This is a genomic window from Amycolatopsis sp. WAC 04169 (assembly GCF_003947535.1).
Lineage (GTDB): Bacteria > Actinomycetota > Actinomycetes > Mycobacteriales > Pseudonocardiaceae > Amycolatopsis > Amycolatopsis keratiniphila.
In genome coordinates, this window is the sequence record NZ_QHJI01000017.1 from 1 (window position 1) to 57671 (window position 57671).

52 protein-coding genes and 2 tRNA genes (1 of these 54 running past the window's edge) are annotated in these 57671 nt (G+C 69.5%); 29 read left to right on the forward strand and 25 right to left on the reverse strand.

Annotated elements, in window-relative coordinates; all coding sequences use genetic code 11:
* Window positions 1-163: 163 nt before the first annotated feature.
* Window positions 164-1606, reverse strand: a complete 1443-nt coding sequence (locus tag DMC61_RS38095) for a carotenoid oxygenase family protein (protein ID WP_125695345.1) — start codon at window positions 1604-1606, stop codon at window positions 164-166.
* 70 nt (window positions 1607-1676) lie between these two features.
* Here DMC61_RS38095 and DMC61_RS38100 point away from each other — a divergent pair, with 70 nt between their 5' ends.
* Both DMC61_RS38100 and DMC61_RS38105 read left to right on the forward strand, forming a co-directional pair.
* Window positions 1677-2375 carry a TetR/AcrR family transcriptional regulator gene (locus DMC61_RS38100; protein WP_016332359.1) on the forward strand — a complete coding sequence of 233 codons (699 nt, stop codon included), beginning with the start codon at window positions 1677-1679 and terminating at the stop codon, window positions 2373-2375.
* A gap of 98 nt (window positions 2376-2473) precedes the next feature.
* Entirely contained in the window at window positions 2474-3415 is a 942-nt protein-coding gene (locus DMC61_RS38105; protein WP_125695346.1) for an alpha/beta hydrolase family protein, read from the forward strand.
* A gap of 6 nt (window positions 3416-3421) precedes the next feature.
* On the opposite strand, the gene DMC61_RS38110 is transcribed toward DMC61_RS38105, so the two are convergent.
* The 6 genes from DMC61_RS38110 to tig all read right to left on the reverse strand — a co-directional run bounded on the left by DMC61_RS38110 (window position 3422) and on the right by tig (window position 9260).
* Window positions 3422-4342 carry an anti-sigma factor RsbA family regulatory protein gene (locus tag DMC61_RS38110; RefSeq protein WP_370456446.1) on the reverse strand — a complete coding sequence of 307 codons (921 nt, stop codon included), beginning with the start codon at window positions 4340-4342 and terminating at the stop codon, window positions 3422-3424.
* Between the two features lie 76 nt (window positions 4343-4418).
* A complete protein-coding gene (locus tag DMC61_RS38115; protein ID WP_125695348.1) occupies window positions 4419-4799 on the reverse strand; it encodes a hypothetical protein in 381 nt (126 codons plus the stop codon).
* A 103-nt stretch (window positions 4800-4902) separates the two neighbouring features.
* The gene (gene clpX / locus DMC61_RS38120) at window positions 4903-6198 is read right to left on the reverse strand and encodes an ATP-dependent Clp protease ATP-binding subunit ClpX (RefSeq protein ID WP_016332355.1); all 1296 of its coding nucleotides are present in this window, start codon (window positions 6196-6198) and stop codon (window positions 4903-4905) included.
* A gap of 218 nt (window positions 6199-6416) precedes the next feature.
* Window positions 6417-7088 carry an ATP-dependent Clp protease proteolytic subunit gene (locus tag DMC61_RS38125; RefSeq protein ID WP_125695349.1) on the reverse strand — a complete coding sequence of 224 codons (672 nt, stop codon included), beginning with the start codon at window positions 7086-7088 and terminating at the stop codon, window positions 6417-6419.
* A gap of 27 nt (window positions 7089-7115) precedes the next feature.
* Complete coding sequence (locus DMC61_RS38130; protein WP_016332353.1) at window positions 7116-7718, reverse strand: ClpP family protease; 603 nt, start codon at window positions 7716-7718, stop codon at window positions 7116-7118.
* A gap of 171 nt (window positions 7719-7889) precedes the next feature.
* Window positions 7890-9260, reverse strand: coding sequence for a trigger factor (tig, locus tag DMC61_RS38135; RefSeq protein ID WP_125695350.1), 1371 nt, complete (start codon window positions 9258-9260; stop codon window positions 7890-7892).
* 454 nt (window positions 9261-9714) lie between these two features.
* Here tig and DMC61_RS38140 point away from each other — a divergent pair, with 454 nt between their 5' ends.
* The 7 genes from DMC61_RS38140 to DMC61_RS38170 all read left to right on the forward strand — a co-directional run bounded on the left by DMC61_RS38140 (window position 9715) and on the right by DMC61_RS38170 (window position 20130).
* On the forward strand, window positions 9715-11727 hold the full coding sequence (locus tag DMC61_RS38140) for a fatty acid desaturase (RefSeq protein WP_125695451.1): 2013 nt from the start codon (window positions 9715-9717) through the stop codon (window positions 11725-11727).
* A 184-nt stretch (window positions 11728-11911) separates the two neighbouring features.
* Window positions 11912-13438 (forward strand): cell wall metabolism sensor histidine kinase WalK, encoded by a 1527-nt coding sequence (locus tag DMC61_RS38145; protein ID WP_125695351.1) that lies wholly within the window; start codon window positions 11912-11914, stop codon window positions 13436-13438.
* A 4-nt stretch (window positions 13439-13442) separates the two neighbouring features.
* The gene (locus DMC61_RS38150; protein ID WP_199750204.1) at window positions 13443-15290 is read left to right on the forward strand and encodes a glycosyltransferase family 39 protein; all 1848 of its coding nucleotides are present in this window, start codon (window positions 13443-13445) and stop codon (window positions 15288-15290) included.
* Window positions 15291-15364: 74 nt separating this feature from the next.
* Window positions 15365-16618: a bifunctional glycosyltransferase family 2/GtrA family protein gene (locus tag DMC61_RS38155; protein ID WP_233595086.1), complete on the forward strand. Its 1254-nt coding sequence runs from the start codon at window positions 15365-15367 to the stop codon at window positions 16616-16618.
* Between the two features lie 3 nt (window positions 16619-16621).
* Window positions 16622-18475: a glycosyltransferase family 39 protein gene (locus DMC61_RS38160; RefSeq protein ID WP_125695353.1), complete on the forward strand. Its 1854-nt coding sequence runs from the start codon at window positions 16622-16624 to the stop codon at window positions 18473-18475.
* Between the two features lie 42 nt (window positions 18476-18517).
* Complete coding sequence (locus DMC61_RS38165; protein ID WP_233595087.1) at window positions 18518-19339, forward strand: hypothetical protein; 822 nt, start codon at window positions 18518-18520, stop codon at window positions 19337-19339.
* 92 nt (window positions 19340-19431) lie between these two features.
* On the forward strand, window positions 19432-20130 hold the full coding sequence (locus tag DMC61_RS38170) for a PP2C family serine/threonine-protein phosphatase (protein ID WP_125695355.1): 699 nt from the start codon (window positions 19432-19434) through the stop codon (window positions 20128-20130).
* A gap of 9 nt (window positions 20131-20139) precedes the next feature.
* Here DMC61_RS38170 and DMC61_RS38175 read toward each other — a convergent pair whose 3' ends face one another.
* From DMC61_RS38175 to DMC61_RS38190, 4 genes are all read right to left on the reverse strand, one after another.
* Window positions 20140-20604: a DUF2127 domain-containing protein gene (locus DMC61_RS38175; RefSeq protein ID WP_125695356.1), complete on the reverse strand. Its 465-nt coding sequence runs from the start codon at window positions 20602-20604 to the stop codon at window positions 20140-20142.
* 43 nt (window positions 20605-20647) lie between these two features.
* Window positions 20648-21052, reverse strand: coding sequence for a hypothetical protein (locus tag DMC61_RS38180; RefSeq protein WP_125695357.1), 405 nt, complete (start codon window positions 21050-21052; stop codon window positions 20648-20650).
* Window positions 21053-21091: 39 nt separating this feature from the next.
* Entirely contained in the window at window positions 21092-22549 is a 1458-nt protein-coding gene (locus tag DMC61_RS38185) for an amidohydrolase (protein WP_125695358.1), read from the reverse strand.
* A gap of 92 nt (window positions 22550-22641) precedes the next feature.
* Entirely contained in the window at window positions 22642-23094 is a 453-nt protein-coding gene (locus tag DMC61_RS38190) for a MarR family winged helix-turn-helix transcriptional regulator (protein ID WP_016332340.1), read from the reverse strand.
* Window positions 23095-23237: 143 nt separating this feature from the next.
* Here DMC61_RS38190 and DMC61_RS38195 point away from each other — a divergent pair, with 143 nt between their 5' ends.
* The 3 genes from DMC61_RS38195 to DMC61_RS38205 all read left to right on the forward strand — a co-directional run bounded on the left by DMC61_RS38195 (window position 23238) and on the right by DMC61_RS38205 (window position 27334).
* On the forward strand, window positions 23238-24419 hold the full coding sequence (locus DMC61_RS38195; RefSeq protein ID WP_125695359.1) for an MFS transporter: 1182 nt from the start codon (window positions 23238-23240) through the stop codon (window positions 24417-24419).
* Window positions 24420-24448: 29 nt separating this feature from the next.
* Window positions 24449-25282, forward strand: coding sequence for an aldo/keto reductase (locus tag DMC61_RS38200; RefSeq protein WP_125695360.1), 834 nt, complete (start codon window positions 24449-24451; stop codon window positions 25280-25282).
* A 210-nt stretch (window positions 25283-25492) separates the two neighbouring features.
* Window positions 25493-27334 (forward strand): M48 family metallopeptidase, encoded by a 1842-nt coding sequence (locus DMC61_RS38205; RefSeq protein ID WP_233595088.1) that lies wholly within the window; start codon window positions 25493-25495, stop codon window positions 27332-27334.
* A 4-nt stretch (window positions 27335-27338) separates the two neighbouring features.
* Here the strand turns inward: DMC61_RS38205 and DMC61_RS38210 are convergent, their stop codons facing one another.
* Entirely contained in the window at window positions 27339-28169 is an 831-nt protein-coding gene (locus DMC61_RS38210; RefSeq protein ID WP_125695362.1) for an SAM-dependent methyltransferase, read from the reverse strand.
* A 139-nt stretch (window positions 28170-28308) separates the two neighbouring features.
* A complete protein-coding gene (locus DMC61_RS38215) occupies window positions 28309-29406 on the reverse strand; it encodes a hypothetical protein (protein ID WP_125695363.1) in 1098 nt (365 codons plus the stop codon).
* Between the two features lie 145 nt (window positions 29407-29551).
* On the opposite strand from DMC61_RS38215, the gene DMC61_RS38220 reads away from it, so the two are divergent.
* Window positions 29552-30868: a serine/threonine-protein kinase gene (locus DMC61_RS38220; RefSeq protein WP_125695364.1), complete on the forward strand. Its 1317-nt coding sequence runs from the start codon at window positions 29552-29554 to the stop codon at window positions 30866-30868.
* Window positions 30869-30916: 48 nt separating this feature from the next.
* Window positions 30917-31303: a hypothetical protein gene (locus DMC61_RS38225; protein ID WP_063275477.1), complete on the forward strand. Its 387-nt coding sequence runs from the start codon at window positions 30917-30919 to the stop codon at window positions 31301-31303.
* Here DMC61_RS38225 and DMC61_RS41530 read toward each other — a convergent pair.
* Window positions 31296-31469, reverse strand: coding sequence for a hypothetical protein (locus DMC61_RS41530; protein WP_199750206.1), 174 nt, complete (start codon window positions 31467-31469; stop codon window positions 31296-31298). The two genes, DMC61_RS38225 and DMC61_RS41530, sit on opposite strands and share 8 nt — an antisense overlap.
* A 59-nt stretch (window positions 31470-31528) precedes the next feature.
* Window positions 31529-32071, reverse strand: a complete 543-nt coding sequence (locus tag DMC61_RS38230; protein WP_125695365.1) for a type 1 glutamine amidotransferase domain-containing protein — start codon at window positions 32069-32071, stop codon at window positions 31529-31531.
* 96 nt (window positions 32072-32167) lie between these two features.
* On the opposite strand from DMC61_RS38230, the gene DMC61_RS38235 reads away from it, so the two are divergent.
* The gene (locus DMC61_RS38235) at window positions 32168-33175 is read left to right on the forward strand and encodes a DNA topoisomerase IB (protein ID WP_125695366.1); all 1008 of its coding nucleotides are present in this window, start codon (window positions 32168-32170) and stop codon (window positions 33173-33175) included.
* Here the strand turns inward: DMC61_RS38235 and DMC61_RS38240 are convergent.
* Entirely contained in the window at window positions 33158-34735 is a 1578-nt protein-coding gene (locus tag DMC61_RS38240) for a SpoIIE family protein phosphatase (RefSeq protein WP_125695367.1), read from the reverse strand. The two genes, DMC61_RS38235 and DMC61_RS38240, sit on opposite strands and share 18 nt — an antisense overlap.
* Before the next feature lie 130 nt (window positions 34736-34865).
* Here DMC61_RS38240 and DMC61_RS38245 point away from each other — a divergent pair, with 130 nt between their 5' ends.
* The gene (locus tag DMC61_RS38245) at window positions 34866-39545 is read left to right on the forward strand and encodes a HAMP domain-containing protein (RefSeq protein ID WP_370456447.1); all 4680 of its coding nucleotides are present in this window, start codon (window positions 34866-34868) and stop codon (window positions 39543-39545) included.
* Window positions 39546-39673: 128 nt separating this feature from the next.
* On the opposite strand, the gene DMC61_RS38250 is transcribed toward DMC61_RS38245, so the two are convergent.
* A tRNA-Gly gene (locus DMC61_RS38250) sits at window positions 39674-39747 on the reverse strand.
* An 84-nt stretch (window positions 39748-39831) separates the two neighbouring features.
* Between DMC61_RS38250 and DMC61_RS38255 the strand changes: the two genes are divergently transcribed.
* Window positions 39832-39908, forward strand: a tRNA-Pro gene (locus tag DMC61_RS38255).
* A 61-nt stretch (window positions 39909-39969) separates the two neighbouring features.
* On the opposite strand, the gene DMC61_RS38260 is transcribed toward DMC61_RS38255, so the two are convergent.
* Together DMC61_RS38260 and DMC61_RS38265 are read right to left on the reverse strand one after the other, a co-directional pair.
* Window positions 39970-40485 (reverse strand): hypothetical protein, encoded by a 516-nt coding sequence (locus tag DMC61_RS38260; RefSeq protein ID WP_125695369.1) that lies wholly within the window; start codon window positions 40483-40485, stop codon window positions 39970-39972.
* A gap of 13 nt (window positions 40486-40498) precedes the next feature.
* A complete protein-coding gene (locus DMC61_RS38265; RefSeq protein WP_125695370.1) occupies window positions 40499-40894 on the reverse strand; it encodes a hypothetical protein in 396 nt (131 codons plus the stop codon).
* On the opposite strand from DMC61_RS38265, the gene DMC61_RS38270 reads away from it, so the two are divergent.
* From DMC61_RS38270 to DMC61_RS38305, 8 genes are all read left to right on the forward strand, one after another.
* A complete protein-coding gene (locus tag DMC61_RS38270) occupies window positions 40883-41398 on the forward strand; it encodes a GNAT family N-acetyltransferase (RefSeq protein WP_233595089.1) in 516 nt (171 codons plus the stop codon). The two genes, DMC61_RS38265 and DMC61_RS38270, sit on opposite strands and share 12 nt — an antisense overlap.
* Window positions 41399-41458: 60 nt before the next feature.
* Window positions 41459-42625: an ROK family protein gene (locus DMC61_RS38275; protein ID WP_125695371.1), complete on the forward strand. Its 1167-nt coding sequence runs from the start codon at window positions 41459-41461 to the stop codon at window positions 42623-42625.
* A gap of 90 nt (window positions 42626-42715) precedes the next feature.
* A complete protein-coding gene (locus tag DMC61_RS38280; protein ID WP_125695372.1) occupies window positions 42716-43735 on the forward strand; it encodes an ABC transporter substrate-binding protein in 1020 nt (339 codons plus the stop codon).
* The gene (locus tag DMC61_RS38285) at window positions 43732-44493 is read left to right on the forward strand and encodes an ABC transporter ATP-binding protein (RefSeq protein ID WP_125695373.1); all 762 of its coding nucleotides are present in this window, start codon (window positions 43732-43734) and stop codon (window positions 44491-44493) included. Before DMC61_RS38280 ends, DMC61_RS38285 begins: the two co-directional genes overlap by 4 nt.
* Complete coding sequence (locus DMC61_RS38290; RefSeq protein ID WP_125695374.1) at window positions 44490-45326, forward strand: ABC transporter permease; 837 nt, start codon at window positions 44490-44492, stop codon at window positions 45324-45326. The genes DMC61_RS38285 and DMC61_RS38290 overlap by 4 nt, the downstream gene beginning before the upstream one ends.
* A complete protein-coding gene (locus DMC61_RS38295) occupies window positions 45323-46645 on the forward strand; it encodes an LLM class flavin-dependent oxidoreductase (protein WP_125695375.1) in 1323 nt (440 codons plus the stop codon). The genes DMC61_RS38290 and DMC61_RS38295 overlap by 4 nt, the downstream gene beginning before the upstream one ends.
* Window positions 46642-47544, forward strand: a complete 903-nt coding sequence (locus tag DMC61_RS38300; RefSeq protein ID WP_125695376.1) for a TauD/TfdA family dioxygenase — start codon at window positions 46642-46644, stop codon at window positions 47542-47544. Before DMC61_RS38295 ends, DMC61_RS38300 begins: the two co-directional genes overlap by 4 nt.
* Window positions 47545-47614: 70 nt before the next feature.
* Window positions 47615-48829: an RNA polymerase sigma factor gene (locus DMC61_RS38305; RefSeq protein WP_125695377.1), complete on the forward strand. Its 1215-nt coding sequence runs from the start codon at window positions 47615-47617 to the stop codon at window positions 48827-48829.
* Between the two features lie 3 nt (window positions 48830-48832).
* On the opposite strand, the gene DMC61_RS38310 is transcribed toward DMC61_RS38305, so the two are convergent.
* The 3 genes from DMC61_RS38310 to DMC61_RS38320 are packed head-to-tail and all read right to left on the reverse strand — an operon-like array spanning window position 48833 to window position 50787.
* Entirely contained in the window at window positions 48833-49447 is a 615-nt protein-coding gene (locus DMC61_RS38310; protein WP_125695378.1) for a hypothetical protein, read from the reverse strand.
* A gap of 17 nt (window positions 49448-49464) precedes the next feature.
* The gene (locus DMC61_RS38315; RefSeq protein WP_125695379.1) at window positions 49465-49908 is read right to left on the reverse strand and encodes a nuclear transport factor 2 family protein; all 444 of its coding nucleotides are present in this window, start codon (window positions 49906-49908) and stop codon (window positions 49465-49467) included.
* A gap of 3 nt (window positions 49909-49911) precedes the next feature.
* Window positions 49912-50787 carry a TIGR03619 family F420-dependent LLM class oxidoreductase gene (locus DMC61_RS38320; RefSeq protein ID WP_125695380.1) on the reverse strand — a complete coding sequence of 292 codons (876 nt, stop codon included), beginning with the start codon at window positions 50785-50787 and terminating at the stop codon, window positions 49912-49914.
* Between the two features lie 111 nt (window positions 50788-50898).
* On the opposite strand from DMC61_RS38320, the gene DMC61_RS38325 reads away from it, so the two are divergent.
* Window positions 50899-51672 carry a hypothetical protein gene (locus DMC61_RS38325; protein WP_016332318.1) on the forward strand — a complete coding sequence of 258 codons (774 nt, stop codon included), beginning with the start codon at window positions 50899-50901 and terminating at the stop codon, window positions 51670-51672.
* Window positions 51673-51972: 300 nt separating this feature from the next.
* Here the strand turns inward: DMC61_RS38325 and DMC61_RS38330 are convergent, their stop codons facing one another.
* Entirely contained in the window at window positions 51973-52782 is an 810-nt protein-coding gene (locus DMC61_RS38330; RefSeq protein WP_125695381.1) for an Fpg/Nei family DNA glycosylase, read from the reverse strand.
* 1 nt (window position 52783) lies between these two features.
* Window positions 52784-53257: a ribose-5-phosphate isomerase gene (locus tag DMC61_RS38335; protein WP_007034718.1), complete on the reverse strand. Its 474-nt coding sequence runs from the start codon at window positions 53255-53257 to the stop codon at window positions 52784-52786.
* Here DMC61_RS38335 and DMC61_RS38340 point away from each other — a divergent pair.
* Both DMC61_RS38340 and DMC61_RS38345 read left to right on the forward strand, forming a co-directional pair.
* Window positions 53177-54022, forward strand: coding sequence for a 2-phosphosulfolactate phosphatase (locus tag DMC61_RS38340; protein ID WP_233595090.1), 846 nt, complete (start codon window positions 53177-53179; stop codon window positions 54020-54022). The two genes, DMC61_RS38335 and DMC61_RS38340, sit on opposite strands and share 81 nt — an antisense overlap.
* Window positions 54019-54822 (forward strand): MBL fold metallo-hydrolase, encoded by an 804-nt coding sequence (locus DMC61_RS38345; RefSeq protein ID WP_125695383.1) that lies wholly within the window; start codon window positions 54019-54021, stop codon window positions 54820-54822. Before DMC61_RS38340 ends, DMC61_RS38345 begins: the two co-directional genes overlap by 4 nt.
* Here DMC61_RS38345 and DMC61_RS38350 read toward each other — a convergent pair.
* Complete coding sequence (locus tag DMC61_RS38350; protein ID WP_125695384.1) at window positions 54819-55439, reverse strand: DsbA family protein; 621 nt, start codon at window positions 55437-55439, stop codon at window positions 54819-54821. The genes DMC61_RS38345 and DMC61_RS38350 overlap by 4 nt on opposite strands.
* Before the next feature lie 167 nt (window positions 55440-55606).
* Here DMC61_RS38350 and pepN point away from each other — a divergent pair, with 167 nt between their 5' ends.
* Window positions 55607-57671, forward strand: the 5' portion of a protein-coding gene (gene pepN / locus DMC61_RS38355) for an aminopeptidase N (RefSeq protein ID WP_125695385.1). The gene runs 509 nt beyond the window's last position; only the first 2065 of its 2574 coding nucleotides appear in the window; it begins with the start codon at window positions 55607-55609; its stop codon lies beyond the right edge, outside the window.

Here is a 57671-nt window from a genome sequence, read left to right on the forward strand (position 1 = left end):
ACTCCACCAGCTCCACCGCATCCCGACGGAACTGCTCCGGATACTTCGACGAACGCGACACCAAGACATCCTCCCTCCAGACCCCTGTCTGGAATCAAGATGTCCGGCCCCAAGGGGCAACCCCACGAAAGTACCGGTTCGGCACCGCTGATCACGGGACCACTTACTCCGTGCCCACCCAGTTGCCGTGGAAGCCGTTCGGCACCCGGTCCGGCAGGTGCACGGCCCCGACGGTCTCCAGCGTCCCCGCGTCCAGAATGGTCAGATCGCTCTTCTGTGTCGCGGGATCGTAGACGAAACCCATCAGCACGCCCTCGTCCTCGCCGGCGTCCACTGAGGACGGCACGAACACGAACTCCCCCACCTGCGCGCCGTCGCCGAATTCCCGCGACTGGACCGACCGGTTCCACAAATCGTGCTTGAGCAAGGAACCCGAGGACGCCGAGCCGTCCTTTGTGGACACCGAGTAGCCGAAGCGGTGCCGACGCCCCACCAAACGCTCGTCGACGCGCGGGAACTCCTGTCCCTGGTCGTCGAGACGTTCCTCGATGACCTTGCCGACGCTCAGGTCGATCGTCCAGCGATCCAGGGTCGGCGGCCCCTCGGCGGGACCGAGGAGTTCGGTGTCGAACATCTTCGGATGCCGCACGACGTCCAGCACGATGTCGTCGCCGTCGTCGTAGGCGTTCATCGGGTGGAACACGTAGCACGGCTCGATCTCGAACCAGCGGACGTCACCGTTGCCGCCTTCGCGCGGCATCACGCCGACCCGCGCCGGATACTTCGGGTTCCAGCGGTACGGCAGGCCCGCGTTGCCCGTGATCCGCTGGCGCAGCCGCGCGCTGAGCGGATCCGGCACCTTCACCTTGCCCACCAGCGCGGACACCACCAGCTGGGCGGGCGTGCGCAGGAACGGCGGGACGGAAGCGGCGACGGCCTGCTCGGTCGCGAACGTGACCGGGAGGTCGTAGAAGACGACGTGCTTCTCGGTCAGGGAGAAGTCGTGCATCATCGGCGAACCGGCGACCTCGATGTCCACCTTGCGCCGCGCGCGGCCCTGCGCGTCGATCACCGAGTACTGCACCTTGTTGCCCCAGCCGAAGAAGTACGACACGGCGTGCAGTTCGCCGGTCTCCGGATCACGCTTCGGATGGGCGGTGTAGCCGCCGGGAAGGGTGCCGTCGAAATCGCAGGCACCGACGGTGTCGAGTTCGTCGGTCAGTTCGAAGTTCGTGGGTCCGCCCTCGATCAGCGCGAGGGTCTTGCCCGCGTGGCCGATGACGTTCGTGTTGGCCCCCATCGACGCGACCCCGGAGACCGGCCCGCCCTCCCACCGCTCGCCGATCTCCGCGGACAGCCGGGGATTGCGCACCCAGCGGTTGCGGTACCACTCGGCGCGGCCGTCCCGCAGCCGGACGCCGTGCACCATGCCGTCGCCCATGAACCAGTGATACGTCGCGGGGTCCACTTCGGACAGCGGGTTCGGCCCGTTCCGCAGGTAGCGCCCGTCCAGATACTCCGGGATGTGCCCGGTGACGCTCAGTTCGGTGATCGTGTGCTCTCGGCTGACCGGGGCGAAATTGCCCTCGAGGAACTTGTTTCCCATCACAGCCCCCTAGCCTGGGATAACGATGTTATGCCCTCATTTATAACAGGGTTATGAGATACTGGCAAGCATGGCACCGAAACCTTCCGCCACCGAGGTCAAGGGAAAGCTGATCGAAGCGGCGATCCGGCTGCTCGCGCACGGCGGCCCGGAGGCGCTCCAGGCCCGCAAGCTGGCGGCCGAGATCGGCGCGTCCACCATGGCCGTGTACACCCACTTCGGCGGGATGGGCGCCCTCGTGGACGAGGTCGCGCGCGAGGGATTCCGTCGGCTGTCGGCGAACCTGGGCCGGGTCGAGGAGACCGACGACCCGGCGGCCGACATCCTCACCCTCGCGCTGGCGTACCGGCGGACCGTCGTGGACGATCCGCAGCTCTACGCGGTGACCTTCGGCCAGAGCCAGCCCAGCGGGCAGAAGGTGACCCTCGGCGACATGACCAACGAGGAGACCCGCCAGAACGCCAGTGAAGAGGGCATCGAGGCGTTCGGCTACCTCGTCCGCGCCGCGAAACGGGTGATCGACGCAGGCCGGTTCCGCCCCGCCCCGGAGTTCGAGGTCGCCGCCCAGCTCTGGAGCGCCGTGCACGGGTACATCACGCTGGAGGTCGCCGGCCACTTCGGCGACGGCGAGAATGGTGTGGACCACATCCTGATTCCCCTGGCCACCGCCCTCGGCGTGGGGCTGGGCGACACTTACGAGGCCGCGACGCGGTCCGCCCGGCGCTCGATCGAGGCCTGGCGCGCGAAAGAGGGAAACATCGGCACCTGATCCGGCGATACCCCGGTCACAGGTCGGTGAATCGTGCAACCTTCGAGCGGAAACGCGCGTCTGACCTGGTGGAAGCTCAACAGGGGGATCGGGGATCGGTGAACGAGGACGACCAGGGGCACACGACGCTGCCGGGGGTGGACGGCGCCCGCCGGTGGCTGAGCCGTCGTTCCGTGCTGATCGCGGGCGCCTCCGGCCTCGGGGTCGCCGGGCTCGCCGCCGGAACGGCCACCGGAGCCCTGCCGTTCAGCGAAGCGCTCCAGCGGGCGCTCGGCGTCGCGTCGCCGACCCCGGCCACCCAGCTGGGCAGCCCGCGCGTCGAACGCGTCTACTCCGAAGCCCGCGGCCGCGAGGTCGATCTCGTGCTCATGCTGCCGACCAAGGCGCCGCCCAAGGGCCTGCCGATGTCGCTGATGCTGCACGGCCTCCACGGCACCGCGCGGCACGCCGCCCCGACAGGACTGCTGAAGCAGCTCGGCAGTGAGGTCGCCCGCAAGGCGGTGCCCCCGTTCGGGTTCGTCGCCGTCGACGGCGGAGACCACTACTGGCACGAGAACAAGCCGGGTGACAACCCGATGGCGATGCTCCTCGAAGAGGTCCCCCGCTGGCTCGCCGCGCGCGGCCTCGGCGGCCGGGACGGGCAGCCGTTCGCCGCCACCGGGCTCTCGATGGGCGGCTTCGGCGCGCTGCTGTACACCCGGCGCCGCCTGGAACGACGTCGCCCTCCCGCCGCGGTCGCGGCCCTCGCACCCGCGCTGATCACGTCGTGGGCCGAGATGAGCAAACGGCGCGCGTTCCGCGACGCCGCCGACTGGGGCTCGCTGGACCCGCTGCGCCACATCGACGTCACCAAGAGCGTGCCGACCGGGATCTGGTGCGGGACCGAAGACCCGTTCATCGGCGGGGTGCGGAAGTTCATCGCCGAGGCGCGGCCCATGGTCGCGCACACCTCGCGCGGCAAGCACGGCGACGCCTTCAACCGCACGGTCGTGCCGAGCCTGGTCGCGTTCCTCGGCAAGCACGTCCCGAAGAACGCCTGAGGCCGCTCAGACGCGGAAGTAGATCCTGGTCACGGTCGACCCCGGTCTCAGGTACTGCCGGACCAGGTCGGCGACCTGGTTCACCAGCACCAGGCCACGTCCGCCGATCTGTCCCGGCGAGGCGGGACGGCGGCCCGCCAGCGGATCGCTCAGCGTGCCTTCGTCGATGACCTCGCAGAGCACGTAGTCCTCTTCACGCCAGACGCGGACGACACCGTGCCCCGAACCGTGCAGCACGCTGTTGGCGGACAGTTCGGCCACGGCGAGCACGAGGTCTTCCACGCGCTCCAAGGCGAGCCCGTACTCCTCGGCCCGGTCCTGCGCGAAACTCCGCACCGCGGCGAGCCGGGCGAGGTCGAAACGGAACGCGTCGGCCGTCCGCGGTTCGGGCAGCGGGAGGTTGTACTTCTCGACGACCGCGTCGGGGGCGTACCCCGCGCTCGGGCGGTCTCCCCCGGCGCCGGACAGCGTCGGGTGGGTCCGCTCGGCGTCGGCGAGGACGTCGTCTTCGAGCCGGTTGCGGTCGTAGGGGCAGAGGATGCTCAGCTCGCGGTCCCCGAAAGCGAAGTTGATCAGCGCCTCGTGCTGCGCGCAGGCCGGGTACTCCAGGGCCGACCGGCCCGCCCAGATCGGTTCGCCGATGATCCGCACCGGCCCCGGGCGGTGGTCCGCGAACGCGAGCAGCACACCGGGGAGGATGCGGCCGGGATTGCGGCCCGCCTCGGTCATGTCGATGAGCTCGACCTCGGCCGCGGAATCGCCCAGGGCGGCTTCGATCAGCGCCAGATTCCGGCCGGGGACGGCCACCGCGACGGGCTGGCCGAGCTTCAGGCCCTCCAGGATGTACGGAACCGTACCGTCCAGGTACTCGGCGTCACCGGAGTAGAGTAGGCCCACGTGCGAGAAGAGACCCGCGGTGACTGTCACGGACTCGTCTTACCCCGTGAAGACGATTCTGAAACCCTGCTAACGGAGGGAAATCGCGGAAACGGCATCGGTCCGATCAGCCGAGCCAGCGTCCCGCCATCGAGATCAGCCAGAATCCGGCGAGCGTCGCACCGGTGAACAGTCCCGTCCAGGCGACGAGCGACTGGTTCGCCTCGGCGCTTTTCGCCGCCTTGAGCCGGACGAGCGCGTACGCCGAAACGGCGAAGAACGGCAGCGGGATCACCGGCAGTGGCGACAGGCGGACGACCCCGGCCACCAGGCAGGTCACCACCAGCACGCCCAGCGCGATCGTCAGGGCGCGCGGGAGCCACGGATGCCCGCGGTAGGCCCCGACGACGATGCGTTCGGTGAGTTCGACGAGTCCCCTGACCTCGCGTGGACTCGCGGCTTCCAGCTCGGGAGCCTCGTTCTCGTCCTTCGTGGGAGTCAGCGGCACCTTCGCATCCTATCCCGGTCCGGTCACCGGCCGGACCGGGCCGGAGAAACCGATGCCCCGGCCGGAGGTTTCCGGCCGGGGCATCGGTGACGAAACAGCTCCGTCAGGCGGACTTCTCGCCGCGCTCGCTGCTGCGACGGCGTGACGGCTGACGCGCCACGATCGTCGGGTTCACGTTCTCGCGGACGGTCTGCTCGGTGATGACGACCTTCGCGACGTCGTCGCGGCTGGGGATGTCGTACATGACCGGCTGCAGGACCTCTTCCATGATCGCGCGCAGGCCACGGGCGCCGGTGCCGCGGAGCACGGCCTGGTCGGCGATGGCCTCGAGCGCGGTCTTGGTGAACTCCAGCTCGACGTTGTCCATCTCGAAGAGCTTCTTGTACTGCTTCACCAGCGCGTTGCGCGGCGTGGTCAGGATGCTGACCAGCGAGTCCTTGTCGAGGTGGGTCACCGTCGCCACGACCGGGAGACGCCCGATGAACTCCGGGATCAGCCCGAACTTGATCAGGTCCTCCGGCATGGTGTCGGAGAAGATGTCGCTCTCGTCGATCTCGGCCTTGGTGCGGATCTCCGCGCCGAACCCGAGGCCGCGTTTGCCGACCCGCTCGTTGATGATCTTCTCCAGCCCGGCGAACGCGCCGGCCACGATGAACAGCACGTTCGTCGTGTCGATCTGGATGAACTCCTGGTGCGGGTGCTTGCGGCCGCCCTGCGGCGGCACCGAGGCGGTGGTGCCCTCGAGGATCTTCAGCAGCGCCTGCTGCACGCCCTCGCCGGACACGTCGCGGGTGATCGACGGGTTCTCCGACTTGCGGGCGATCTTGTCGACCTCGTCGATGTAGATGATGCCCGTCTCGGCGCGCTTGACGTCGTAATCCGCCGCCTGGATCAGCTTGAGCAGGATGTTCTCGACGTCCTCGCCCACGTACCCGGCCTCGGTGAGCGCCGTGGCGTCCGCGATGGCGAACGGGACGTTCAGCATCTTCGCCAGGGTCTGGGCCAGGTAGGTCTTGCCGCAGCCCGTCGGCCCGAGCATCAGGATGTTGGACTTCGCCAGCTCGACGGTCTCGTCCTTGGAATCCTTCGGCCCGGCCTTGTCGTCGGACTGCACACGCTTGTAGTGGTTGTACACCGCCACGGCCAGCGAACGCTTCGCGTCGTCCTGGCCGATGATGTACTGCTCGAGGAACTCGTGGATCTCGGCGGGTTTGGGCAGCTCGTCGAGCTTGACCTCGCCGGCCTCGGCCAGTTCCTCTTCGATGATCTCGTTGCAGAGATCGATGCACTCATCGCAGATGTAGACCCCGGGGCCGGCAATGAGCTTCTTCACCTGCTTCTGGCTCTTGCCGCAGAAAGAACATTTCAGCAGGTCGCCGCCGTCACCGATCCGTGCCATGGCCGTTGACCTCGTCCCCTCCGGCGCGATACGCGCCTGACTGTCTTACCGCCCCGGTCACGGATGACCGCTCGGAGCCTCACACACTGCCACTGACGGTACCCGTCCGATGCCGCCGACGGGAGAACCAACGTCACATCTGAGCACGCCAGAAGCTGACCATAGACCAGGGGTCCGGTGCGTGTCGTCTCCCGACACGCACCGGTCCCCTCGCTCGATCAGCTGCTCGAAGCCTTGCGGTACTCGAGCACCTCGTCGACGATCCCGTACGCCTTGGCCTCGTCGGCCGTCAGGATCTTGTCGCGCTCGATGTCCTTCTTGACCTCGTCGGCGTCCTTGTCGGTGTGCTTCGCCAGGATGACCTCCATCTGGCGCCGCACCCGCTGGATCTCGTTGGCCTGGATCTCCAGGTCCGACACCTGGCCGTAGGTGCCCTCGGTGGCGGGCTGGTGGATCAGCACGCGCGAATTCGGCAGCGTGAATCGCTTGCCGGGGGTACCGGCGGCCAGCAGCACCGCGGCGGCCGAGGCGGCCTGGCCGATGCACATGGTGACGATGTCCGGGCGGACGTACTGCATCGTGTCGTAGATCGCCATCAGCGCGGTGAACGAGCCACCGGGCGAGTTGATCAGGATCATGATGTCGCGGTCCGGGTCCTCGTGCTCGAGGTGGAGCAGCTGGACCATCACGTCGTTGGCCGACGCGTCGTCGATCTGCACGCCGAGCATGATCTGACGCTCTTCGTACAGCTTGTTGTACGGGTTCGATTCCTTGATGCCGTAGCTCGTGCGCTCGACGTACGAGGGCAGGACGTACCGCGACTGCGGCAGCTGGAGCCGCGACTGCATCCCGGGCGCCTGCGACCCGATCGGAAGCTGGAAGTTGCTCATTGAATTCTCCTGTGTGCCGGGCGCGGATCAGCTGTTGGGAAGCGGGTTCTCACGAGTGAGGACCTGGTCCACGAAGCCGTAGTCCTTCGCCTCCTGCGCGGTGAACCAGCGGTCGCGGTCACCGTCCTTGACGATCTGCTCGACCGTCTGGCCGGTCTGCTCGGCGGTGATCCGCGCCAGCTCCTGCTTCCACTTGCCGAACACCTCGGCCTGGATGGCGATGTCGGAGGCCGTGCCGCCGACACCCGCCGAGGGCTGGTGCATGAGGATGCGCGCGTGCTGCAGCGCGTACCGCTTGCCGGGCGTGCCGGAGGAGAGCAGGAACTGCCCCATCGACGCGGCCAGGCCCATCGCGTAGGTCGCGACGTCCGGGCGGATCAGCTGCATGGTGTCGTAGATCGCGAAACCCGCGGTGACCGAGCCACCGGGCGAGTTGATGTAGAAGCGGATGTCCGACTCGGAGTCGTCTGCGTCGAGCAGCAACAACTGCGCGGTGATCCGGTTCGCGACCTCGTCGTTGACCTCGGAGCCGAGGACGACGATGCGCTCCTGGAGCAACCGCTCGAAGACCGAGTCGGTGAGGTTGAGCCCTGCGGTACCGGTCCGCGCCTGGGGCGTGTGCTGCGTCACGTCATGCCTGCCTTTTCGCCGACGGCGGCGGGTGGAACGTTCGCCGCCGCGTATGTCCAGATGCTTGAGGATCTTGCAACGACCCTAACGAACTTGGGCGGTGCAGAATGCCTGACACCGCCCAAGTTCGCTTACAGCTTTACGGTCCGTTTCGACCGGACCGGATATTCCCTACTCGGCCGCAGTCTTCGCGGTCTCCTCGGTGACCTGCGTCTCCTCGGCTGCGGGGCCGAAGAGCTCTTCGAGGTCGACCGTGGCGCCGGAGGCGTCGGTCACGGTGGTCTTGCGGACCACCGAGGCCAGCGCCTTGCCGCGGCGGACGTCGGCGTAGATCGCGGTCAGCTGACCGGACTGCTGCGCCCGCTGGACGTACTCGTCCGGGCTGACGCCGAAGCGCTGCGCCTGGTAGATGATGCGTTCGGTGAGCTCGCCGTCGTTGACCGACGTCTGCTCGGCGTCGGCGATGCTGTCCAGCAGCAGCTGCGTGCGGACCGCCTTCTCCGACTCCTCGCGGACCTCGGTGTCGAACTCTTCGATCGTGCGGCCTTCGGCCTCAAGCGCCTTCGCGAACTGCGCCTCGTCGTGGTCGAAGGGGTGGATCGCGTCGTGCTTGCGGTTCTCGATCTCGGCCTCGAGGACCTTCTCCGGGATCGCGACCTCGGTGCGCTCGAGGAGCTCCTCGAGGACCTTGTCACGGGCCTGGACGCCCTGCTGCATCTTCTTGACGCGGCCGAGACGCTCGCGAAGGTCGGCCTTCAGCTCGTCGATCGTGTCGAACTCGCTCGCCATCTGGGCGAACTCGTCGTCCGCCTCGGGCAGCTCGCGCTGCTTGATGGTCTGCACGGTGACGGTGACGTCGGCGTCCTTGCCGGTGTGCTCGCCGGCGACCAGCTTCGTGGTGAAGGTCTTGGTCTCGCCGGCCTTCGCGCCGATGATCGCCTCGTCGATGCCGTCGACGAGCTGGCCGGAGCCGATCTCGTAGGACAGGCCGGTGGTCGAGGCCTCCTCGACCTCCTGGCCGTCGACGGTGGCCGCGAGGTCGATCGAGACGAAGTCGCCGTTCTCGGCCGGGCGGTCGACACCGGTCAGCGTGCCGAAGCGGGCGCGCAGCTCGTCGAGCTGCTCGTCGACCTCGGCGTCGGTCAGTTCGACGTCGTCGACGCTGACCGCGAAGCCCTCGAGGTCGGGCAGCGAGATCTCCGGGCGGACGTCGACTTCGGCGGTGAACTCGAGGACCTCGCGGTCCTCCAGCTTGGTCACCTCGAACTCGGGCTGGCCCAGCGTGCGGACCTCGCCCGCGCGCACGGCTTCCATGTACTTGGCCGGAATGACCTCGTTGACGACCTCGTCGAGCACCGGGGCTCGCCCGATCCGGCTTTCCAGCACGCGAGCCGGCGCCTTGCCCGGGCGGAAGCCGGGGATGCGCACCTGCTGGGCGATCTTGCGGTAGGCGCGGTCGAAGTTCGGCTTGAGCTCGTCGAACGGCACCTCGACATTGATCTTGACTCGCGTCGGGCTGAGCTGCTCGACGGTGCTCTTCAACGTATTCTCCTCGAGCGGTAAACGATGTGTTGGGGCATCCGCATGTCTTCGACGGCGGATGTGCCCTGGTCACCTTGCAGACCGGGCCGTCCGAGTCTAGGCCGTGTCCCTTCCCCGCCCGGGCCCGGGGCCATCAGCCCGCCCTCCACCGCCCATCACAGGTTTCGAACCACGTCGGACCATCAGGCCCCCGACCACCCGATCGGACGAGTTTTCGGTTCTTCTCTGTTACGAACCGACCCTTTCCTGGACACGGATGCGTGCCACGCTTCACCATCGGACGCCGTGACGAGGCGTTTCGGCGATCGGATGAAGTTTACAAACCAGTACTAATTGTCTACGGTGTGCTGGCTTGTCCCGGTAGCCATCGACCGAGGGGGAACGATCGATGACCGTCGCCGTAACCCGGTCCGAGGACACGGGGGAATCGCCCGAGAGAAGACCCAGACGCGGCGTGCCCAACCCGCGTGTCCCGCTGCCGCCGGTCTCGGTACCGACGGTGCTGCTGTTCACCGGCGGCGCCATGGTCTGGACGGGCGCCACCTGGCTGGTCGTCAACGAGGCCGCGCCGCTCTGGGTGACCATTCCCCTGCATGCGCTGGTCACCTTCACCATGTTCACCGTGCTGCACGAGTCGACGCATCACGCGGCCGGGCGGCTCACCTGGGTCAACGAACTGCTCGGCAGGCTCGCGATGCCGTTCGTGGCGGCCTACGGCTCCTTCCCCCTGGTGCGCTACATCCATCTGGAGCACCACCGCAACACCAACGAGGACGCCCACACCGACCCCGACGCCTGGACCGCGCACGGCCCCTGGTGGCAGTTGCCACTGCGCTGGCTGACCATCGACTTCTGGTACGCCCGCTTCTACGTGGCGCGGCAGCGCACGCGGCCGCCGTCGGAGCGGATCGAGACCGCGGCCGTCGTCACGCTGAGCCTCGCCGCGTTCGCCTGGCTGACCGTGAGCGGCCACGGCTGGGAACTGCTGATGGTCTACCTGATCCCGCAGCGCGTCGGGCTGGCCGTGCTGGCCTGGTGGTTCGACTGGCTCCCGCATCACGACCTCGGCGCGCAGCGGCAGAACCGCTTCGGCGCCACCCGCGTCCGCGTCGGGCTCGAATGGCTGATGACGCCGATCATGCTGTGCCAGAACTACCACCTGGTGCACCATCTCCACCCGGCGATCCCGTTCTACCGGTACCTGCGCACGTGGCGGGACAACCGCGACGCCTATCTCGCGAGGGACGTCCCGATCGCGACCCCGTGGGGCCGCGAGCTGACGGCGTCGGAGTACCGCGAATGGCGACGGCTCACCGGCTCGTTCGACGAGGAGCCGCCCGCGCGCCAGCCGCTGCGGCCGAGCCGGTTCCACGCGCTGCGGGTCGCCGAGGTCCGGCCGCTGTGCGAGGGCGCCGTCACCGTGACGTTCGACGTGCCGGAGCGGCTGCGCGAGACCTTCCGGTTCACCCCCGGCCAGCACCTCGTCATCCGCGCGGAGGTGGACGGGGAAGAGGTGCGGCGCGCCTACTCGATCTGCTCGACACCGGACTCCGGCGTGCTGCGGATCGCGATCAAGCACCAGCTCGGCGGCGCGTTCTCGACGTTCGCCACCACGGAACTCGCGGCGGGCGACGTCCTGGACGTCCTGCCGCCGGACGGCGAGTTCACGCTGCTCCCGGAGCGGGGACGCGCCGGACGTTACGTCGCGCTCGCCGCGGGCAGCGGGATCACGCCGATCCTGTCGATCCTGGCCGCGACCCTGCGCGACGAGCCGAACAGCAAGGCGACCTTGCTGTACATCAACACCTCCGGCGCCAGCACGATGTTCGCCGGCGAACTCGGCGAACTCGCCGCGCGGCTGGGCGGACGGCTGCACGTCGTGCACTACCGCACCGACGAACGCGACCCGGACCTGCGCACGCAACGGCTCGAAAGGCCGTTCGACATCGTCGGCGAGGCGCTGGCCATCTCGCACGAGCGCTACCAGCGCGGCCGGCTCGACAGCACCCGCCTCCGCGCGCTGCTGCAGGCACGGCTGCATCCGGCGAAGGTGGACGACTGGTTCCTGTGCGGCCCGCGCGACCTCGTCGACATGGCCCGCCGGACGCTGGCCGACCGGGACGTCCCGGACGAGAACGTCCACTTCGAACTGTTCCAGGGCGCGCTTCCGGTCCGCCCGTCGCGGCGCCCCGGCTCGACGCTGACGGTGACCGCCGGCGGGAAGACCGTCGAAATCCCCGCGACGGTGGGCGAAACCGTGCTCAGCGCCGCGCTGCGGCACGGCGTCGACGCGCCGTACGCGTGCGTCGGCGGGGCTTGCGGCACGTGCCGGGCGACCGTGGTGCACGGCGACGCCCGGATGGACGTGCACTACGCGCTCGGGGACGACGAGGTCGCGGCGGGACGGATCCTGACCTGCCGCGCGGTGGCCACCTCCCCCGAACTCGGCGTCGACTACGACCGCTGACCCCGTCCTTCTTCCCGTAACTCACGTGATTGGACGCGTAACTCGCGTGATTGGGCGCGTAACTCGATGTTCCGCCTCCAATCACGCGAGTTACGTCTCCGATCACGCGAGTGCGGCCTAGGCACACAGCGGGCTCACAGGCGGGACACAACGCGCGCATACGACCGCGGCGCACGCTCGGGGCATGGCATCCGGTCCGACCACCGGCCCGCGCCGGTGGCCCCGGTCCGGGCGGCTTTCCCTGCGCGCCAAGCTGACCGGCTCGATGGTCTTGCTGCTCGCGTTCGTCTGCCTGGTGATCGGCGTCGCCAGCGAGATCGCGTTGCGGTCGTTCCTCACCCGCCAGATAGACGACCAGCTCTCGGCCGCGTCGGACCGCGCCCACGACTTCGCGAGCAGGCCGCCGGAGGACGGCCTCGGTCCCAACCCGCTCAACGCGCCGGGCCAGGCCTCCGGGACGCTCAGCGTGCGGGTCTCCGGAGACCGCGTGCTCTACGCGGGAGTCCTTACCGTGCAAGGACTTCCGCAAGGACTGTCGGCCGAGCAGGAGGCCGGGCTGTTCTCGATCCCGGCGGACCGGCCGCCGATGACGCTGACGATCGGCGGGCTGGGCGACTACCGCGTGCAGGCCTCATCGATCCCTGGCGGCGTGGTCGTCACCGGGCTCCCGCTCGGGCCGATGCAGGACACCCTGACCACCGTGCGCTGGATCCTGTTCGGGGTCGCGGCGGCGGGCGTCACCGGCGCCGGGTTCCTCGGCGCGTTCGCCGTCCGGCGCACGCTGCGGCCGCTCGACCGGGTCGCGGCCACCGCCGGCCGGGTGTCGGCGATGCGCCTCGACCGCGGTCAGGTCGCGCTTTCCGTGCGGGTGCCCGAGATCGACACCGATCCGCGGACCGAGGTCGGCCAGGTCGGTTCGGCGCTGAACCTCATGCTCGGGCATATCGCGCGGGCGCTGGAAGCCCGGCAGGCCAGCGAGACCCGGGTCCGCCGGTTCGTCGCCGACGCGAGCCATGAACTCCGCACGCCGCTCGCGGCCATCCGCGGATACGCCGAACTCGCCGGCCGTGGCAGCGCGCTGGCGCCGCCGGAGGTCGCGCGTTCGATGTCGCGGATCCAGTCCGAGGCGGCCCGGATGACCACACTGGTCGAAGACCTCCTCCTGCTGGCGAGACTCGACGCCGGCCGGCCGCTCGAAGCGGGCGAGGTCGATCTCGCCAGGCTGGCCGCGGACGCCGTCGGCGACGCGCACGTGGCGGGCCCGGACCATCGCTGGGAACTCCGGCTCCCGCCGGTACCCGTCCTCGTCCGCGGCGATGTCCAGCGCCTGCACCAGGTGCTGGCGAACCTGCTGTCCAACGCGCGCACGCACACCCCGCCGGGCACCACGGTGGTCACCGCGCTGACCCGCTCGTCCGTCGGCGCCGCGGTGCTCACCGTCACCGACGACGGCCCCGGTATCGCACCGGAGCTCCTGCCGACCGTGTTCGAACGCTTCGCCCGCGGTGACTCCTCCCGCTCACGGACCGCGGGCGGCACCGGGCTCGGGATGGCCATCGCGTCGGCGATCGTCGTGGCCCATCACGGCACGATCGAGGTGCACAGCCGCCCGGGACGCACCGAATTCGCCGTCCACCTTCCGGTGATCGGATCCTCACAGCGGGTGCACAGCTTCGGCACAACCACGCCCCAGGTCGGCCCCCGACGCTGAGGCAATGACCCTCCTCGCCTCCCGCGACGATGCCGATCGAACCGCTCCCCCCGCCCGAGGCAGGCCCGCGGATCCGCGCTGGGTCCGGCCGTCCCTGGCCGCGCTTCTGCTCGCGACCGCCGTCCTGTACCTGTGGAACCTCGGGGAATCCGGCTGGGCCAACGCCTTCTACTCGGCGGCCGCGCAGGCCGGATCGCTGAGCTGGAAGGCGTTGTTCTTCGGTTCCAGCGACGCCGCGAACGCGATCACGGTCGACAAGACACCGGCCGCGTTGTGGGTCATGGGCCTTTCGGCGCGCCTGTTCGGCGTCAACGCCTGGAGTGTGCTGGTACCGCAGGCGTTGATGGGCGTCGGCGCGGTGGCGTTGCTGTACGCCGCGGTGCGCCGGACGTCCGGTCCGGCGGCGGGGCTGCTGGCGGGCACGGTCCTCGCGCTCACCCCGGCCGCCGCGCTGATGTTCCGCTTCAACAACCCCGACGCGTTGCTCGTCCTGCTCCTGACCGCGGGCGCGTACTGCGTCGTCCGCGCGCTGGAGAAGGCGAGCCCGCGCTGGCTGGCCTTGGCCGGGGTCGCCGTCGGTTTCGGCTTCCTCGCCAAGATGCTGCAGGCGTTCCTGGTGCTGCCCGCGTTCGGGCTCGCCTACCTGATCGCCGCGCCGGCCTCGCCGGGCAAACGTCTCTTGCACCTGTTCGGTGCTTTGGCCGCGACCCTCGTCTCGGCCGGCTGGTATCTCGCCGTCGTCGCGTTGTGGCCGGCCGCCGACCGGCCCTACATCGGCGGCTCACAGGAGAACAGCATGTGGGAGCTGGCTTTCGGCTACAACGGCCTCGGCCGCATCACCGGGAACGAGGTCGGCAGTGTCGGCGGGAATCCCAACGGCGGCTGGGGCGGCACGGGCTGGGACCGGTTGTTCGGCGACGAGATGGCGGGCGGGATCGCCTGGCTCCTGCCGGCCGCCGCCGTCGCGCTGGCCGCCGGGCTGTGGTTCACGCGCCGTGCCCCGCGGACCGACCGCGGGCGGGCGGCACTGATCGTCTGGGGTGGCTGGTTCCTGGTGACGGCCGTGGTGTTCAGCTACATGGGCGGCATCATCCACGCCTACTACACGATCGCGCTCGCCCCGGCGGTCGCCGCGCTCGTCGGGATCGCGGGCACGCAACTGTGGCGTGCACGGGGGAATCCGGCCGCCGCGGGCACCATGAGCGCGGGGATCGGGATGACCGCCCTTACGGCGTATCTCCTGGTGTCACGGCAATCCGACTGGCTTCCCGGGCTCGGGATCGCGATCCTCGTGGCCGGCCTCCTGTGCGCTCTCCTGGTGTTCTTCGCCTCGCGTTTGCCTGACGTGGCAAGGCGTCTGGTCGCCCTCGGCGCACTGGTCACGGTTCTCGCAGGCACCGGGGTGTACACGGTCGCGACGGCGGCCACCCCGCATTCCGGCGCGCTTCCCTCGGCCGGGCCGGATACGGGCCGGGGCATGCGGATGGGTGGCGGCGGACTGCTCGGGACGAGCCTGCCCGGTGACGACCTGGCCGCCCTCATCCGGCAGGACAGCGCGAACTACACCTGGGCGGCGGCGACCGTCGGCTCCAACAACGCCGCGGGCTATCAGCTCGGCAGCGGCGCGCCGGTGATGGCCGTCGGCGGGTTCAACGGCACGGATCCCGCCCCCACGCTCGAACAGTTCCAGGAACATGTCCAAAAGGGACGGATACACTACTTCCTCGGCGAAGGCATGATGATGCGCGGGGAGACCGGCAGCGACGCCGCCGAGCGGATCGCCGCCTGGGTCGCGGATACCTACACATCGACCACTGTGGACGGTGTCACCGTCTACGACCTGAGCCGGTGAATCCCGTGACAGGACACAGCGACAGCACAGCTCGGGCACAAGGCGACCTCAGCGCGATGGCCGAGATTGACGTCATGACAACCGCGATCCTCTCCGGCGCCGACACCGGCCGCCGCCCCGCCATCGCCCCGGACGGCTCCCCCGTGCTCGACGTCGTCATCCCGGTCTACAACGAGGAGAACGACCTCGAACCGTGCATCCGCGGGCTGCACGCGCACCTCGTGGAGCAGTTCCCGTACCCGTTCCGGATCACCGTCGCCGACAACGCCAGCACCGACGGCACGCTGCGCGTCGCGGAACGGCTGAGCCGCGAGTTCGACGCCGTCGAAGTCCGGCACCTCGAAGAAAAAGGCCGCGGCCGCGCGTTGCGCGCCGTTTGGTCCACTTCGGACGCTCCGGTGCTCGCGTACATGGACGTCGACCTGTCGACCGATCTGGCCGCGCTCGGGCCGCTCATCGCGCCGCTGCTGTCCGGCCACTCCGACCTCGCCATCGGCAGCAGGCTCGCCCGCGGCGCGCGGGTGGTGCGCGGGCCGAAGCGGGAGTTCATTTCCCGTTGCTACAACCTGATCCTGCGCGGCACGCTGGCGGCGAGGTTCAGCGACGCGCAATGCGGCTTCAAGGCGATCCGCGCCGACGTCGCCGAACGGCTGCTCCCCCACATCCAGGACACCGGCTGGTTCTTCGACACCGAACTGCTCGTGCTGGCGCAGAAGGCCGGGCTGCGGATCCACGAGGTTCCGGTCGACTGGGTGGACGCCCCGGACTCGTCGGTGAACATCATCGCCACCGCGACCGCCGATCTCAAAGGCATCGCACGGCTGACCAAGGCCACGATCACCGGCCGGATCCCGATCAGCGGCCTGCGCGAACAGCTCGGCCGCGCGCCGATCCAGGTACAGGCGCCGGGGGTGGCGCCGAGCCTGGTGCGGCAGCTGGTGCGCTTCGCCGCCGTCGGTGTCGCCAGCACCGTCGCCTACCTCGTGCTCTTCCTGCTGCTGCGGACGTTCACCGGCGCGCAGGCGGCGAACCTCGTCGCGCTGCTGGTGACGGCGATCGGCAACACCGCGCTCAACCGGCGGCTGACCTTCGGCATCCGCGGCCGGGAAGGCGCCGGGCTGCACCAGTTCCAGGGCCTCATCGTGTTCGGTCTCGGGCTCGCGCTCACCAGTGGCGCGCTGGCGCTGCTGCACACGATGACCGCGCCGGGGCTGGCGCTGGAGATCACCGCGCTCGTGCTCGCGAACCTCGCGGCCACCGTCCTGCGTTTCCTGTTGCTGCGGGGCTGGGTGTTCCGCCGCCGCCCCGTCACCGAGATGGAGAACTGAGCCATGACCACCGCACTCGCCTCCCGGGTGGAACCCGGCCACGCCGGGGAAACCGCCACGAAGCCACCCGGCCGCTGGGTCCGGCCCGCCGTGTTCGGGCTGCTCGCCGCCACCGCGCTGCTGTACTTCTGGAACCTGACCGCCTCCGGCTACGGCAACTCGTTCTACGCGGCGGCCGTGCAATCGGGTACTCAGGATTGGAAGGCGTGGCTGTTCGGCTCCCTCGACGCGGGGAACGTGCTGACCGTCGACAAACCCCCGGCCGCGCTCTGGGTGACGACGGCGTTCGCCCGGATCTTCGGGTTCTCAAGTTTCACCGTGCTGGCTCCGCAGGCGCTGATGGGCGTGGCCTCGGTCGGCCTGCTGTACCTGACGGTGAAACGGACCTCCGGACCGGTCGCCGGCCTGTTCGCCGGGGCGGCGCTCGCCGTCACGCCGGTCGCCGCGCTCATGTTCAAGTTCAACAATCCCGACGCGCTGCTGACGCTGCTGCTGATCGCGGGCGGGTACTGCACCATCCGCGCGATCGAAAAGGCGAGCCCGCGCTGGCTGGCGCTGGCCGGGGTCGCCGTCGGGTTCGGCTTCCTGACCAAGATGATGCAGGCGTTCCTGGTGCTGCCCGCGTTCGGGCTCGCATACTTGATCGCCGCGCCGGCCTCGCTCGGCAAACGCCTGCTGCACCTGTTCGGCGCGGTGGTCGCGGTGGTCGTCTCGGCGGGCTGGTTCATCGCGCTGGTCGATCTGTGGCCGACCGGTTCACGGCCGTACATCGGCGGCTCGGACGGCGACAGCCTGCTCGAACTGGCCTTGGGCTACAACGGGCTCGGCCGGATCTTCGGCATGGGCGGCGGCGTGATGGTCGGTGGCCCAGGCGGAACCGTCAGCTCCGCCGCTGGCGGAAACGTCGGATTCGGCGGCGAGAGCGGCCTGACCAGGATGTTCGGCGCCAGCTTCGGCGGCGAGGTGTCGTGGCTGCTGCCCGCCGCGCTGATCGGGCTGGTCGCGGGACTGTGGTTCACCCGGCGGGCGGCAGGCACCGACCGGACGAGGGCCGCGCTGATCATGTGGGGCGGCTGGATGCTCGTCACCTCGCTGGTGTTCAGCTTCATGAGCGGGATCGTGCACCCGTACTACGCCGTCGCGCTGGCGCCGTCGATCGCCGCGGTGGTGGCCATCTCCGGGACCTCGCTGTGGCGCGGCCGGGCACATCTCGCGCCGCGGGTGTTCCTGTCGCTGATGATCGCGGCCAGCGCCGTGTGGGCGTACATCCTCTTGGACCGCAACGCGGACTGGCTGCCCGCGGTGCGCTGGATCGTCGCCGGCCTCGGCCTGGTGACCGCGACCGTCGTGCTGGTGGGTGTCCCGCCGATGCGCAGACTCGCCGCCGTCGTCGCCACGGTCTCCGTGCTGACGATCGGCCTCGGGACCACCGCCTACGGCATCGAGACCGCTTCGCAGTCGCACTCCGGCTCGATCCCGCTCTCCGGCCCGTCCACCGGTGACGAGCGTGGGATGGGGATGGGCCCGGAAGAGGAATCTTCGGCGGAGATCGGGGCCGTGCTCGCGGCGACCACGACGAAATGGGCGGCCGCGACGTCGAGTTCGCAGTCGGCGGCGAGCCTGGAACTCGCGAGCGGGAAGTCGGTGATCGGCATCGGCGGGTGGAGCGGCCGGGATCCCGCTCCGACGCTGGCGGAGTTCCAGCAGTACGTGGCGAACGGCGACATCACCTACTACATCGAAGGCGGCCGCGGCGGCGGACCGGGCGGTGGCTCGAACGAGATCTCCGAATGGGTCGCCGAAAACTTCACCGCCACCACGGTCGGCGAGCGGACGGTGTACCGCCTGCTGTCTTAAATGCTTCGACAAACCTTGGGGCGCACGGGAATCCTGGACGGCGTGAATCGGCCGTACCGCTGGGATCTCGTGCGCCCCGACCAGCTCGGGACGCTACTGGAGCGCGCCGGGGAACCGTCGTTGTGGTTCCTGGACGAACTGATCGAATGCGCCGCGAAGGTGATCGCCCGGGCCGGCGACGCGGATCTCTACTTCGTCGGCCGCTCCGCGGACAGCGTGTACGACCTGCTGAGCGGAACCCCTTGGCGGGAACGGATCCACCAGTTGCCGCTGTCGTTCGCGGGGACCGGTTCCGAGCTGGCCGAGTCCGATGTGGACACCCTTCGCGGCTACCTCGCTTCGGCGGGTCTGAGCCCGTACGACCTGGCGCGCGGACGGCCGAAGGTGTTCGTCGACCTCGTCTACACAGGACAGACGTTCACCGACCTCTATTCGCTGCTGCGGAAGTGGATCGACGACGAGCGCGAGGCGTGGAGCATCATCCGCGGGCGGCTCCGGTTCCTCGGGATCACCATCCGCGAGGACACCTCCCCGTCGGCGTTCCGCTGGCAGCGGCACTTCGGCTGGCCCGCCGACCTGCCCGCGAACGGCGTCCGGAACATCTCGCTCGACGAGCCGGTGTGGCTCTACTTCGGGAACACCCAGCCCAAGCTGACGGCGTCGTTCCCGCGGCCGCGCTGGTCGGACGAGAACGGCCGCGCGCCGGAGCATTCGGAGACACGGCTGCGGGGGCTCGCCGAGGCGGTCGCGATCGTCGAGGCCGGGCGCTCGAAGGCGGGGCGGGACCTGCTCGTGCGGCATCTGCGGAAGGAGCCGGCGATGGCGGAGAGCTGGCTGCGGACGCTGATCACCCGGCTGCGCTGACCGACAGCTGCCTTTCACCTCTCCCTCAGCCGCCCCACAGGATTTGGGCGCACTCTGGAAGCAGGGCATCACCCAGGGGTGAGGAGAAGACGATGAGGGAGCTTCCGCACTGGCACACGGCGAGCGCGCAGGGACCGCGCGAGTACAACGCGGACGCCGTCGCGGCGTACGCGGCGGCGGGCGGTCGCGGGATCGTGTTCGCGCTGGCCGATGGGGTCGGAGATCACCCGAATGCCGCACAAGCGGCGCGGACGGCGGCCTCGGCGGCGGCGAGGACACCGGTCGAGCAGGGGGCGGTCGGGGCCGTTCTCGCTGCTCAGCGCGCCGTCCTCGCCCTCGGCGGGGCCGGTGACTGCGTGCTCGTCGTGGCCGTCCGGACCGGCGATGGGTATGGCATCGCGTGGGTCGGGGACGCGCGGGCGTACGCTTGGGACGGTTACACCGTGCGGCAGGTGACGAAGGACCATACGCTCGCGCAGTACTTCCGCGACCACGAACAACCCGTGACACCGCGGATGGAACACGTCGTCACCACCAGCGTCCGCACGGCCGGTGCACACGAGATCGGCACGGCCACCGTCACGACCGGTGGGCTTCTGCTCACCAGCGACGGTGTGCACAAGACGCTCAGCGGCCCGACCATGCTCGACATCCTCGGGATGCCGGACAGGGCGGCCACGGAGCTGGTGCGGACGGCGATCTCGCTCGGTGGCTCCGACAACGCCACCGCGATCGTGGTGGATCCGCCCGGCGCGGAGGTCACCACGGAAAAGTTTCGCGTCGCGGCCTGAACCGGGCGGTCAGGCCGCGACGCGATCCCTCTTCAGCTGACGGTATTCACGCAGCACCAGCACGACGATCACGACGTCGAGGGCGGCGAAGAACGGCAGCGCGAGCGAGTGCGTATGGATCGCGCGGAAGATCTCGTAGACCACGAACGCCGAGAGCACCACGGCGGCCACGGGGTACGCCCGCCTCACCTTCTTCGCGAGCGCCCAGACCAGGCCGAGCTTGATGAGGCCGTGCGCGACGAGGTACACGACGGCGAAGGTCCGGCCCTCGGCGAAGTGGCCGGCGGCGAGTTCGAGGTGCCGGGCCAGCGTCCCCTCGGGGTCGCCGAGCAGGTCGCGGGTGACCACGGCGTGCGCGAAACCGGAGATGACCGTCGCCGGGACGATCATCAGGACGAGTCCGCCCACCAGCTGCAACGCGCCGTCGAGACCCTTCAGGGTGATGGCGATCCGGAACAGCTTCTCGGTGCTCATGTCACCTCACCCTGCCGCACACGGGGACCGTCCGCAGCCACCGTCACCGGAACAGGCGGTCCCGGCAGGCCGGGCACCGTTCGTGCCGGGCGGTCCGGCCGTAAGGGTCCCTGCCGTAGAACGGGAAGCACGGCGCCCCGCAGACGGCGAGATAGATCCGCCCGCACCGCAGCGGCCGCTCGCCGACGTTGTGCGCCACGACCAGCGCCCGGTGGCGCTCGCCCGCTTCGGGCAGCCAGCCGTCGTCCGGCAGCTTCGCGAGCACGTCCGCGTCGACGTCGTCCGAACGGGCGAGCAGCGCCGTGCCGAGGTCGGTCAGCCGTTCCCCGAGGTCACGGAGGACGTCGGCGCGCGGCGCCTCGTCCTCGACCATCCGGGTGACGAAGGTGATGTCGGTGTCCAGGGAGCCGTGGAGGTCCCGGAGCCGGTCGAGAAGGCGGTGATCCATGCCCTTCCATTAAGGCGTTGCGCCCGGGCAAGGAAAGGGTCATGACGCGTAGGTGACCCGGCCGTTCATGACGGTGGCGGTCACGGGGATGTCGCGCAGCCCGGCCGGGGACAGGCGCGCCGGATCCACCGCGGTGACGACCAGATCCGCGACGTCCCCGACGCCCACCGACGTCCGGCCACCGGACGACGCGGCGAGCGCGGCCTCCAGCGGCATGGCCTGCTCGGGATGCCACGCCGGACGGTCGTCGTCGGTGCGGCTGACCGCCGACGCGATCGCGTCCCACGGGTCCAGCGGCGCGACCGGGGCGTCCGAGCCGAACTCCAGGCGCACCCCGGAGCGGTGCAGGGCGCCGTACGGGAACGCCCGGTCGGTCCAGCCGTGCCAGTGCCGGTCGGCGACGTCGCGGTCGTCCGGCTGATGGGCGGGCTGCACACTCGCGACGACACCCAGTTCGGCGAAGCGGGCCACGTCCTCGGAACGCAGCAGTTGCGCGTGCTCGATGCGGCCGGCGCAGCCGACGTTCGCGAAGGCGTCGAGCGCGATCTTGTTGGCGTGATCGCCGATCGCGTGCACCGCGGGTGAGAGACCGTGTTCGGAAGCCTTGCGCATCAACGGCTCCAGCTCCCCGGGCGGCAGTTCGAGCAGCCCGTGGGACTCGGTTCCGGCGTAGTGGCCCACGCAGTACGCGGTGCGCGTGTTCAGCGAACCGTCGACGAACAGCTTGAACGGGCCCACCGTGAGCAGCCCGCCGCTGCCCTCCAGGACGTCGCCGGAGCGGTGGCCGCGTTCGACGGCCGTGTCGAGCAGGTACTTGGCGATCACGCAGGAAACCCGGACCGGCAGGGGTTTCCGCGCCTGCCGTCGCCGCCAGTCGGTGACCGTGTCGGCGTATTCGTAGTCGACGATCTTGGTGACGCCGCGGGCGGCCGCCGCGTCGAGGGCGTCGGCGACCCAGCCGTCGATGACGTCGTCGGGGGCGACCGGGAGTTCGGCCGTCGCGCTCATGCAGTCGTTCTCCAGCAGCACGCCGGTCGGATGCTCGCGGCCGATGAGCTTCAGTGCGGCGGGGCTGAGCCACAGCGTGTGGAGGTCGGCGCTGAAGAGCGCGACCGGATGCCCGGGCAGTGCCTTCTGCAGCAGATCCTTGTGCGGGGCGTCGGGCCAGAGGCCGTCGCGGAACCCGGCGCCGAGCACGAGCTCGCCGGGCGGCGCGGGGTGAGCCAGCAGATGGGCGAGCACGAGCTCGACCGTGTGGGCGGCGGAAGTCGCCTCGCCCAGCGGGATCCGGCGGCGCGCGGCCGACCATTGCGCGGTGTGCACGTGCGTGTCGACCAGGCCGGGCAGCAGGGTGCCGCCGTGTCCGTCCAGGATCTCCGACGCCTCACCCGCCTGCCCCGGGCCCGCGATGGCCGCGATCCGGCCGCCCTCGATCCGCACGTCCGACAGGGAACCCGCCAGGCCGACCCGGACCCGGCGCAACAGAAGATCGTCCACGCCCTCACCTTGCCAGCCCGGCCGCGTTTAGTCCTCTGAATGCGGTCCTTGCACGCGCAACGATCGCATTCAGAGGACGAAATGCGGGCGGGTCAAGAGCCGGCGAAGGTGAGCTTTCCGAGGGCGGCGACCAAAGGGGCGAGTTCGGGGAGTTCCTCGGCGGCGGCGAGGGCCTCGGTGAGGACGGTGTCGTGCGTCGGCCGCGCGGCCGCGAGCAGTTCCTGCCCCGACGGCGTGACCTCGGTGTAGATCCCCCGCCGGTCGTCCGGGCACAGGTACCGCTGCAGCAGGCCCCGGTCCTCCAGCCGCGACACCAGCCGGGTGGTCGCCGACTGGCTGAGCACGACGGCGTTCGACAGCTGGTTCATCCGGAGGTGGAAACCGTCCTGGCGGGCGAGCACGTCCAGCACGGTGTACTCGCTCACGGACAGCGAGTGCTGCTGCGCCAGCGCGCGCTCCAGCGCGTCCTCGATCCGCGCGTGCAGTGCGGCCAGGGTCCGCCAGCCCTGCGCGCGTGCCTCCACGGCGTCGTCGGCCAGTGACACGGTTCACCTCTTCCCCGGTTGCCCGAGCTTCGTTGCGTCATGCATCATCAAGCGTGTGCAATATACGGCGCGTGCAACTATTTCAGACGCCCGTAGTTGCCAACGCCAGCCAACACCACTCTACGGGAAGAAGTGAGCCTCCAATGCCTGCCGCTCTGCTCGCACTGGCGATCAGTGCCTTCGGTATCGGCACCACCGAGTTCGTGATCATGGGCCTGCTGCCCGAGGTCGCGGGCGACTTCGGCGTCTCGATCCCCTCCGCCGGACTGCTGATCTCCGGATACGCGCTGGGCGTCGTGGTCGGCGCCCCGCTGCTGACCGCGCTCGCGTCGCGGGTGCCGCGCAAGACGGTCCTGGTCGGCCTGATGGTCCTGTTCATCGCCGGCAACGTCCTGTCCGCGCTGGCCCCCACGTACGGCCTGCTGATGACCGGCCGCGTGGTCGCCGCGCTGTCGCACGGCGCGTTCTTCGGCGTCGGCGCGGTCGTCGCCGCCTCGCTGGTCGCGCCGACCAAGCAGGCGGGCGCCATCGCGATGATGTTCACCGGCCTGACCGTGGCCAACGTCCTCGGCGTGCCCGCCGGGACCGCGCTCGGCCAGGCGCTGGGCTGGCGCTCGACGTTCTGGGCGGTCAGCGCGCTCGGCGTGATCGGCCTGATCGGGATCCTCGCGCTGGTCCCTGCGCAGGCGACGACGCAGAGTGCCGGGCTGCGCAGCGAACTGGCCGTGTTCCGGCGCCCGCAGGTGTGGCTCGCGCTGGCGATGACCGCGCTCGGCTTCGCCGGGGTGTTCGCGTCCTTCACCTACATCGCCCCGATGATGACCGAGGTCGCGGGCTTCTCCCCCGGCGCGGTGACCTGGCTGCTGGTGCTGTTCGGCGGCGGCCTGTTCGTCGGCAACCTGCTCGGCGGCAAGGCGGCCGACCGGTCGCTGATGCCCAGCCTGTACGTCATCCTCGCCGCGCTCGCGGCCGTGCTGGTCGTGTTCGTCTTCACCGCGCACGCCCAGCTCCCCGCCGCGATCACCATCGCGGTCTTCGGCGCCGCCGGTTTCGCGACCGTCGCGCCGCTGCAGGCCCGTGTCATGAACAAGGCCGAAGGGGCGCCCGCACTGGCTTCGGCGGCCAACATCGCCGCGTTCAACCTCGGCAACGCCGGCGGCGCGTGGCTCGGCGGCAAGGCCATCGACGCCGGTCTCGGCTACACCGCGCCCAACTGGATCGGCGCCGCGCTCGCGCTCGCCGGACTGCTGGTCGCGGTCATCTCGGGCATGCTCGACCACGGGCGGCGAAAGGCTCGTCGCGCCGAACTGGCCCCCGCCGCCTGAACCGGAAACACCCCATGAAAGGAACGCAAGTGACCGACATTCCCACCGTCAAGCTCAACAACGGGGTGGAGATGCCGCAGCTCGGGTTCGGCGTCTTCCAGGTGCCGGACGAGGAGACCACCGCCGCGGTCAAGGCCGCGCTGGACGCGGGCTACCGCAGCATCGACACCGCCGCCATCTACGGCAACGAAGCGGGCGTCGGCAAGGCACTCGCCGAGTCCGGGGTCGCCCGCGACGAGCTGTTCATCACCACCAAGCTGTGGAACAGCGAACAGGGCTACGACGCCACGCTGAAGGCGTTCGACGCCAGCCTGGCCAAGCTGGGCCTGGAGCAGCTGGACCTGTACCTCATCCACTGGCCGACGCCCGAGCGCGATCTCTACCGCGACACGTGGAAGGCCTTCGAGAAGCTCTACGCCGACGGCCGGGTGCGCGCGATCGGCGTGTCCAACTTCCAGCCCGCGCACCTCGAACGGCTGGCCGAGGCCGGTTCCGTGACCCCGGCGGTCAACCAGGTCGAGGTGCACCCGTACCTGCAGCAGGCCGAGGTACGCGAGTACGACGCGAAGCACGGCATCGCGACCGAGGCGTGGAGCCCGCTGGCCAAGGGCGGCGACCTGCTCGGCGAAGACGCGGTCAAGGCGCTGGCTTCGAAGCACGGCCGCACGCCGGCGCAGATCGTGCTGCGGTGGCACCTGCAGCTGGGCAACGTCGTGATCCCGAAGTCCGTGACCCCGTCGCGGATCAAGGAGAACTTGGACGTCTTCGGGTTCACGCTGTCGGAGGAGGACATCGCTTCGCTGTCCGTGCTGGACCGGGGCGAGCGGACCGGACCGGATCCCGACACCTTCAACGTCGCCTAGTCACAAGTCCGTGAAGGCCTCCTTGAGGGACTCTGGGTCCCTCAAGGAGGCCTTCACGGACTTTCGCAGGTAGCGGGCGTAGCGCTTTGTTCTCGCCCGAGCCCGCTGCGTAGCCGGTTACTATTCGGCCGCACAGACGGCACTTGTGCGAAAAGAGGTAACCGGACGATGCAGGCCCGAGGACGCGCCGTCCTCGCGACACTTCTGCTCGTGGCGTTCCCAGTGGTGGTCGTCGCGGTGGGTGTCGCCAGTGTGCTGGCGGGCCTGCGGATCCAGGGCAAGATCGGCACCTACGTCATGCTCGGCGGGCTCGCGATCATGGTCGCGCTCGGCTTCGGGCTGATGAGCGCGTTGCGGGCACGGCGTCCCCCGATCGAGGGGCCCCGGCTTGCCCGCGAAGCCCATCCCGCGCTGTGGGAGATGATCGACGACCTCGCCGCCCAGGTGAAGACGCGGCCGCCGGACGAGATCGTGCTGATCGGCGAGATCAACGCGGCGGTCAGCGAGGACGCCCGGTTCCTCGGTCTGCGGCCGGGCCGCCGCACGATGCTGATCGGGCTGCCGCTGCTGGCGGCGATGAGCGTGAGCGAGCTGCGGTCGGTCCTCGCGCACGAACTCGGCCACTACAGCGGCGGCCACACCCGCCTGCTCGCGCTGACCTACCGCGGCACCCAGACGCTCGCCTTCACCGTCGACAGGCTGGACGGCGGCCCCGCCAGGGCACTGCTCTCCGCCTACTCGAAGCTGTACCTGCTGGTCGCGCGCTCGGCGAACCGGCGGCAGGAACTCCAGGCCGACGAGGCGTCCGTGCTCGCCGCGGGCAGCCGGACGGCGGCCGCGGCCCTGCGGAAGGCCGCGACGCTGAGCCCGCTGTGGAAGGACTACGCCGAGCGCTACCTCTCGCTCGGCGCGGCGGCGCGGCGCACTCCCCCGGTCCTGCTCGGGTTCCGGTCGTACCTGAACCACCCCGTCCAGCGGGACTGGGTGGCCGAGTACGCCGAAGACGTCATCGACGGCGAAGAGCTCTCGAAGTACGACAGCCATCCGCCCACGAAGCGGCGTATCGCCGCGCTGGCGGGAGTCCCGGACAACCCGGTGAAGCCGGACGCGCGACCGGGCTGGTCGCTGCTGGGCGCGCCGAAGATCGACGTGCCGGAGGCGGAGCTGGAGGTACTGATCCGCGACGTCGGGCCGCGCGCGGACTGGGACGAGGTCGTCAAACGCGCGGGCCGCGCGTCGGTGGCGGAGGGCGCGAAGCTGCTGACCGCGGCCGGGATCGAGAGCAGGCTGGCCCCGCGCGGCACGATCGGCGAGGTCGTGCGGGTCCTGCGGGACGGCGACGCCGACGCGCTCGCGAAACCCCTGCGGGCGCCGTCCCGCGAAGAGGGCTTGGACCTGCTGACCGAGCTGTTCGCCGACACCGTCACCGCCGCGATGATCGACAACGGTGTCGCCGCGCACCGCCTGAACTGGGGCGGCGGCTGGGAACTGTGCCTCGGCGACGGCGAGCCGTTCGACGTCACCGAACTGGTCGGCGCGGCGGTGCGCAGCCCGCGCGCGGTGGACGAACTGGTCCACAACCTGCAACTGCTGAGCGTGCCCGCCGCCTACTTCTGCAAACAGGAGCCGCAGCCGGAGCCGGATCCCGCCGAAGCCCGCATGCTCGGGATGTTCACCGCGCTCAAGGCCAAGCGGAAGCTCTACGACCTGATCGTCTGCGACACCGAAGTGGTGCTGCTGCCGTTGGCGCGTTCGGTGCTGCTCCGCCGCGGCCTCGCCGGCCTGATCGGGGCGCGCGGCGTGTCCGACCGCAAGCGGATCCGGAAGCTGCGGGAGCGCGGCCTCGACGATCTGCGCGCCGAGCCGGGCGCCCGGCGGATCCCGTTCCCGGACATCGTCGCGGGCGGTTTCCCGCGCCGGAAACTCACCACGTACCTGACGCTGGAGCTGTCCGACGGCGAGACGCTGGAACTGGCGATCACCGGCAACACCGAGGACTTCGGCACCGCCCACGACGAACTGACGGCGTTCTTCGCCTCGCTGAAAGCCTGACCCCTTAAGGCTTGATCCCCACTCCACCGAGGCTCAGGTGGTTCAGCTCCGTCAGCGGAGCGAGACGCGGCCCCTCCGGCCACCACTCGTGCAGGTGCACCACGCCGGGCTCGAGGATGTCCAGCCCGTCGAACAGCGACTCGATCTCGTCGCGCCCGCGGTGCACCGTGCGATGCCCGGTGCTCGCCATCAGATCGTCGAGCTTCCGGGCGAGCGCGCCACGCGAGCCCTCACCGGGCGTGAAGTCGTGCGTGATCAGTACGTAGGACCCCGGCGCGATCGCGTCGACGTAGGCGCGCACGACGGCCCGCGCCTTGCCGAGGTCTTCGATGTGGTGCAGCACCGAGTTCAGGATCACCGCGACCGGGCGGTCGAGTTCGATGTGCTCGGCGACCACCGGATCGGCGAGGGTCTGCGCGGGGTCGGTCAGATCCGCGCCGCTCACGTGGACGAGGTGGTCCTCCAGCAACGCCAGGCCGTGTGCCTGGACCACCGGATCGTGGTCGACGTAGACGACCAGCGCGTCCGGGTTGTACCGCTGCGCCGCCTGATGGGTGTTCTCCGCGGTGGGCAGCCCGGAGCCCAGGTCGAGGAACTGGTCGATCCCGCGGGCGCCGGCGAGGAACCGGACCACCCGGTTCGCCCAGGCGCGGAATTCCTTGGCCATCGCGGCGGCGTCGGGGGCGAGGGCGAGCAGGTCCACGACGGCCTGCCTGTCGACCTCGTAATGGTCGTGCCCGCCGAGGAGGACGTCCTTCATCCGGGCGAGGTTGGGCTTGCTGTAGTCGAGGGGAAGCGGGCGCCTCGGCACAGACCGGACCTCGTCCGAAGTCATGGACACGTTCCACCCTTCAGCCGCGCACAGGCCACGCGAACGTGCCCACGGCTCCCTCGACATCGACGGACCGTACACAGATTACGACATGGCGTGCATCCTCGTGAACCTCCCCAAGGGCCTTGACTACCTGCGACGATCACCCGAAACCGAGTTCACGCCAGGTGCGTCCGCCATCCGTGGTGCGATACACGGCGGACCCGCCCTCGGCGTCCGGCAGGCCGTCCACGACCACGCCGACCCGTTCGTCCGGGAAGTCCAGATCGTTGAGGCAGACCCCGCGGCCGCTGAGCACGGTGGTCGTCCAGGTCGTCCCGCCGTCAGCGGTGCTGTGCAGGAATCCGGTGCCGCCGCCTTCCGCCGCGACGGTCGCCGCCGTGGGCGAAGCCGCGCTGAAACTCTGGTCGATCCCGAGCGTCGGCGCTTGCCCCGTTCCGGTGAACTGCCCGCCGAGTTTCGGCGCGCGCCACAGCCGCCGGACGGTCGCCCCCGGCTGCGGCGTCCCCGGTCCCCCGCTGCACAACGCCAGCACCTGTCCCCGCCGGACTCCGCTCAGCGAAGCCGAACTGTCCGCCGGGCAGGGCGGCGGCGCGGTCGCGAAGGTCAAGCCGTCCGAAGACGTCCAGTACTTCTGGACGCGGTAATCCGCCCCCATCGACACCTGGACCCCGCCGCTCGTGGCGATGTCGCCGTAGGTCGTGGAGCCGGTGACGGTGAAGCCCGGGACCGGCAGGAGAAGCCGTGTGCCGGAGATCCCGGCGTACAGCGTCGTCGTCGACGGGCTGCCGAAACCGGTGACCATCGCGAACATCCGAGGGCCGGCTTCGGTGATCTTCGAAATATAGAAGGGTTCCCGCACCCCGGCGAGCCTGACCTCGGCCCAGCTGCCGCCACCGTCGCGGCTCGCGAGCAGCCGGGTGCCGTCGGAGAGGAACACGTCACGCTCGCCGATCACCGTGAGCTTGACCTGATTGTGGTTGTCCGGCAACGAGATCGGCGGTTCGCCCGCGCGCCGCCACCGCTTCCCGCCATCGGCCGTCGACAGCAGGGACGCGCACCATCCCGGTTTCCCGCATGGCGAAAACCCGAGGACGAAACCGCGCGACGGTCCGGTCCAGCTCGTCGACGCGGGAGCGAAACCCTTGGGCACCAGTGGATCGGCGACGGCGGACGGGGCGAAGACGGCCAGGGCGGTCAGTGCGGCGGCGGCGAGCGCGGCCCACCGGTTCGGCTTCATGACCACGAGACGTCCCGCCCGCGCCGGGGTTGCCCGCCGTTCGGGGTGAACCCTTCGGTCGTCTCCGGTAGGCTCCCCAACCTTGTTTCGCCCGGGGCCGGACCGGGTATACGGCGTTCGGCCGGTGAGACGGAGGTAACCCCCGATGGACGACGCGGGTTCGCGTGCTGGTGGTGAGGAAGAGGAACCCGATGCCGGGACCACTCAACGCCGGTTCAGCCTGAACGTCCACGACCCGGACCATCTCCCGCGCAAACTCGCCGGCCGCTACGAGGTCGGTGAGCTGCTCGGCCGCGGCGCGACCGCACGCGTCTTCCGCGCCCGTGACCTGCTCGAACGGCGCGAAGTGGCACTGAAGCTGTTCCACGCCGACACGATGATCCGGGACGAGCGCCGCCGGCAGCAGGAGATCCAGACCCTCAGCGCGGTCCGGCATCCCGGGCTCGTCCCGCTGTACGACGCGGGCTCCGACGACGGCTACACCTACCTCACGATGCGGCTGGTCGACGGGCCGAACCTGGCCCAGCGGCTGCGCTCCGGCCCGCTCCCCCAGGACGAGGTCGTCGAGCTGACCGCCCGGCTGGCCGACGCGCTCGCGCACGTCCACGCGCACGGCATCACCCACCGTGACCTCAAGCCGGCGAACATCCTGATCGCCGAAGACGGTCCGCTGATCGGCGACTTCGGGGTGGCGCACGCCTTCGACGCGACCAGGGTGACCGAGACCGGCGGTGTCGTCGGCACGGCGGCGTACATGGCGCCCGAACAGGTCCGCGGCGAGAACGTCGGCCCGCCCGCCGACGTCTATTCGCTCGGCCTGGTCCTGCTCGAATGCCTCTCCGGGGAACGGGAGTACACCGGGACACCGGTCGAGGCCGCGGTCGGACGGCTGCACCGGCCGCCGCGGATCCCCGCCGGGCTGTCGGCGACCATGACGACGTTGCTGCGCGGGATGACGGCGCGGAAGCCGTCGCAGCGCCCGACGGCCGCGGCGATCTCGCGGATCCTGCTGGAGGATTCCACCGGCACGAAGGTCGCCCACCTCGCGCCGGTCACCCGCAAACGGGCGGCCGTGGTCGCCGCCATCAGCGCGCCCGCCGCCGCGATCACCGTCGGGGTGCTGCTCGCGATGAACCAGGCCCCGGGTGACGGGCCGATCCGGCCTGCCGGCCCGCTCCCCCCGGCGGCGACCGGCTCGTCCGTTCCGGCGGTGGGCCAGGGGCCGCAGTCCTCGGAGGCGGTCGAGGTGGCCACCCGCGCCCCGAAGGCGAGCAACGGCACCGTCGTGGTGACCGAAGCCGTGCCCGCGACCGGGGATCCGTCCGGTGCCACCGAAAGCGCCGGCGCCACCTCGACGCCGAGGGACACGACCGCCGCCGGCGACCGGCAGAGCACCTCGGGCAAACCGAGCAAGACGAAACCCAGCCCGCCGACGAAAAGCAGGCCAGGCCCTCCCGGCTGAGCGACCGCCCGACCGGGTGTCCACAGTGGACGATGATGGGAGACGGCGATGAACTACATCAACGACCCGCGTGAGCCACCGGAAGAAATCGTCGAACAGACGCCGGCCAGGATCCGCGCCGTGCGGATCATCAACGCCGTCGTCCACGCGGTCTGCTGGATCTTCGCGCTGGTGCTGATCGTGCACATCCTGCTGGTGTTCGGCGAAGCCAATCCGGGGAACGGGTTCGCGCAGCTGATCGACCAGTGGTCGCGAGCGGTCTCACTCGGGCTGCGGAACCTGTTCACCCCGGAGGGGATCAAACCCCGGACGCTGTTCAACGACGGTCTCGCGGCGTTGCTGTGGCTCATCATCGGCGGCGTGGTGACCGATCTGGTGTCGCGGATCGGCCTGCCCGGCCCGAAGCGGGTCTGGTACCGCCGACCGCTCAGTTGAGCGAACCCGGTCTCGCCTCCGGAGCGTCACCGGCCTGGGCCTGCTCGGCCTGGGCGTCGGTGACCTCCGGGGCGGCCTCGGTCTCGGCGGCCCGCTGCTCCGGCTCGTGCTCCGTCTCGAAGTGCTCACGGCACCAACGGCCGTAGCGTCTGGCATGCACGGTCATCGCGGCACCTCCTCCTCTGCCCACCACGATCCCCCATCATTGTGACGCGCGCCACTCGTTTATCCGGCGAATCGGGCCACGATCGCCGCGCAGAACGCGGGCAGGTCGCCGGGATTCCGGCTGGAGATCAGGCCGTTGTCGTCGACCACCTCCTGGTCGACGACGGTGCCGCCGGCGTTGCGGATGTCGGTGCGCACGCTCGGGTACGACGTGAGCGTGCGACCGCGGACCACGTCGGCCTCGACCAGCGTCCACGGGCCGTGACAGATCACCCCGACCGGCTTCCCGCTGTTCATGAAGTCGCGCACGAAGCGGACCGCGTCCTCGTCGGCGCGCAGATTGTCCGGATTCATCGTGCCGCCGGGCAGGACGAGCGCGTCGAAGTCGTCAACCGTGACGTCCTTGACGACCCGGTCGACGGTGAACTTGTCCGCCTTGTCGATGTCGCCGTTCATGGCCTGGATCTCGCCGGGTTCCAGCGAGACGACCTCGGCCGTCGCCCCGGCGTCCGTGACCGCCTTGCGCGGTTCGACCAGTTCGACCTGTTCCACACCGTCCGCGGCGAGGATGGCCACGCGGCGTCCGTTCAGCGATGTCGCCATCGATTCCCTCCTGAAATCGTGTTCGCCTCCGGCTACCCCGGAGCGGCCTCGCCGAACCATGGGTATGAACCGCGGTCACCGGGGTATCCGCCGCGCATGCGATTGCGGCGAGCGGATCTGGGGTCCCCCGGTATCGGGAGGCGGCGAAGAGGGCGGGGTTTCGGTTACCTGACACCGGACGGAGAACCGCTGAAGGACGCGGAGACGATCGAGCGCATCGAGGCGCTGGCGATCCCGCCCGCGTGGCGGCACGTGTGGATCTCACCGCACGAGAACGCCCACATCCAGGCCGTCGGGGTCGACGACGCCGGCCGGAAGCAGTACCTCTACCACGGGGAATGGCGACGGGCCCGCGACGAGGAGAAGCATGAGCGCGTCCTCGCGCTGGCACGGCGGCTTCCCCGGATCCGCCGGACGATCCGGGAAGATCTCGCTTCCCGCGGCTTCACGCGCGAACGGGTGCTCGCCGGCGCGCTCCGCATGCTCGACCTCGGGGTGTTCAGGACCGGCGGCGAAAGCTACGCCGACGAGAACGGCACGCACGGGGTGGCGACCCTGCTGTGCGAGCACGTGTCGATCCGGGAAGGCTGCCTGCTCTGCGACTATCCGGCGAAAGGCGGGATCCAGCGGAAGGTCCGGCTGCGGGACGACGGGGTCGTCCGGCTGATCCGCTCGCTCCGGCGTGCCCGCGGCGACGAGGTGCGCCTGCTCGCCTACCGCAACGGCCGCGGGTGGCAGGAGATCCGGGCCGAAGACCTCAACGTGCGGTTCAAGGAACTCGCGGGCGACGATTTCACGGCCAAGGACCTGCGCACCTGGAACGCCACCGTCCTGGCCGCTTCGGCTTTCGCGGGGACCGAAAAGCCTTCCAGTGAAAGAGGATTGAAGCGGGTCGAGAAGGCCGTGATGACCGAAGTCGCCGAAGGACTCGGCAACACCCCCGCCGTCGCGCGACGGTCCTATGTGGACCCTCGCGTGATCACCGCCTACCGCCGGGACCGGACGATCGCGCACGCGGCGCGAAGGGCGGAGAAGGTCTCGGATCCCGACGAGGCCCGCGACATCGTGGAGCGGGCGGTGGTGCGGTTACTGAACGGGTCGTGAGGCTTCGATGGCGAGGACGGCGATGTCGTCGTGCGTCCCGCTGCCGAGCCATTCCCGCACCGCGGTGCGGACCCGGGCGACCACCTCGCGGCCGGACATCCCCTGGCAGCCGGCCAGCAGATCACGCAGCCGCTCGTCGCCGAACAGGTCCGACGGCCGCTCGTGATGGCGCGCCTCGGTGATGCCGTCGGTGTAGAGCAGGCAGACGTCGCCCTCGCCCAGCCGGATGGCCGTCTCGGCGAACCGGGCCTGCGGCGAGATCCCGACCAGCGTGCCGGGCAGGGTGATCTCCTCGACGCCGCCCCGGCGGCGCACCACCAGCGGCGCGGGATGCCCGCCGGAGGCCAGGGTGACGCCGAGCCCCTCTTCACCCGCCAGCACCGAACCGAGCACCAGGGTCGCGAACCGGCCGCTGCCGCCGGTGATGAGCAGGGAGTTGAGCAGGCTCAGCAACGTCGTGTTGTCGTGTTCGACGAGGTCGAGCGCGGCGAGGGTCTGCCGGACCCGGCCGGTGAGCGCGGCCGCCTCGGCGCCCTTCCCGCAGACGTCGCCGAGGACGAACATCGCGCCGCCGCCTTCGCGCGGCAGGACGTCGTAGAAGTCGCCGCCGACGTCGAGCAGGCCGCCCGAGGGCTCGTACCAGACGTCGAACTTGACGCCGTGGACGTCCGGCGGCGGTGTCGGGCGCAGCGTGGTCTCCAGGCCGCGCGTGGCCTCTTCCTGGCGGGCGTAGCGGTGCGCGTTCGCCAGCGCCGTCCCGGCCGCGCGGGCGAACTCGGTCACCGCGCGCGGGTGGTCCTCGCCGAACGCGGGCGCGCCGCGCCTGCCGAGCACCACCGCTCCGGTGACCCCGGCGCCGCCGTCGAAGCCCAGTGAGACCACGGTCACGGACGGATGGACGGCGAGCCGTTCCGCGACGATCGCGGGCAGCGTCGCGACCTCCTCCTCCGGGACGGCCTTGGCTTCGGGTGCCTCGGTGGAGGCGAAGGTGCCGGCGAGCACCGGCGCGAGCTGGGCTGGGACCCGGCGGATGCGGCCGTGCCCGTGGTTGGTGCGGTGGTCGCAGCTCCACCATTCCCACCGGCCCCGGGTGGTCGGCAGCAGCACGAACACACAGTCGGCGAGCTCGGCGGCGGCGACCTCGGCGATCACCTTCGCCGTCCCGTGCCGTCCGCGTGCGGAGGCCAGCCGGGGCGCCGAAGCGGCGAGGAAGCCGTCCACGCGCGGGCCGTCGGCCGCGACCGCGGAGGTCACCGTCCACGCGTGCCAGCCGCCGGGCAGCGTCCGGATCCGGGCCGGGAACCGGCGGCCGGTGTGTTCGACATGCCCGACGTCGGGGCCTTCGGCGGTCAGTATCGGGCGGCCGCCGCCGAACAGCTCGCGGGCGGCGGGATTCGACCAGCGCAACGCGCCGCCGACGTCCTGCACGAGCACCGCGTCACGGACGTCTTCCAGCAGCTCACGCCAGAACCGCCCGGATTCGGGCAGCGCGCCCTCGCTGGTCGCCGTCGACGACTCCGAGGGGAGCGACGTCGAGGCCGGGACCGGCCGTGACACCATTCCCGGACCTCCTCCTGCCTGGCGGGTAGCGCAGTGTGAGCGGGCGGACTGGCTCGAAGTGTAGGTCGAATCATGGCACGCTGATGCGACGACCATGGCTTGGCATGCGTGGTGGAGAGGGTCGACACAGATGACACAGCACTCCCAAAGGGACCGGATCCCCGTGGAAGGTGGTGGCGGCCAGGTGGACGAAGCGACCCTGGAACGCCTGCTCGCGGCGGCTCGTGACCTCGGGGACGGCAACTTCCGGCGGCGGCTCGTGGCGCACGGCGACGGGCTCGCGGCCCAGCTCGCGGGCGCGTTCAACGACATCGCCGAACGGAACCAGCGACTGGTGACCGAACTCCTGCGCGTCCGCGAGGCGGTCGGCAAGGAAGGCAGGCTGACCGAGCGCGTCGCGGCCGAGATCGGCCCCGGCGGCTGGGCCACCGCGGTCGACGTCGTCAACGGGCTGATCGAGGACGTGAGCAGGCCCACGGCCGAACTCAACCGCGTCCTCGGCGCGGTCGCCGAGGGCGATCTGTCCGAGCCGATGCCACTGGAGGTCGGCGGACGGCCGCTGCAGGGTCAGTTCGCCGAAGTCGCGAAGACGGTCAACGGGCTGATCAAGCAGCTTTCGCGGTTCGCGACCGAGGTCACCAGAGTGGCCCGTGAGATCGCCACCGAAGGACGGCTCGGCGGCCAGGCCGAGGTCCCGGGGGTGGCGGGCACCTGGCGTGATCTCACCGACAACGTCAACGTGATGGCCAGCAACCTGACCGATCAGGTGCGCAACATCGCCCAGGTGACCACCGCGGTGGCGCGGGGCGACCTGACCCAGAAGATCAACGTCGACGCGCGCGGCGAGATCCTGGAGCTCAAGAACACCGTCAACATCATGGTCGACCAGCTCTCGTCGTTCGCCGACGAAGTCACCCGGGTGTCGCGCGAGGTGGGTAGCGAAGGGCGTCTCGGCGGCCAGGCGCAGGTCCCCGGCGCGGCGGGTACGTGGCGAGACCTCACCGACTCGGTGAACCTGATGGCGGACAACCTGACCGATCAGGTCCGCAACATCGCCCAGGTGGCCACGGCGGTGGCGAAGGGCGACCTCTCGCAGAAGATCAACGTCGACGCCAAGGGCGAGATCCTCGAACTCAAGAACACGCTCAACACGATGGTCGACCAGCTGTCGTCGTTCGCCGACGAAGTCACGCGCGTCGCGCGCGAGGTCGGCAGCGAAGGCCGTCTCGGCGGTCAGGCTCAGGTGCCGGGCGTGGCCGGGACGTGGCGCGGGCTCACCGATTCGGTGAACCAGATGGCCGACAACCTGACCGACCAGGTCCGCAACATCGCCCAGGTCACCACCGCCGTCGCGAAGGGCGACCTGACGCAGAAGATCACGGTCGACGCGCGCGGCGAGATCCTCGAACTCAAGACGACCGTCAACACGATGGTCGATCAGCTCTCGTCGTTCGCCGACGAGGTGACGCGCGTCGCGCGCGAGGTGGGCACGGAAGGTCAGCTGGGCGGCCAGGCGCAGGTGCCGGGCGTCGCCGGGACGTGGCGCGACCTCACCGGGTCGGTCAACTTCATGGCGAACAACCTCACCGCGCAGGTCCGCAACATCGCCCAGGTGGCGACCGCGGTGGCGAAGGGCGACCTGTCGCAGAAGATCGCCGTCGACGCCAAGGGCGAGATCCTCGAACTCAAGAACACGCTCAACACGATGGTCGATCAGCTGTCGTCGTTCGCCGACGAGGTCACGCGAGTGGCCCGCGAGGTCGGCAGCGACGGGCGGCTCGGCGGTCAGGCGCAGGTGCCCGGCGTGGCCGGGACGTGGAAGGACCTGACCGACAACGTCAACTTCATGGCGAAGAACCTGACCGACCAGGTCCGGAACATCGCCCAGGTCACCACCGCCGTCGCGAAGGGCGACCTGACGCAGAAGATCATCGTCGACGCGCGCGGCGAGATCCTGGAGCTCAAGAACACCGTCAACATCATGGTCGACCAGCTGTCGGCCTTCGCAGACGAAGTCACCCGGGTGTCGCGCGAGGTCGGTACCGAAGGCAAGCTCGGCGGGCAGGCGCAGGTGCGCGGCGTCGCCGGGACCTGGAAGGACCTCACCGACAACGTCAACGTCATGGCCACCAACCTCACCGACCAGGTGCGGAGCATCGCGACGGTGACCACCGCGGTGGCGAACGGCGACCTGTCGAAGAAGATCTCGATCGACGCCCAGGGCGAGGTCGCCGTCCTCGCCGAGACGATCAACAGCATGGTCGAGACGCTGCGCGCGTTCGCCGACGAGGTCACCCGTGTCGCCCGCGAGGTGGGTACGGAAGGCATCCTCGGCGGCCAGGCCCGCGTGCCGAACGTGGCGGGCACGTGGAAGGCGTTGACGGACAACGTGAACGTCATGGCCGACAACCTGACCGGCCAGGTGCGGAGCATCGCGACGGTGACCACCGCGGTGGCGCAGGGCGACCTGTCGAAGAAGATCGACATCGACGCGCGCGGCGAGATCCTCGAACTCAAGACGACCATCAACACGATGGTCGACCAGCTCTCGGCCTTCGCCTCCGAAGTCACCCGTGTCGCCCGCGAGGTCGGCACGGACGGCACGCTCGGCGGCCAGGCGGAGGTGCCCGGCGTCGCCGGCACGTGGTCGCGGCTGACCGAAAGCGTGAACCAGCTGGCCGGGAACCTGACCACCCAGGTGCGCGCGATCGCGCAGGTGGCCACCGCGGTGACCGCCGGCGATCTGACCCGGCACATCACCGTCGACGCGTCCGGGGAGGTGGCCGAACTCAAGGACAACATCAACCAGATGATCGCGAACCTGAAGGAGACCACCCGGGCGAACCGCGAGCAGGACTGGCTCAAGACCAACCTCGCGCGCCTGTCCGCGCTGATGCAGGGTCACCGCGATCTCGCGTCCGTGGCGTCGCTGATCCTGTCCGAGCTGACGCCGCTGGTGTCCGCGCAGCAGGGCGCGTTCTTCCTCGCCCGCGAGGACGAGCAGGAAGAGGTGGTCCTGGAGAGCATCGCCACCTATGGGCTGGCGAAATCCCAGACCGGGCTGCGGTTCTCCCCCGGCGAATCGCTCATCGGGCAGGCCGCCGTCGACCGGCGCACGATACTGGTCCACGAAGCGCCGCCGGAGTACGCGCTCATCTCGTCGGGACTGGGTTCAGCCGCACCGGTCAATGTGATCGTGCTGCCGGTGCTGTTCCAGGGCGAGGTGCTGGGCGTGCTGGAACTGGCGACCATCAACGCGTTCAGCACCGTGCACATCGACCTGCTGGAGCAGCTGAAGGAGACCATCGCGGTCAACGTCAGCACCATCCAGTCCAACTCGCGCACCGAGGCGCTGCTGACCGAATCCCAGCGCCTGGCACAGGAACTGCGCGCGCGGTCCGAGCAGTTGCAGGCGCAGCAACGGGAACTGCGCCGGTCCAACACGGATCTGGCGGAGAAGGCGGCGCTGCTGGCGCAGCAGAACCGCGACATCGAGGTCAAGAACAGCGAGATCGAGCAGGCACGGCAGGAGCTCGAAGAGCGTGCCGGGCAGCTGACCATGGCGTCGCAGTACAAGTCCGAGTTCATGGCGAACATGTCGCACGAACTGCGGACCCCGCTCAACAGCGCGCTGATCCTCGCGAAACTGCTCTCGGAGAACCCGGACGGGAACCTGTCGGAGAAGCAGGTCCAGTTCGCGCGGACGATCTACTCGGCGGGCAGCGACCTGCAACAGCTGATCAACGACATCCTCGACATGGCCAAGGTCGAGGCCGGGCACCTGGATCTGCAGATGTCCGACGTCACGCTGCCCGAGCTGGTCGAGTACGTCGAATCGATCTGCCGTCCGCTCACTTCGGACAAGGGCCTGGAGTTCGCCGTCCTCATCGACCCGCCGGTGCCGTCGTCGATCCACACCGACGAACACCGCGTGCAGCAGGTGCTGCGGAACCTGCTGTCCAACGCGGCGAAGTTCACCGACGAGGGCGGCGTGCGCCTGCACATCCGGATGGCCGACCCGGGCGAGGTCGAAGCCGACTCGCTCCGCAACGCCCCCGGCGTCCTCGCGTTCGCCGTGGAGGACACCGGGATCGGGATCGCGCCGGACAAACTCGCGATCATCTTCGACGCGTTCCGCCAAGCCGACGGCACCACCAGCCGCAAGTACGGCGGCACCGGGCTGGGCCTGTCGATCAGCCAGCAGCTGACGGAACTGCTCGGCGGCGAACTGCGGGTGCGCAGCGAGCCCGGCAAGGGCAGCACGTTCACCCTGTACCTGCCGGTGAGCGCGTCGAACCTGGTGGTCCCGACCTCCGCCGCGGCGAGCGGCGTCCCGCTGATCATGGCCGTGCCGCAGGTGATCCCGGTGCCACCGTCGCAGCGGTTCCACGGCGAGAAGATCCTCATCGTCGACGACGACCTGCGCAACGTCTTCGCGCTGGCCGCCGTACTGGAACGCAACGGCCTGGAGGTCATCTACGCCGAGACCGGCGTCGCCGGCATCCGGGCGCTGGAACGACACGAGGACACCGCGCTCGTCCTGATGGACGTGATGATGCCCGAACTGGACGGCAACGCCACGATCACCGCGATCCGCGCCGAGGCCGCGCACGAAGACCTGCCCGTGATCGCCGTCACCGCGAAGGCGACCGCGGAGGACAAGGCGCGCACGCTGGCTTCGGGGGCGGACGACTACGTGACCAAGCCGGTCGACACGGACAAGCTGCTGGACCTGATCGCGGCGCATCTGGAGGCGGATGCCGCTTCCAGCGGGCTCTCGCAGGCCGTGGCCCCCGCCGAGTCGGACTGAGGCGTGTCCTGAAGGCCCCCTTTGAGACGTTGGATGTCTCAAAGGGGGCCTTCAGGACACCCGGACTCTCGCCCCAGCAACGAAAGAACCCGCAGGCCAGAAGGCCTACGGGTTCGGATGTGGAGCTGTGGAGCGGGTGACGGGAATCGAACCCGCGTAGCTAGTTTGGAAGACTAGGGCTCTACCATTGAGCTACACCCGCGTGCCCCCGGAGTACCGGGTGCGAAAACAGCTTAGCGTGACCCGCTAGGCTGTGCGCACACCCCCCGGGAAGATCGGGGAGTCACGGGATGTGGCGCAGCTTGGTAGCGCATTCGCTTTGGGAGCGAAGGGTCGCAGGTTCAAATCCTGTCATCCCGACCAGAAGGGGCCGGACCTGCGGGTCCGGCCCTTTCCGTACCGCCACTCGGCGACGCCGGAACGCTCAGTCCCACCACAGCACGACGGCCAGCCGGCGGCGGGCGGCTTCCTCGTAGAAGTCACGCAGGACGGTGTGTTCCCGAGCCAGCTGTCCGGCCAGATCACCGCCCATCCCCAGCGCGCCCTTGCCCAGCTCGGCCTCGATCCGGTCCGGGTCCGACGGCACGACGGCGCGGACCGCATCGGGTGTCACGGCACGCAATGCTTCGGCGACCTCGCCCGCCTGCGGTGGCTCCAACGCGGTCACCGGGTGTTCCCAGATCGTGCCGGGGTGATCCCGGTAGGCCGGGTTGACTTCTTCCTCACCGTCGAAGCAACGCCGCAGCCGCGCCAAGGTCCGGTCATCGGCCTCGGTCAGCGCCCAAGCCCGTTTCAGGGTGGCGGGCCACCAGTCCATGTCGAGGTAGTCCTCGGCCGGGGCCGACGAGAAGGAGCAAAGTTCGTGCAGCGCGTCGACCGACCGGCGACACGCGGCGAGCCGCGTGGCCGGGATCCGGGCGAGTTGCTGAGTCACCGCCATAGGTTCAGTGTGCTCAGCCCTGGGAGGGCCACAAACCCAGGAAGCTCCGGACGTCGTCGAAACCGTCCATCGCTCGTCCGTCCACGTCGGCCGGGTCCGCTTCCGCGCGGGCGGCCAGGGATTCGGCGAGTTTCACCGCCTCGTCGCCGAGCCGCCCGAAGCGGCGGGCAGTATGCCCCAAGCACAACCCGGCGAGACCGAGCAAAGGGCTGCCCGGCTCGGCCCGTTTCCCCACCTCGACACACCAATGCTCGACGAACGCGTGGTCGTCGTCATTCAACGCGGTCCCGACCAGGGTGTCCGCCGCCTCGCCTTCGAACGCCCTGTCGCGCAGGGCCCGCTCCAGCGTCTCCACGACCGCGGCATGGGGTAACGCGGGCGGGTTCTGGAAGCTCCGATGCGTGTGCACGACGCGAGACTAGCCACCTCGCGGTACTCGTCGGCCATCGCACGTCCGGGCAAGATGGCGATCATGGAGATCCGCCACGCCCGCGCCACCGACGCCCCAGCCGTGACCACCCTCCTAGCCGAGCTCGGCTACCCCGACAACACCGAGACCGACGTGCGCGGCCGGCTCGAACGCTGGGCCCGTCATCCCGAAGGTGCCGCGTTCGTCGCCGAGTCGGACGGCACCGTGGTCGGTGTCATCGCGGTGGTCGCGATCCCGCTGCTCGAGCGGGAAGGCTCCGTGGGACGGATCGTGGCCCTGGTGGTGGACGAGACCCAGCGCGGTACCGGGGTCGGCCGCGCACTGATCACCACCGCCGAAGAGCAGGCGCTGCGGTGGGGCTGCGGCGCCATGGAGGTCAGCAGTTCCCGCCGCAGGACCGGTGCGCACGCCTTCTACCGGGCGCGGGGGTACGAGGACCGTTGTGAACGCAGCGCCAAGTTCTTCCGCGAACTGACCACCTGACCGGCTCCCGGATCGTGAGAGCCCTAGGCCCGCCGCCAGCCGCTTGCGAACATCGGCACCGTGACCGGCAGGCGGAGCGCCAGTGCCAGCGCGGTGCTCCGCGTGGTGCTGGACGAAGGGGCGACAGCGCGCAGCACCATCGCGCGCCGCACCGGGCTCAGTGCCGCGGCCGTCACGGGGCATGTGGCGGAACTGCTGCGCCGCGGTTTCCTCGTCGAGCTGCCGGAGGTCGCGGGCGCGGTCGGCAGGCCGTCCGTGCCGCTGGACCTCGACACGGAGCGGTTCGTGGTGTGCGGAGCGCATGTCGCGGTCGACCATCTCACCGTCGGGCTGCTCGATCTGCGCGGGAAAGTGCTGGCACAGCTGGAAGCCCCGCATCACGGCGCGGAGCCTGCCGTGCAAGTCGCGCAGATCGCGGAACTGCTCGACGACCTCCTCGTCGGGCACGCACCGGAGCGGACGCCACTGGGGCTGGGGGTGGCGACCGGCGGCTGGGTCGACGAAGCCTCGGGAACGGTGGTGGAGCACGGGTGGCTCGGCTGGCACGGGGTTCCGTTGCGTGATCTGCTCACGGAGGTCACCGGTCTCGACGTCCGCGTCGACGGGCATTCCCGGGCGCTCATCCACGCCGAACGTCTACTGGGGCAACCGAGAACGCGCCGTAGTGTGGTGCAGTTGTTCACCGGCAACGTGGTCGACGCCGCCTTCGCCACCGGCGACACCGTCCATCATGGACCGCGATCAGCGGCGGGCGCCGTCGCGCATCTGCGGGTGGACGACAGCGAGGAACCTTGCCGTTGCGGGCGTTCCGGCTGTCTCGAAGCGACGGTGTCCGAGCGCACCATCGCCCGTAAAGCCGCCGAAGCACACATCATCGAAGAACCGGATTTCACCGAAGTGCTCCATTTGGCGAAATCGGGAAATAAAAGCGTCGTCGCTCTTTTCCACGAGCGCGCGAGAATCATCGGGCAGGCCGCCGCCTTGCTCTTCGACGTGCTGAATCCGGAAATCCTCATCGTGCTCGACCAGAGTGTACGCGACGTCGATGGGTGCCTTTCCACGATTCGGGACGAGGTCTCCCAGCGATCCTGGATCTGCCAGGACGCGGAGAAGAACGTTGTGTCGTCGAGCTTTCCGGGTACCGAGCTGGCGACGGCGGGCGGGGCGGTCATGCTGAACGCCCTCTACGAAGATCCGCTTTTCGCCGACCTCGCCGACGCCTCCTGAATTACTTCACTAAATCGCAAAATTGACGCTCTCCGCCGGGCCTGCGTTGAATCTTCTTCAACGACGCGAACCCGAACGAAAGAGCCCACCGTGAAGAAACCAGTGCCCTTGATCGCCGCGCTCCTCGCCGGATTGGCGCTGTCGGGCTGCGGCGCCTCCGCGACCCCGGCGGGCGTGGCCGGGCAGCCGGAGAAGCTCGAACTCCGCTACCAGGGGTCGGCGAACAACGTCACCTTCCCCGAACTCGCCGAAGACCTCGGCTACTTCGGCCCGGTCAAACTCAAATGGGTCGGCAACACGATCAGCGGACCGCAGGACATCCAGTCCGCGGCGACCGACCAGACCGACTTCGGCGGCGCCTTCACCGGCGCGGTCGCCAAACTCGTCGACGCCGGCGCCCCGATCAAGGCCGTCGTCAACTACTACGGCTCCGACGAGAAGACCTTTTTGGGCTTCTACGTCAAGGAGGACAGCCCGATCCGCACGGCGCGCGACCTCATCGGAAAGAAGGTCGGCGTCAACACCGTCGGCGCGAACCTGGAGGCCGCGCTCGACACCTGGCTCAAGCGCAACGGCCTCACCGACGCCGAGATCGACCAGGTGCAGCTCGTCGTCCTGCCGCCGATCAACACCGAACAAGCCTTGCGCAACAACCAGATCGACGTCGCCGCGCTCAACGGCGTCCTCCAGGACCGCGCCGTCGCGGGAGGCGGGGTGCGGCCGATCGTGAAGGACGTCGAGGCGTTCGGCCCGTACAACGGCGGGCCGTACGTGCTGCGGACCGACTTCATCAAGAAGTACCCGGAGACCACGAAGACCTTCGTCACCGGCGTGGCCAAGGCGATCGAATGGGCGCGCACCACTCCGCGCGAGGAGGTGATCGCCCGGTTCACCAAGATCATCCAGAACCGCGGCCGCAACGAGAACACCGAAACGCTCAAGTACTGGAAGAGCACCGGTGTCACCAAGGGCGGGCTGATCTCCGACCACGACTACACGCTCTGGACGGGCTGGCTCAAGCAGTCCGGGTTCATCAAGAACGACCAGGTCGATCTGAAGAAGCTCTACACCAACGAATTCAACCCGTACCGCGAAGGCGGTGGCGCATGACCGCCAAGATCAGCCTCCGCTCGGTCACCAAGACCTTCGGCGCGTTGACCGCACTCGACGACGTCTCCCTCGACATCGAGGACGGCACGTTCCTCTCCCTCGTCGGGCCGAGCGGTTCCGGCAAGTCCACGCTGCTCGACCTGCTCGGCGGGCTCGCGAAACCCACCTCCGGCGAGGTCCTGATCGACGGGAAACCCGTCACCGGGCCGGGGCTGGACCGCGGGGTCGTGTTCCAGCAGTACGCGCTGTTCCCGTGGCGCACCGCACGCGCCAACGTCGAGTTCGGTCTCGAAGGCGGCACCCTCAACAAGCGGCAGCGCGCCGAGAGAGCACGCGAATTCCTCGACCTGGTCGGGCTTTCCGGCTTCGAGGACCATCTCCCTCACGAGCTTTCCGGTGGCATGAAGCAACGCGTCGCGATCGCGAGAATCCTCGCCTACGACCCGGACGTGCTGCTGATGGACGAGCCGTACGCCGCGCTGGACTCCCAGACCCGCGAACTCCTGCAGGAGGAGCTGCGCCGGATCTGGAAACGCACGGGCAAGACCATCGTCTTCATCACCCACAGCATCGAAGAAGCCGTCTATTTAGGACAGAAGGTCGCGGTGCTCACGTCCCGGCCGGGCAGGCTCAAGGACGTCGTCGACATCGACCTCGGCGACCGTTCGAACGACGATCTGCGCTCGGCGCCCGCCTTCGTGGCCCATCGCCATCGGCTGTGGGAACTGCTGCACGACGAGATCCGGAGGGCCGCATGACCGCGACACTCGAAGCACCGACTATCCGAACCGGACTGAAGCCGGTCGAGAAAGCACGCAAGAAGAGCAGGCTCGGCAAGGCTTTCCGCAGTTCGGCGGCGATCCTGCTCTTCCTCGCCGTCTGGGAGCTCGCTCCCCGGTACCTGCTCGACGAAGGGACGAGGACCTTCCTTCCGCCGCTGTCGGAAGACCTCGCCGCGCTCTGGGAGCTGATCCTCAACGGGCAGCTGGCCGACCATCTGCTGGCGAGTCTCGGCCGCTCCGCCGCCGGCTTCGTCATCGCGGTGGCCGTCTCGGTGCCACTCGGCCTGCTGATCGCCTGGTACCGACCGCTCGCCGAGTTCTTGAACCCGCTGCTGGAACTGGCCCGCAACACCGCCGCGCTCGCCCTGCTGCCGGTGTTCACGCTCCTGCTCGGCATCGGCGAGGTGTCCAAGATCGCGCTGATCGTCTACGCCTGCGTCTGGCCGGTGCTGCTCAACACGATCGCCGGGGTGAACACCGTGGATCCCTTGCTGGTCAAGGCCGCGCGCTCGCTCGGGCTGTCGAGCCCGAACCTGTTCCGCAAGGTGATCCTGCCGTCGGCGGTGCCGACCATCTTCACCGGCATCCGGATGGCGGCGGCGTACTCGATCCTCATCCTGATCGCCGCCGAGATGGTCGGCGCCAAGGCCGGGCTCGGCTATCTGATCAACAACTCGCAGGTCAACTTCCAGATCCAGCAGATGTACGCCGCGATCATCACGGTGTCGGTGCTGGGCCTGGCCATCAACGCGGGCTTCGTCGCGCTGGAGCGGCGATTCTCCACCTGGCGGGTCAAGGAGAAGGCATGAAACACCTGCACCTCAACGCGTTCGTGATGCCGAACGGTCATCACGAGGCGGCATGGCGGCATCCGAGCACGGATCCGCACCGCGCCGCGACACTGAAGCACTACGTCGACATCGCCCGTACGGCGGAGCGCGGCAAGCTGGATTCGCTGTTCCTCGCCGACGGTGTCGCCCTGTGGGGCAACGTCCGCTACAACTCGCACACCCTGTTCGAGCCGCTGACGTTGCTTTCCGCGCTGGCCGGGGCGACCGAGCGCATCGGGCTGATCGCCACCGCGTCGACGACCTACAACGAGCCGTACCACCTGGCGCGGAAATTCGCGTCGCTCGACCATCTCAGTGGCGGGCGCGCGGGCTGGAACATCGTGACGTCAGCGGGCGAGGACGAGGCCCGCAACTTCAACCGCGACGCCCGGCCGGCGCACGCGCTGCGGTACGAACGCGCCACCGAATTCGTCGAAGTGGCCAGGAAACTCTGGGACAGCTGGGACGACGACGCGGCGGTGATCGACAAGGCTGGCGGCGTCTACGCCGACACCGACCGCATTCACCCGATCGACCACAACGGCCCGCATTTCCAGGTCCGCGGCCCGCTCAACATCCCGCGCCCGGTACAGGGGCATCCGTTGCTCGTCCAGGCCGGTTCGTCGGAGACGGGCAAGGAGTACGCGGCCCGGTTCGCCGAGGCGGTGTTCACCGCGCAGCAGACTTTCGCCGAAGGCAAGGCTTTCTACGACGACGTCAAGGGAAGGCTCGCGAAGTACGGCCGCTCGCCGGAGGAGATCAAGATCCTGCCGGGGATCAGCCCGATCCTGGGCCGCACCGAGGCCGAGGCGAAAGAGCGCGAGGCCGAACTCAACGCCCTCATCACGCCCGCGTACGGCGTGCGGCAGCTGTCGACCATGCTCGACCACGACCTGACGCCGTACCCGCTCGACGGCCCGCTGCCCGACGTCGGCACGTTCACCGAAGGCGCGCAGAGCCGGTTCGAGCTGGTCACGGGCCTGGCGCGGCGCGAGAACCTGACTATCCGCCAGCTGATCGAGCGGCTGGCTGGCGGCCGGGGACACCGTGTTTTCGCCGGAACCGCCACCCAGGTGGCCGACCAGCTGGAGCACTGGTTCACCGAGGGCGCCGCGGACGGCTTCAACGTCATGCCGCCCACGCTGCCCGGTGGACTGGAGGACTTCGTCGACCTCGTGGTGCCCGAACTGCAGAGACGCGGCCTGTTCCGCACCGAGTACACCGCCACGACCTTGCGCGGCCACTACGGCCTCGCCCGCCCCGTCCACCGCACCCCAGTGAAGGAGCACGCCGCATGACCGCCCTCAACACCCAGGTCGAAGTCCGCAAGATCACCGGCAGGATCGGCGCGCAGGTGCTCGGCGTCGACCCGGCCAAGGACCTCGACGCCGCGACCGTCGCGTTCGTGACCGACGCCCTGCACGAGCACAAGGCGCTCGTCTTCCGCGATGTCAACCTCGACGACACGGGCCAGCAGCGGTTCGCCGAGCACTTCGGCGAACTGACCAAGGCGCACCCGACCGTCCCGTCGGTGGACGGCGAGCCCGCGATCCTGCCGGTCGACAGCGAACAGGGCCGTGCGAACCAGTGGCACACCGACGTCACCTTCGTGCTCAACCCGCCGAAGGCCAGCACGCTGCGCAGCCTGGTCGTCCCTCCGTACGGCGGCGAGACGCTGATCGCCAACTCGGCCGCCGCGTACCGGGACCTGCCGGAGCCGCTCCGGGCGTTCGCCGACACGCTGCGCGCCGAGCACACCAACGACTACGACTACGCGAAGGCGCCCGAGACCCTGGACGACGCGGAGCGGGAACGCCGCGAGGTGTTCGTCTCGCAGAAGTTCCGCACGGTCCATCCGGTGGTGCGGGTGCATCCGGTGACCGGGGAACGCGGGCTGTACATCGGCGGGTTCGCGCAGCGGATCATCGGGCTGTCCAAGGGCGAGTCGCGGGACGTCCTGCGGCTGCTGCAGTCCTACGTCACGCGGCCGGAGAACGTCGTCCGGGTGAGCTGGGAGCCGAACCAGCTGGTGCTGTTCGACAACCGCATCACCCAGCACTACGCCGTCGACAACTACGACGATCTGCCCCGCCGCCTGAACCGGGTGACCGTGGCGGGCGACGTCCCGGTGGGCATCGACGGGGTGCCGAGCGAATCCCTCGAAGGCGACGCTTCGCACTACTCCCCCGTCGCGTGACACCCCGCATTTAGTCCTCTGGATGCGTACCAACCGCATCCAGAGGACTAAATGCGGTAAGACTGGCGGCGTGAAGACCGATCGTCAGGTGGAAGCGCTCCTGAGGGAGCTGGCCCCGCAGGTCATCGGGCTGCTGGTGCGCAAGCACGGGCAGTTCGACGCCTGCGAGGACGCCGTCCAGGAAGCCCTGCTCTCGGCCGCGCAGCAATGGCCGGAGCAGGGCATCCCGGACAGCCCGAAGTCCTGGCTCGCGACCGTCGCGTCGCGGCGGCTGGTCGACGAGTGGCGCAGCGAAAGCGCACGCAGGCGGCGCGAAGAGAACGACGCGCTGCTGGACCCCGCCCCGGCCACCGTGTCCGATTCGGACGACACGCTCACCGTCCTTTTCCTGTGCTGCCACCCGTCCTTGTCCGCGCCGTCGCAACTCGCGCTCACCCTGCGCGCCGTCGGCGGGCTGACCACGGGCGAGATCGCGACCGCGTTCCTGGTCCCGGAATCGACGCTGGCCCAGCGGATCAGCCGCGCGAAACAGACCATCAAGAAGGCGGGCGCCGAGTTCGTCCTGCCGCCGTCCGCGGAACTCGGCGAACGGCTCCGTGTCGTCCTCCAGGTGCTGTACCTGATCTTCAACGAGGGCTACACGACCAGCGGCGGCCCCGACCTGCACCGCGCCGACCTGACCGCCGAAGCGATCCGGCTGACCCGGCTGCTCCGGCGGTTGATGCCGGACGAGGACGAGGTCACCGGCCTGCTCGCGCTCATGCTGCTGACCGACGCCCGCCGGGCCGCCCGCGCCGGCGACGACGGCTCGCTCGTCCCGCTCGCCGAACAGGACCGCACGCGCTGGAACGCGGACACGATCGCCGAAGGGGTCTCGCTGGTGAGCGAGGCGCTGGAGGCGGGCCCGGTCGGGCCGTACCAGGTGCAGGCCGCGATCGCCGCCGTCCACTCCGAGGCGGCCACCGCGGCCGACACGGACTGGCCCCAGATCCTCGCGCTCTACGACGTCCTCGAAAAGGTCTCGCCCGGCCCCGTCGTCACGCTCAACCGCGCCGTCGCGGTCGCCGAGGTCAACGGGCCGGAAGCGGGCCTCGAACTGCTGGCCACGCTCGACGACGACACCCGGATGAGCCAGACGCACCGGCTCGATTCCGTCCGCGGGCACCTGCTGGAACTGGCCGGGGACACCGGTGCCGCGCGCGAGGCGTACCTCCGTGCCGCCGGCAAAACCGCGAGCGAACCGGAGAAGCAGTACCTGACCCGGCGCGCGGAGCGGCTCGGCTGAGCCTCACATGCGCAGGTGCGGCAGCAGCCGTCCGATCACCGCGGTGTAGTCGGATCGGGCCTCGATGGCGCGGGGCACGTCGTCGAACGTCGTCACCGAGCTCGGGCACACCCGGGTGCCGGGCAGAACGAAGGTGTCGAGCAGGCGTTTGCTTTCGGCGTCGTAGGCCTTGTAGGTGTACTGGACACCGGTGACCGCGACGGAGAGCGGCGGCTTGCCTTGCCGCTCGTACCCGTCACAGGTGCCGACGCGCTCATTGGTCGGCTTCGGATACTCGCACACCACCACCTGCACGGCGCCCTGCTGGGACGTGCCCATCGGCAGATACCCGTCGGCGGTGTCGCTGAAGTCCCTCATGCCCTTGTCGTCGACCACGAAGTAGGCCAGCCGATGCGGGCCGGACGGCGTGCGCGGCTCAGTCTTCCCGTCGAGGCCGGACGGGGAACGCACGCGATCCGAGGCCGCGGTTTCCGGACAGAAGGCGATGGGTGGTTGCGCTGTCGTCACCGGTGCGGGCGGCGGCGCGCCGGGCCCGGCCACGGGGGACGGTTCCTTCCGGGTGGTCACCACGACGGCGGCGACCACGCCCGCGGCCACCACGGCCAGGAGCGTGATCACGAACCGCCGCCGCAAGCTCAGCCCTCTTGGCGGGCCGTCGCCATGGCGCGTTCGGTCTCCCAGAACGCGCGCATCGACACGATCAGCCCGTCCTCGCGCACGCGGTAGACGAACACGCCGTCGGTGTCGACGCGGTAGCCGCCGGGCAGGTACGTCGTGATCGTGCCGACGTTCGCGACCTCGTCCCCGGCCGCGTGGGAATCGCGGATGGTGAACTGGAAACGTTCGACATTCGCGATCGTCTTGTCCCAGAAGGCACTGATCCCGTCGTGCCCGTGGTGTCCCTTGCCTTCTTCGTCGAACATCGACTTGCCGACCGGGTCTTCGACGACGGCGTCCCCGGCGAAGAGTCCGAGCCAGGCGGTCTTGTCCCCCGCGGTGACCGCGGTCATCGAAGCGAACGCGGCCCGCCGCGCGGGCGGCTGCTCGGTGGCCGGATCCCAGCAGACGTCGACACCCATGGTTCAGTCTCCCATCTTCGCGATGATCTCGTCGCCGAACTTCTTGATGGAATCGAGCTTCGGGCCGACTTCGGCGTCGAAACCGAGGCCGTCGAACACCCACGGCATGGTGATGATGTCGGTGACGCCGATGTCGCCCTGCTCGCGATAGCCGTCGAGGCCGAACTTGTCGATGCAGACTGCCTGATACTCGAAGGGATCTTCGGCACGGCCCTGTTCGGCCAGCAGCCCGCGAAGCTTGGCGATGGTGTCGCGGAGGTCTTCGAACTTCATCATCGCCGAAGACCAGCCGTCGGCGACGCGGGCGGCCCGGCGCAGCGCGACGTCGGTGTGCCCGCCGATGTAGAACGGGACCCGCGACGGCGGTGTCGGGCTCATGCGGAGCTTGTCGAAGTCGAAGAACTCGCCGTGGAACTCGACCATCCCGCCGTCGAGGATCAGGCGCAGCACCTCGATGGCCTCGTCGACGCGTTTGCCGCGCTTCTCGTACGGCGCGCCGCACCAACGGAACTCCTCCGGCGACCAGCCGACGCCGAGGCCGAGCCCGAAGCGGCCGCCGGTCAGCGCCGCGACCGAGTTGACCTGGCGGGCGAGCAGGACCGGGTTGCGGGAGCCGAGTTTGAGCACGGAGGTGTAGAAGGTGAGCCGCTCGGTGACCGCGCCCATCGAAGCGGCCGCGACCAGCGGATCGGCCCAGGGCGTCTCCTCGGTCCAGAAGCGGCTTCCGTCGGGCGTGTACGGGTAGTCGGCCGAGACCGTTTCGGAATAGAACAGGGAATCCGGGAGCGCGATCGAGGAGAAACCCGCCTCTTCGGCGGCCCGGGCGAGCTCGCCCAGCTGATCGAGCGGATTCATCGCGATCGACAGGGTGAACTTCATGGAGCCGAACTATAACGTGTTCTAGTTTCGCCCGCCAGTGCGCACGGGAACCCCCGGCGGGTTCCCCGCGTTGATCCGGGCAAAGGCCGAACGATTCCTGGAGTTGAACCCATGGGCACCGCGATCTTCCTGATCGTGCTCCTCGTCGTCGTGGTCGGCGGCGGCATCTACTTCGCGAAATCCCAGGCGGCGGCCAAGAAGCGCCAGCTGGACGACGCGAAGGCGGACGCACGGCGCCTCGTCGAACGACTGGGCGGTCAGGTCATGAACCTCACCGGCACGGACACCGCCTCCCAGCAGGCGATGGCGGACGCGTCCGAACGTTTCACCGCCGCGGGCTCCCAGATGGAGCAGGCGCAGACCGTCGAGCAGGCCCGGCTGGTGCGCGAGACCGCCATCGAGGGCCTCTATTACGTCCGCGCGGCGCGGCTCGCGATGGGCATGGACCCCGGTCCGGAACTGCCCGGCAGCGAAGAGCGCGATCGGGCGGGCAAGGTCACCGAGTACCGCTCGGTCGACGTCGAGGGCGAGCACTACGAGGCCTCGCCGGACCCGAGCCAGCGCACGCCGCACTACTACCCCGGTGGCCGCGTCGCGGGCCGTCCGGTGCCGCAGGGCTGGTACAGCGAGCCGTGGTGGAAGCCCGCGCTCGTCGCCGGTGCCTGGGGCCTCGGTTCGATGCTGCTGTTCAGCGCGATGTTCTCCGGGATGGCGGGTATCGCGAGCGCGTCGGCCTGGGAGTCGGGCTATGACGCGGGCCAGGAGGACGCCGGGGCCGCTGACGCCGGCGGTGACGCCGGAGGCGACATGGGCGGGGACGCCGGTGGGTTCGACGGCGGCGGCTTCGATGGTGGCGGGTTCGACGGCGGGGGCTTCGACTTCTAGCCCGCGCCCCGTCCTTCAAGCGCTATGAAAGGTCCTTTCCTTGCAAATTTTGCAAGGAAAGGACCTTTCATAGCATCCGGGAAGTCTCTCAGGCGGGCTGGCAGGTCGGGCGGTTAGTGCACGACCGGACGACACGCGTGATCCGGCGGACGACACGCGTGACTGGATGGACGACACGAGCGCGTCGGTCCCAGAGGTGGTGGCAGGCCGACCCCGAAAGCGTCGCGAAAGCCACTTTCGGGACATCTGATGTCCCGAAAGTGGCTTTCGCGACGCATCACGTCAGCGGCAACCAGTTCGTCAGGCGGGCTGGCAGGTCGGGCACCAGAAGAGGTTCCGCGCCGCCAGATCGCTCCGCAGCACCGCCGTCCCGCACACGAGACACGGCATCCCCTCGCGCCGGTAGACGTAGACCTCGCCCCCGTGCCGGTCCTGCCGCGGCGCGCGGCCGGTGACCTCGGGCAGGTGCTCCGGCGCGACCGTGTCGATCCGGCCCACCCGGACACCGTGCCGCATCAGCGTCACGAGATCCGCCCACATGTCGTCCCACAGCCCGCGATCGAGCGCGCGGCCCGGGACGAGCGGGGCGACACCGTGCCGGAACAGCACCTCGGCGCGATACACGTTGCCGACGCCGGCCAGTACCGACTGGTCCATCAGCAGTGCCGCGATCGACGTCTTCGACCGCGAGATCCGCTCCCACGCCTTGTCCGGCTTCGCGTCGCGGCGCAGCGGATCCGGGCCGAGCCGCGCTTTGATCGCGTCGACCTGCGGCGCGTCCAGGAGTTCGCACCGGGTCGGGCCGCGCAGGTCGGCGTAATGTGTCGGGCCAGCCAGCCGCATCCGCACCTGCCCGACGGGCTCCGGAGCGGGCAGCGGCTCGTCGGAGAACGTGCCGTAGAGGCCGAGGTGGACGTGCACCGTCCCGTGTGGACCGTAGTCGTGGAACAGGTGCTTCCCGTACGCCTCGGCCTTCACCAGCACCCGGCCGTCCAAACGGGACGCTTCGGCGGCGAACCGCCCTTGCGGGCTGCTCACCTCGACCGGGTGACCGGCGAAACGGCGTTTGTGCAGACGTGCCAAGCGATGGAGCGTGTGCCCCTCGGGCATGTCAGTGCTCGGGAAGCGGCGGCGGCCAGCCGGTGTTCTCGTAGTCCAGGATCTGCTGGACGCGGCGGCCGTGGCGCTCGTCCGGGCTCGGCGGGGTCGCGAGGAACGCCTCGACGATCTCCGTGGCCTCTTCGGTGGTGTGCATCCGCGCGCCGACACCGATCAGCTGGGCGTGGTTGTGCTCGCGGGTGAGCTTCGCGGTCTCGACGCTCCACGCGAGGCCGGCGCGAGCGCCCTTGACCTTGTTGGCCGCGATCTGCTCGCCGTTGCCGGAGCCGCCGACGACGATGCCGAGGCTGCCCTCGTCCGCGACGACGCGGCGGGCCGCCTCGATGCAGAACGCCGGGTAGTCGTCGGCCGCGTCGTAGACGAAGGGGCCGACGTCCTCGACGTCGTGGCCCTGCTCCTTGAGGTGGGCCACGAGGTGGTTCTTCAATTCGAAACCGGCATGGTCAGAGCCAAGGTAAACACGCACAGCGCGGAGTCTGCCATCACGTTCGGGCGCGGGCATGCTGTGGGGGTGGACATCAGGCTCGAATGGGGACCCGAGGGTGTCGCCGCCCTGGGCGCGGGCTGCGCGGTACTCGTCGTGGTCGACGTGCTTTCCTTCTGCACCACAACGGATCTCGTACTGGGAAACGGCGGCCGCGTGCTGCCCGTCCGCTGGCGCGATCGTCGCGGCGAAGAGGCCGCGAAAGCGCGCGGCGCCATCCTCGCGGGTGAAAGCGAATGGACTTTGCGACCTTCATCTGTGACGCAAATCCCTTCCGGAACGCTTTTGGCGCTCCCTTCCCCCAATGGCGCCACGCTGTGCGACGCCGCCGCCACGACCGGTGCCGAAGTCCTGGCGGGCTGCCTGCGCAACGCGTCCGCCGTCGCCGCCCGCGCGGCGGAACTCGCGAACGGACGGCCGATCGGTGTCGTCCCGGCCGGAGAACGCTGGGGCATCGACCTGCGCACCGAAACCAAGACGTTCGGACCGCTCAGGCCGTGTGTCGAGGACCAGCTCGGGGCGGGGATGATCGTCGCGGCGCTGGACGGCTACGGCCGCCTGTCCGCCGAAGCCCGTCTCGCGGCCGTCGCGGCAAAAGCGATCGACATCGACGATGCGCTGACAGAATGTTCTTCAGGGCGCGAGCTCGCCGCGGCCGGGCACGCGAACGACGTGCGGCTCGCCGCGAAGCTCGACAGCAGCGGCACGGTTCCTGTGCTGCGCAACGGAATTCTGGAGGATTCGTGACTTGGCTCGAACTCGCGGACGGTGTGTACGCGCGCCGTTACGAGGAGCTGGACCTGACCGTCGGCCTGGTCGTGGGCAGCGAGCGCTGCCTGGTCGTCGACGTTCGCGGTGACGTCGACCAGGGCGCCGAACTGGCCGCGGCGGTACGGGAGATCACGCCGCTGCCGTGGTCGGTCGTCTACACCCACGCGCATTTCGATCACGCCTTCGGCACGACGGCGTTCCTGCCGTGCGACGTGTGGGCGCATGAAGGGTGCCTGACCGAGCTGACCACCTTCGGGGACGGCGCACGGCTCAAGTGGATCCAGCACTATCTCGGCGAAAACCGTCCGGAGATGGCGGAGGCGTTGGAGCGCACCGAGATCACCCTGCCGGACAAACCCGTCGTCGACACCGCCGAGATCGACCTCGGCGGCCGCACCGTCGTGCTGCGGTTCCTCGGCCGGGCCCACACGGATCACGACCTGTTCGTGCACGTGCCCGACGCGGGCGTGATCTACGCGGGCGACGCCGTCGAGAACGCCGAGGCCGGCTTCAGCGCGTTCTCCTTCAACGACGGCACCTTCCTGGCCGAGTGGCCGGGCGTGATGGACGCGATCCTCGCGCTGAAACCGAAGATCATCGTCGCCGGGCACGGGGACCCCGTCGACACCGCGTTCATCGAGAAGCACCGCGACGGACTGCGCGAACTCGTCGCGCTCAAGGCCGGGATCGCCGCGGGAGACCTCACGACGGACGAAGCCGTCGCGAGGTCCTCCTACCCCGAAGACGTCACCAGGGGCGCCCTGGAGACCCCTTAGTCGAAGTTCAGCTCACCGGACCGGGTGCGCTTCAGCTCGAAGAAGTCCGGGTAGCTCGCCAGCGCGCGGGCGCCGTCGAACACCTTGACGGCGTCTTCGCCACGCGGGATCGAGCTGAGCACCGGGCCGAAGAAGGCGACGCCGTCGATGTGGATGGTCGGCGTGCCGACGTCCATTCCGACCGGATTCATACCTTCGTAGTGACTCTTTTTGAGCGCTTCGTCGTACTCGGTCGACTCCGCGGCCTCGGCCAGCTCGGCCGGGGCGCCAATGGCCTCGAGGGTCTCCTTGATGACCTTCGGGATGTCCTTGTCGCCCTGGTTGTGGTGACGCGTGCCGAACTCCGTGTAGAAGTCCCGCAGAGCCTCTTCGCCGCTCTTCTGCGCCAGTGCGGTGGCGACGCGGACGGGACCCCAGCCGCTCGCCAACAGCTCCTTGTACTGCTCAGGCAGGTCCTCACGGCCGCTGTTGAGTTCGGACAGGCTCATGATCCGGAACCTCAGGTCGAGGTCGCGGTGCTTCTCCACCTCGAGGATCCAGCGCGAGCTGATCCAGGCGAAGGGGCAGATCGGGTCGAAGTAGAAGTCGACCTTGGTCTTCTCGGACGGGGCGGTCATCAGGTTCTCCCAGTGCCATCGTCTTGGGGTGGTCCGGTACACACACAGTGCTACACAGCGGCCAACATCGCCGCCGTCGGCGTTGTTCCCGTCGTCAGCACGGGCTCCGACATGATTGGATGCCTGTAGTTGGAAACCAAAACCGATACCGATGACCAGAGGTGCCAGTGCCCGCCCCCAACCTGACCCGAGACCAAGCCAAGCTGCGCGCGGACCTGCTCGACGTCGAGTCCTACGACATCGAGCTGGATCTGACCGACGGCCGTGGCGGTCCCGGTGAGAAGACCTTCACGTCGAAGACGACGATCAAGTTCGCGAGCGCCAGAAGCGGCGAAGCGTCGTGGGTCGACATCGTCGCCGAGGGGATCGAGTCGGCCGTCCTCAACGGAACGGACCTCGACGTCAGCGGGTACGCCGAGGACAAGGGCATCGAGCTGCCCGGCCTCGCCGAGTCGAACGAGCTCGTCGTGGACGCGGTCTGCCGGTACATGAACACCGGCGAGGGCCTGCACCGGTTCGTCGACCCGGTCGACGACGGCGTCTACCTCTACACGCAGTTCGAGACCGCGGACGCGAAGCGCATGTTCGCCTGCTTCGACCAGCCCGACCTCAAGTCGGTCTACCGGCTCACCGTGATCGCGCCGAAGGACTGGAAGGTCATCTCGAACGCGCTGATCGAATCCACCGAGGAGACCCCGGAGGGGGCCGTCCGCACGGTGTTCAAGGTGTCCGAGCGGATCTCGACCTACCTGGTCGCGCTGATCGCGGGCCCGTACAGCGAGTGGCGCGACGAATTCTCCGACGAACACCGCACGATCCCGCTGGGCATCTACTGCCGCGCCTCGCTCGCCGAGCACATGGACGCGGACAAGCTGTTCACCGAGACCAAGCAGGGTTTCGCCTTCTACCACGAGAAGTTCGCGACCCCGTACCCGTTCTCCAAGTACGACCAGCTGTTCGTGCCGGAGTTCAACGCGGGCGCGATGGAGAACGCCGGCGCGGTCACCTTCCTGGAGGACTATGTCTTCCGCAGCCGGGTCACCCGCTACGCCTACGAGCGCCGCGCCGAGACGCTGCTGCACGAGATGGCGCACATGTGGTTCGGCGACCTGGTCACCATGCGCTGGTGGGACGACCTGTGGCTGAACGAGTCGTTCGCGACCTTCGCGAGCGTGCTGGCCCAGGCCGAGGCCACCGAGTACAAGAACGCGTGGACCAGCTTCGCGAACATCGAGAAGTCGTGGGCGTACCGGCAGGACCAGCTGCCCTCGACGCACCCGATCGCCGCGGACATCGTCGACCTGCACGCGGTCGAGGTGAACTTCGACGGCATCACCTACGCCAAGGGCGCGAGCGTGCTCAAGCAGCTCGTCGCCTATGTCGGGCTGGAGCACTTCCTCGAAGGCCTCAAGGTCTACTTCGGCAAGCACGCCTGGGGCAACGCGACCCTGGCGGATCTGCTGGGCGCGCTGGAAGAGGCCTCGGGCCGCGACCTGTCGTGGTGGAGCGCGCAGTGGCTGGAGACCACCGGTCTCAACTCGCTGAGCCCGCGCTACGAGGTCGGCGCCGACGGCACGTACACCGCGTTCGCCGTCACCCAGACCGGTGCCAAGCCGGGTGCCGGTGAGCTGCGCACGCACCGCGTCGCGGTCGGTGTCTACGACGAGGACGAGAACGGCAAGATCGTCCGCAAGCACCGCGTCGAGCTCGACGTGGACGGCGAGCGCACCGAGGTGCCGGGGCTGGTCGGGCTCCCGGCGGGCAAGCTCGTGCTGGTCAACGACGACGACCTGACCTACTGCACGATGCGGCTCGACCCGGCGTCGCTGACCACGCTGATCGACCGCATCGCCGACATCACCGAACCGCTGCCCCGCACGCTGTGCTGGTCGGCGGCGTGGGAGATGACGCGCGAGGCCGAGCTCAAGGCCCGCGACTTCGTCACGCTGGTGCAGCGCGGCGTGCACACCGAGACCGAGGTCGGCGTGGTGCAGCGGCTGCTGCTGCAGGCGCAGACGGCGCTGAACTCGTACGCGAAGCCGGAGTGGGCGGCGGAAAAGGGCTGGCCGGAGTTCTCCGCGCGGCTGCTGGAGCTGGCGCAGGGCGCCGAGGCCGGTTCGGACCACCAGCTCGCGTTCGTGAACTCGCTCGCCGGCTGCGTGCTCGACGACAAGACGCTGGCGATCATCGCGGGCTGGCTCGACGGCACGGCGCCGCTGGAGGGCCTGACCG

Bases quoted from the DNA above. Each gene is read 5' to 3' on its own strand.
- DMC61_RS38095 (WP_125695345.1), bottom strand. From the start codon at position 1,606: ATGGGAAACAAGTTCCTCGAGGGCAATTTCGCCCCGGTCAGCCGAGAG.
- DMC61_RS38100 (WP_016332359.1), top strand. From the start codon at position 1,677: ATGGCACCGAAACCTTCCGCCACCGAGGTCAAGGGAAAGCTGATCGAA.
- clpX (WP_016332355.1), bottom strand. From the start codon at position 6,198: ATGGCACGGATCGGTGACGGCGGCGACCTGCTGAAATGTTCTTTCTGC.
- DMC61_RS38125 (WP_125695349.1), bottom strand. From the start codon at position 7,088: ATGAGCAACTTCCAGCTTCCGATCGGGTCGCAGGCGCCCGGGATGCAG.
- DMC61_RS38145 (WP_125695351.1), top strand. From the start codon at position 11,912: ATGGCATCCGGTCCGACCACCGGCCCGCGCCGGTGGCCCCGGTCCGGG.
- DMC61_RS38150 (WP_199750204.1), top strand. From the start codon at position 13,443: ATGACCCTCCTCGCCTCCCGCGACGATGCCGATCGAACCGCTCCCCCC.
- DMC61_RS38155 (WP_233595086.1), top strand. From the start codon at position 15,365: ATGACAACCGCGATCCTCTCCGGCGCCGACACCGGCCGCCGCCCCGCC.
- DMC61_RS38160 (WP_125695353.1), top strand. From the start codon at position 16,622: ATGACCACCGCACTCGCCTCCCGGGTGGAACCCGGCCACGCCGGGGAA.
- DMC61_RS38170 (WP_125695355.1), top strand. From the start codon at position 19,432: ATGAGGGAGCTTCCGCACTGGCACACGGCGAGCGCGCAGGGACCGCGC.
- DMC61_RS38175 (WP_125695356.1), bottom strand. From the start codon at position 20,604: ATGAGCACCGAGAAGCTGTTCCGGATCGCCATCACCCTGAAGGGTCTC.
- DMC61_RS38180 (WP_125695357.1), bottom strand. From the start codon at position 21,052: ATGGATCACCGCCTTCTCGACCGGCTCCGGGACCTCCACGGCTCCCTG.
- DMC61_RS38195 (WP_125695359.1), top strand. From the start codon at position 23,238: ATGCCTGCCGCTCTGCTCGCACTGGCGATCAGTGCCTTCGGTATCGGC.
- DMC61_RS38210 (WP_125695362.1), bottom strand. From the start codon at position 28,169: ATGACTTCGGACGAGGTCCGGTCTGTGCCGAGGCGCCCGCTTCCCCTC.
- DMC61_RS38215 (WP_125695363.1), bottom strand. From the start codon at position 29,406: ATGAAGCCGAACCGGTGGGCCGCGCTCGCCGCCGCCGCACTGACCGCC.
- DMC61_RS38220 (WP_125695364.1), top strand. From the start codon at position 29,552: ATGGACGACGCGGGTTCGCGTGCTGGTGGTGAGGAAGAGGAACCCGAT.
- DMC61_RS38225 (WP_063275477.1), top strand. From the start codon at position 30,917: ATGAACTACATCAACGACCCGCGTGAGCCACCGGAAGAAATCGTCGAA.
- DMC61_RS41530 (WP_199750206.1), bottom strand. From the start codon at position 31,469: ATGACCGTGCATGCCAGACGCTACGGCCGTTGGTGCCGTGAGCACTTC.
- DMC61_RS38230 (WP_125695365.1), bottom strand. From the start codon at position 32,071: ATGGCGACATCGCTGAACGGACGCCGCGTGGCCATCCTCGCCGCGGAC.
- DMC61_RS38235 (WP_125695366.1), top strand. From the start codon at position 32,168: ATGCGATTGCGGCGAGCGGATCTGGGGTCCCCCGGTATCGGGAGGCGG.
- DMC61_RS38240 (WP_125695367.1), bottom strand. From the start codon at position 34,735: ATGGTGTCACGGCCGGTCCCGGCCTCGACGTCGCTCCCCTCGGAGTCG.
- DMC61_RS38245 (WP_370456447.1), top strand. From the start codon at position 34,866: ATGACACAGCACTCCCAAAGGGACCGGATCCCCGTGGAAGGTGGTGGC.
- DMC61_RS38260 (WP_125695369.1), bottom strand. From the start codon at position 40,485: ATGGCGGTGACTCAGCAACTCGCCCGGATCCCGGCCACGCGGCTCGCC.
- DMC61_RS38270 (WP_233595089.1), top strand. From the start codon at position 40,883: ATGCGTGTGCACGACGCGAGACTAGCCACCTCGCGGTACTCGTCGGCC.
- DMC61_RS38285 (WP_125695373.1), top strand. From the start codon at position 43,732: ATGACCGCCAAGATCAGCCTCCGCTCGGTCACCAAGACCTTCGGCGCG.
- DMC61_RS38290 (WP_125695374.1), top strand. From the start codon at position 44,490: ATGACCGCGACACTCGAAGCACCGACTATCCGAACCGGACTGAAGCCG.
- DMC61_RS38295 (WP_125695375.1), top strand. From the start codon at position 45,323: ATGAAACACCTGCACCTCAACGCGTTCGTGATGCCGAACGGTCATCAC.
- DMC61_RS38300 (WP_125695376.1), top strand. From the start codon at position 46,642: ATGACCGCCCTCAACACCCAGGTCGAAGTCCGCAAGATCACCGGCAGG.
- DMC61_RS38315 (WP_125695379.1), bottom strand. From the start codon at position 49,908: ATGGGTGTCGACGTCTGCTGGGATCCGGCCACCGAGCAGCCGCCCGCG.
- DMC61_RS38320 (WP_125695380.1), bottom strand. From the start codon at position 50,787: ATGAAGTTCACCCTGTCGATCGCGATGAATCCGCTCGATCAGCTGGGC.
- DMC61_RS38325 (WP_016332318.1), top strand. From the start codon at position 50,899: ATGGGCACCGCGATCTTCCTGATCGTGCTCCTCGTCGTCGTGGTCGGC.
- DMC61_RS38330 (WP_125695381.1), bottom strand. From the start codon at position 52,782: ATGCCCGAGGGGCACACGCTCCATCGCTTGGCACGTCTGCACAAACGC.
- DMC61_RS38350 (WP_125695384.1), bottom strand. From the start codon at position 55,439: ATGACCGCCCCGTCCGAGAAGACCAAGGTCGACTTCTACTTCGACCCG.